Source organism: Simiduia sp. (genome assembly GCF_058345725.1).
Map to the genome: position 1 here is coordinate 1 of NZ_JBTUOC010000035.1, position 57,671 is coordinate 57,671.

Genomic DNA, 57,671 nt, shown 5'->3' on the forward strand with positions numbered 1-57,671 from the left:
GCTTCTGATTCTGCTTCTGCTTCTGCTTCTGCTTCTGCTTCTGCTTCTGCTTCTGCTTCTGCTTCTGCTTCTGCTTCTGCTTCTGCTTCTGCTTCTGCAGGATTAGCGTTCGCGTCGCTCGCCATCTCGTCAAGTGATTGCGAGGATGTTTGCGTATCTAATTCAAAGGCGCTGGTGTCCTCCTCCTGCTCCAGCTCCACCTCGGTGACATCGGGCAGTGCCAGCTCTATATCTTGCGCCAGATCTTCAACGTCTTCCACCACATCGGCCTGCGCAACAGGCGCCGCTTCGGGTGCGAGCTCATCATCGTCCTCGGCCTCGGGCAGGGTGAAAACGATATCCTCATCGGTTTCAGGAGGCTGAAGGTCGGCGGGTTCGATTCCTTCAGTTTCAAACGGCGCCAGTGCCGCCAGCGCAGCCATGACTTCATCGGAAACAGGCAGGATGTTTTGTCCGGCGGCCACGGCGTCCACCATGTCCAACAGGGCTTCGTGGCCCGCGTGTAGCGCCTGATACCCCTCGTCGGTCAGCGTCAAGCGGCCGTCGCTAATGGCGTCGTAAACGTACTTGAGTTGGCCACTTAAGCCACTCATTTGCACCAAATTGGCGTGTTCGGCACCTTTTTCTAAATTGGCAAGCTCGGAGCGCAATGCAGCTAATTGCTCGCGATTGATCGACTGTGCCTGCCAGGCATTCAGCATATCGTCCGCATCGAGCAGCAGGTTCATTTCCTCTGCCATGAAGATCGACAACAACTCTGGGTCAACCTTCTTTTTACCCTGAGCTTCCGCTTCCTGCTGGCGAATCAAGGGGCCAACCGACAGCTCTTTTAGCTCGGCTACGCGGGCAATGAATTGTTGCAGGCGGGGAATTTCGACAGTTTCGCCGGCCTCGATATCTGTGAGCGCTTCGCGCGTATAAGTCACGGCATCGCGCAGCAGCTGAAGAATATCTTCGTCGATATTAACTTGATAAGAACGCAGCTCTTTGACGAAGCGCTCCAGCGGTGTGGCCATTTCCGCAATGGGTACCACATCCGCCATATGCGCACTGCCCTTTAGGGTGTGCAAGGCGCGCTGCATATTTTCGCTGGGCGGCGTGTACAGCGGCGCCAGCTCCTGCATTTCCTCGATGAAGGCTTCCAGCTCTTCTAGGTGGGTGCTAGCTTCAGAGCCAAAGATTTCCCACAGCATGCTGTCGGGCTCGCCGTCGTCTTCTTCGACAGGAACTTCAGATGCTAAGGCAGCCGGCTCAACGTCGGCTGACTCACCCTCTTCCGACGATCTATTGCCCTCTTCAATGCCCGCCAGCAGTTCCGCAGGCATATTGCCTTTGCTCAAGCTTTCGGCCCAGGCTTGGTATTGATCGATGGTGGCTTTATCGGGTACTGGGGTTTTATCCCGGAAGGCGGCAATCATCGCGGGCAGGCGCGCCACCACGCGCTCGATCAAATCCACGTGAATACTGTTGGGCTCGATAGTACCGTCGATGACGCGATTCAACATGTTTTCGATGGACCAAGCCAACTCGCCAATGGCCATGGCCTTCACCATACGACCAGACCCCTTTAGGGTGTGGAAGGCGCGCCGGAATTCAGTCAGTGCCTCTTGGTCGTTAAAATCTTCTTTCCAGCGCGGAAAATACTCGTTAATGGTTTCGGTAACTTCTTCCGCTTCTTCGATGAAAATTTCGAGAATCTCTTCGTCGATTTCATCTTCGGGTTCATCCAGCTCGGCCTCTGCAGCCGCTGGCTCCGATTCTGGCCCAGCCGCTTGCGCCGCCACTGGCGGCTCCGGCTCGACAGCGACCGGTTCGTCAACAGTGTTCGCATTGCCCGCAGGCTCTAACTCCTCCGGCTCGGGTGCATCCTCCGCTTGCGCACTGGCCGCGTCTGCGACTTCGGCCGGCGCGACTTTCTCGTCGTCGGTCTCGGCAACGGGCACATCCATATCGACGTCTTCCACGTCGACCATTTTCTTCAGTACTGATTCTGCGCTGCTCGGTTCAGCATGGGCGCCCGACCTTGGTTTGCTGGATGCCACGGCATAACCCAGCGCCTCGACGCTTTCTTCGGCGACGCTCAACAGCAGGTCATCTTCCTCTTCGATATCGCCACCCAGGCGCTCGAGATAGTACTCAACGCTGGTAATGGCATCGGCCAGGATATCCAGTGTCGACCACTCGGGGGGCTGTTCGACGCCCACCAGTTTTTCTTCCACAAAACGGGCACAGGCGCCAATAATACGCGCCGGACGCGGTAGGGGTACCATGTCCAAACCGCCGCGGATTTCGCGCAGCAGGTTGGGCACATTGCCCAGGTGAGACTGATCCCACTGGGAGGCAATGTATTCGATGACGGCGTCTTTGGCCTGCTCCAGGCCATTGCGGCATTCGCGCAATACCTGTTCTTGCGCTTCGTTTAAATTGATATCGCGTACCGGGCCTTTGCCTTCGCCGGCACCCAAGTTGCGCACCAAATTTTGCAGGCTGTTTTCGATGTCAATTATTTCACCGGCCACGCCCATCAAGACATCTTGGTTAAGGTAGTCCGGGCTGGCTTCCGCGCGTTCTAAGACGGCGGCCTGCGCCAGTACTTGCTGCCGCAAGCTGCCAATACCCAAGACCGCCATGGTGTCGGCCACCCGCTTCAACACCGGCAGTGCTTCGCGCACGTGGCTGCTGGCATCCTCTCCCGACAAACACATATCGAGTGCGTGCTTCACAATATCCAGCTCGTCGCCAATAGCGGCCACTACCGAGCGCATGGCCTCGCCGTCGGGACCCGACAGCAAGTCGTCTTCGGAGAGCTCTTCGACTTTATCCTTCGGCAGCGCTTCGGCCAGCTTGTATTTAGTTTTCAGTCGCGCAATTACCGGCGACTCTACTTCGGCACGCGCGATGTAATACAGCAGGTTTTTCAGCAGCTCGTGCGGTGTACCGGCCTTCAATGCCTTAGTGCCGTAAACGGCCAAGACTTTTATCTCGCGATCGAGCTGGCGCAGCAAATTTTTAACGGAGACACTGGCTTCAATAGAATCGTTTTGAAGCCCTTCCACCAAACCGAGCGCAATTTCCCACAACGGTTGACGCGGCGTACCCTGGGTGAGTTTGTACAAACGCGTAAAGACTTTTTGCAGATACGCCAGGCTTTCGTCGGGCTTAACGCTGCGGATTAAACTGGCCGCTGCCATTTGATACATCTGGCGCAGCTTGGTAACCATTTCAGTCAGCTGCTTGTTGTCTTGCGCGGCGGCCAACGGCTGGCCGGTGACACGCTTGGCGGCCGACATATCGGGGGTAAACAATTGTGTTTCGGTGAGCAGGCTTTGACCGCGCACAGCGCGCAGGTCGTTCAGCAGCGGCAGCACCATCGCGGGCTGATCTTTGCGACTGCTCTTGACGTGCTCCAAGTAGAGCGGCAGCTGCAAAATGGCGCGCATTAAAACTTCCTGGCCTTCTGCTTCGTTTTTAACGCCGCCATTCATCAACGCCTGCGCCAGCTGCTCCATTTCCTCAGCCATCAGCGCCGCGCCGTAAAACTCCACCATTTTCAGGGAGCCGTGTACCTGGTGTATGTGGGTCAGGCAAAAGCGAATGCGCGTGGCATCTTTTGCATTTTCCACATAGGCTTCCAGTGCTTGGCGCGCCTCTTTCAGCGTTTCGCCAATTTCACCGATGACCCAATCCAGGGCTGCAAAGTTACGGTTGTCTCCCAAGGGACCGTCCTCTCGTTATTCGCTCTTAGCCGAGCCAGGAGCGAGGCGCTGGTAGGCTTGTATCTGATCGCCACCGACGCGCTTCATGTTAGGGTGTTGCCATTCCGTGATCTCGCCTAAGCCAACGATCAATACACCGTTGGGCTTCAGGCGGGCTGCCAACTCGTTGAGGATGTCCCGACGTCGCCAACGCCGAAAATAGATCAACAGGTTTTGGCAAAAAATCACATCCATTGGCACGGCTGGCATCTTGGCCAGATCCAGCACATTGCCGTGGGTGAAACACACCCGATCTCTTATTTTTTCAACCACCTGCAGATTTTGGCCCACTGGTGTGAAATACCGGGCTTTTTCCTGTGGGGTGGTTTGGTCCAATTTCCGGGCCGCATAAATCCCCGCGCGCGCCTTGTGCAACGAGGGCAAGCTGATATCGGTGGCGGTTACTCCAAAATAGGGATCTACCGCAGCCAGCTCAAAGCAATCGTTTATCACCATGGCGAGCGCATAGGGCTCTTCGCCCGTGGCACAACCCACACTCCAGACGTCAAAGCTATCATTGAGTGACTGATTATCAATGCGCGTTTGCACTAGGCGGCGAACATACTCGATAGACGGGCGATGCCGGAAGAAACTGGTCTCTTTAACCACCAGCCGATCGACCAGCACCGACCATTCCACCATGCCGTGCAGACCTTCCTGCACCTGGTGCATGTAGGCCTGGTAATCACCGCACTCCAGCTCCCGCATTCGGCTGGCTATTTGGGTCTGCAAAAATGCACGTTGATGGGGCGCCACTTGAATACCGGTACGGTCTTCCAGCAGTTTGCTCCACTGCTGGAATTCGTTGTCCGTAAATTCGGGCAGCGCCCGTAACGACCACACCACGCTACGGCTACTCGCTTATCAAGCTCTGTGGGGCTCTTCTTCGTCTTCCAGACTGGACAATTCGGCATTGAACTCTCCATCCAGATCGAAGCTCACCTCTTCATCTGCGTCGCTCACCTCTTCAACCGCATCGTCCAGGGTCAGTGTCTCTTCGCCGTAGTTGTCATCCAACTCTTCTGGCAGCTTGAAGCCAGCTACCGATTCCCGCAGATCCAGTGCCATCTCGGCCAGGGTACCGATCGACTGGGCCGTGGCCGAAGTACCGGCCGAGGTTTGCGAGGTAATTTCCTGAATCACGTTCATCGTGTTGGAGATGTGGCCGGCAGATGAGGCCTGCTGGCGTGCAGCGTTCGAAATGTTTTGAATCAATTCCGCAAGCGATGACGATACGTTTTCAATTTCTTCCAGTGCCACACCCGCATCCTGTGCGAGACGAGCACCGCGCACCACTTCCGCGGTGGTTTGTTCCATCGAGATTACAGCCTCGTTGGTATCGTTCTGAATCGTTTTAACCAGCGCCTCAATCTGCTTTGTTGCCGCAGCAGAACGTTCCGCAAGACGCTGTACCTCATCCGCAACCACCGCGAAGCCTCGACCTGCGTCACCGGCCATCGAGGCCTGGATCGCAGCGTTAAGTGCAAGGATGTTGGTTTGGTCGGCAATGTCGTTAATCAGCGATACGATGTCACCAATTTCCTGTGACGATTCACCCAGACGCTTAATACGCTTCGAGGTGTCTTGAATCTGTTCGCGAATGGTATCCATCCCGTGGATGGTGTTCTGTACCACTTTTGCACCGTTGCTCGCGATCGATACCGACCGCTCCGCAACCGCGGCTGATTCGGCGGCGTTCGCAGATACCTGGTCAATGGTCACAGCCATTTCGTTCACAGCAGCCGATGCACCGGCAATTTCCTGCGCCTGATGCTCAGAGGCCTCGGCCAGATGCAGTGCCGTTTGCTGGGTTTCCTGAGCGGCAGACGATACGTTCACGGCCGTTTCGTTGATTCGAGAAACCAGTACACGCAGCTGGTCAATGGTGAAGTTGATGGAGTCAGCGATGGCACCGGTGAAATCTTCCGTTACCGTTGCAGTGGTTGTCAGGTCACCATCTGCGAGGTCGGCCAGTTCATCAAGTAGACGCAAAATTGCGTTCTGGTTACGTTCGTTAGTTTCCTCTTCCACCTGCAGGCGCTGGCGTGTGCCCTGGGCCCACTGCGCACCGATCAATACGATAGCCAACAATCCAATCACACCCAAGATGGCGATGGTGAGGTTGTTGGGCTGGCGATTGCCGGCGTTTTCAACAATCTTATCCGAAAGCGTGGTCAGCGCTTCCAGTAAACGGGGCGAGTCATCAAGAATCTGGTTGGTGGCCTGACGGGCCTTAAACAGTGCGGGCGAGGCTTCAAAGATCTCGCGGATGGAACTGTTTACGAACTCAAACAGTTCGGAAATTTCGTTCAATGAGCTCACAGCCTCTGGCTCGGTCACGCGCGAAATACTCATGGCGGCATCGCCGCCCTTCATGCCGGACAGAACCTTACCGAACAAGTTGGCATCCAGATTAAACTGGTCGGCGGCCTGGTCTGCATCGCCGCCACCGCGCAGCATTTTATCCACGTTACGACCAATACGCTCGGCACGCCAGGACTGCATCTGCGCCACCGACACCTGGTCGGCAGGGGCCCCGCTTTCCAGCAGAATTTCAACAATGTTGTTGTGCTCCGCCTGCAGTTCCGGCAGCGATTCGTTCAGTGTGATTGCCACATCGTTCAGGAAGATGATGGTGTCTTTGTTGGTCACAATATTGTTGGCGCTGTTCTTCACACTTTGAAAAATAGCATCAAAGCCCGCAAACTCTTCCGCCAACGCGGTTCGGGTATCGATGTCAGATGCGCGCAAGCGACCCCAGAGGCTGTCCATTTCGGCAATCACTTTCGCCAGTTCCGGGAAAGCAGCTTCGTTGCCAGACGTGGCTTCACGCGCCAGCGATGTTACCCGGAATGACAGGGCGCGCAGTTCTGCGGTGAGCTGCAAATAACCCTGATCCTTGGCAGTATTTTGCTGCACCAGGTAAAAACTCACACCCATCAATACCAGCACAACCAACAGCGCGGCCGCCAAGGCTGCCATCACCGGGTTGCCTCGCATGGATGCGACGAGGCCTCTTGTTTCGTTCTTCATGCTACGCTCCTGACCAACGTTGCGTGTTACTTAAAATAAAGCGGTAAACCGCCCTGAAAAATTCCGGCTTAATCTTCGGCCGCATTGGTAAATCTGGGTTCGCCGGCAAGACTCGCCGGGCTAAATACATTCCACTGGTTTTCACCCTGTCGATAAGCGCCACTGACAAAGGGCGCCACTGCCTTGGGCAGGTCGCTGTTGTCGTCGCTAAAGGTGTCCACGGGAAAGTGTTGCATTCCAAAAACTTGATCGACGATCAGTCCGGAGTAGAGTTCATCGCGGTCTAAAATCAGTACCCTGCGCTGTTTGCGGTGGCTGGAAATTTTAGAACCGAAAAATGCCGCCAGATCAAACAGCGGCAGCAAGCGGCCACGCACGTTGGCCACACCGCGCACCCAGGGCTGAACGCCGGGCAAACGGGTGTAAGGTGGCACTTCCAGCATTTCACTCACTTCGTCCATGGGCGCGACAAACCGGCGCCCCATCAACGAAAAGCCAATGCCACTCCAGTGCGGCTTAATGGCCAGCTGCGCCGGCAGACCCCGCGCAAAATGCTTACTGCGCCCCGCCAGTTCCACCAGAGCCTGAAATGCTCTTGATTGATTCGCCTGTGGCTCTGTCATGAAAATCCCGTTGTTCTACCCGGCTACGCCATAGCGTCTGCGATGGCCTGCACCAGGGTTTTCTCGCTGATGGGCTTGGTCAAATAGGCCTTGGCGCCTTGACGCATGCCCCACACGCGATCGGTTTCCTGATCTTTTGTCGTGACGATGATCACCGGGATATGTGCCGTCTCCTGCGCCTTACTCAGCTGGCGAGTCGCCTGAAAACCATTCAAGCCCGGCATCACGATATCCATCAAAACCAGATCTGGGCGCTCTTTTTTCGCCACGGCTACGCCTTGCTCACCGTTTTCCGCGGTGATAACAGCGTGACCGTTCTTTTCCAGAATGCTGGTCAGCTTGTAAGTTTCTGTGGGTGAATCGTCGACGATTAACACTCTTGCCATAGGTCCCCCGGGAACATCTGTTTTTGTTATGACTTTGGGTTAGCCAGCCTTACCGGCTGCGTTGTTAAGATGCTTTGGCCTGACCAACATGCGTTTGGATGGCGCCTAGCAATTCCGTCTTGGAAAAGGGCTTGGTCAAATATTGATCCGAGCCAACTATCCGGCCTTTAGCCTTATCAAAAAGGCCATCCTTGCTGGACAGCATAATTACCGGTGTCGATTTAAATTCGCTGTTGTTTTTAATCAGCGCACAGGTTTGATAGCCGTCGAGGCGCGGCATCATGATATCAACAAAGATGATATCCGGCCGGGTATCGGCAATTTTAGCCAGTGCATCAAAACCATCGGTGGCGGTAATGACTGTGCACCCGGCTTTGTTCAGGAGTGTTTCTGCAGTGCGACGAATAGTTTTGCTATCGTCGATCACCATGACTTTCAGGCTTTCCAGATTGACGTCCATAATGAGCTTTTGCCTTTCGCTTTATTTTTACCTCGACCAGGCTGGGTCAATGGCGGTTGATCGCCCAAACAGCATAGCAGCCGCGGATGGGCAGCGGCAGCCGAACCTGGATTTGCGGCGAAGACTACGCCGACTGGATGTTTTAACACAGATATTAAGGTTTCGCTATAAGCGACTGAATAAAATGGGAATTTACCCCTAACGTGACCTGGACTATAGCCGCCGCCAGCCGATGGCGCTATCCTCAGCGCCTAATCCAATGTCACCGTTTGCAGCGGCGCTCGAGCCCCCTTGAAGCCCTGCCAAAACACCGAGGTAAGCCATGACCTTTCGCATGGGCATAGTGATGGACCCCATCCACACCTTTAACGCCAAAAAGGACACCACCCTGGTCCTCATGCAGGCCGCCCAAGCGCGCGGCTGGCAGTTACTGGGCTTTGAACAGGGCGATATCTGGCTTGATCAGGGTCGCGCCCAGGGCAGTGGTCGCCCAATCACTGTGGCAGACGACGCCCACCTGGGTCGCCAGGACTGGTACCAGCTGGGCGCTGCCGAACAGCTGCCTCTGGCCGAGCTGGACGTCCTGCTGATGCGCAAAGACCCGCCCTTCGACAGCGAATACGTCTATAGCACCTATGTCCTGGAGGCCGCCCAGCGCGAGGGCGTACTGGTAGTAAACGATCCACAGAGCTTGCGCGATTGCAACGAAAAGGTGTTTGCCACCCAGTTCCCAGACTGCTGCCCGCCGGTGTTGGTGACGCGCAATAACGCGCGTTTGCGGGCCTTCCACCAGCAGCATCAAGACGTTATTTTTAAACCCCTGGACGGCATGGGTGGCAGCGGTATTTTCCGGGTTAAGGCAGATGACCCCAATGTAGGCGTCATTCTCGAAACCCTCACCCGGCAGGGCCGGGAGACCATCATGGCACAACGCTACCTGCCCGAGATCAGCGCCGGCGACAAACGCATACTCGTCATCGACGGCACGCCCGTTCCCTACAGCCTAGCGCGCATTCCCAGCCAGGGCGAAACCCGCGGCAACCTAGCGGCAGGCGGCACTGGCCGACCGCAACCCCTGTCTGAGCGGGATCGCTGGATTGTGGATCAAGTTGCCCCAGCTCTTAAGGCAAAGGGGCTGCTATTTGTGGGCCTGGACGTGATTGGCGACTACCTGACCGAGATCAATGTCACCAGTCCCACCTGCGCGCGCGAAATCGACAATGCCTACCAAACCGATATTGGCGGCCTGCTAATGGACGCGATCGCCCGGCGCCTGGAGGCGCGCTAAGGCATGAGCAGTGCAACCGCGTCTTTGTTGAACGCCCCGCGCGAAAGCCAGGGCGACCGGCTCACCTTTACCCTGTTTGTGGCCCTGGCAGTGCACGCACTGCTGCTCTTTGGCCTGACCTTTAAAGTCGACAAGGGCGCCGGCAAACTGCCGACCCTGGAAATTACCCTGGCCAACCACAAAAGCGCCAGCGAGCCCGAGAAGGCCGACTTCCTGGCCCAGCAGAACCAGGAGGGCAGCGGCACCATCGAAGAGGCCAAGGCGCAAACCACCGATCAGTCGGCCGAGTTTTTTGCGCCAGTGATCAACGACGTCAACCCAACACCACAGCAGCGGCAAATTAAGCCCAGCGAGCGGCGCGACGACCAACTGGTGACCACCACCAGCAAGAGCAGCCACAGCGCCAGCTTGCAACTCGACAAACCCACACCAGAGCAAGAAGAGCGCCAAGGCGAAAACCAGGAGCGCCCCAACACCAACGACGAAATTGCCTCGCTAATGGCCGAGATCGATCGCCAGCGCCAGCAGTACGCCAAACGCCCGCGCGTGCGTCACCTGACCTCGGTGGCCACCAAAAGCTCGGCCGAAGCCGCCTACCTGCTGAAATGGACCGATAAGGTGGAATACGTGGGCAATCGGAATTTCCCGCAAGAGGCCCTGCGACGTGAAATTTTCGGTGCCGTGACCCTGGCCGTACGAGTCAAACCCGACGGCCGCCTGGACCAGGTGCAAATTACCAACCCCTCGGGCTATCGATTGCTGGACGACGCCGCCGTGAGCATTATCCGCGACAGCTCGCCCTTCGCGCCCATCCCCCACGAAGTGCTCCAAAATCACACTCACCTGGAGATAGTGCGCACCCTGCGCTTTGAAATCACCGGCCTGAGCTCCGGCGAGGCGCCGGCCCAGGCGGCGCGCTAATGCCGTCGAGGGCCTGCGGCGCACCTTGTTTTTCAGCCGCCAAACCCCATACTGAAGGTATGAAGAAACACACAGATACACCCAGCGCTGAACTGACGGCCGGCTCTTTGAAGGGCCAGTTTCTGGTTTCCATGCCCAGCCTGCGCGACCCGCACTTTAACCACTCCATCACGCTGATCTGCGATCACAGCGAAGAGGGCGCCATGGGACTAGTGTTAAACCACCCGCTCGGCGACATCACCCTCGGCGACATTTTCGAGCAGATGGGTCTTGATGCCGTGCCGGAGACGGCCCAGCAGGCTATTTACGCCGGCGGCCCAGTACAGCGCGAGCGCGGCTTTGTGGTGCACCCGGCGGCGCAGCGCTGGGAATCCACCATCGAAGTATCGCCCGAGGTAGCCCTGACGGCATCGCGCGATATTCTCGAGTCCATGGCAGCCGGGCGCGGGCCACACAATGCCATCGTGGCCCTTGGCTATGCCGGCTGGGAGGCCGGACAGCTAGAAGACGAAATAGCCAACAATGCCTGGATTACCCTGGCCGGCGACAGCGAGCTGCTCTTCGACACACCGGCCCACCTGCGCTGGTCGGCCGCGGCCAAGCTATTGGGCTTTGACTTAAACCTGATTTCCAGCCACGCCGGCCACGCCTAAGGCCAAACCGCGCGCCGGCACACAAGCGAGCCAAGCTGTGACACAACGTATTCTCGCCTTTGACTTCGGCACCAAAAACATCGGCGCCGCCTACGGCCAGACGCTGACTCGCACCGCCCAAGAACTGCCCACTATCAAGGCCCGCGACGGCGTGCCCGACTGGCAGCAGATTGCCGCGCTGCTGACCGAGTGGCAACCGACGCACCTGCTGGTAGGTCTGCCGCTCAATATGGACGACACGGAAACCGAACTGGCTGCGCGCGCGCGCAAATTCGGCAACCGCCTGCACGGCCGCTTTGGATTACCGGTAGAGATGTGGGATGAGCGTTTGAGTACGCGCGAGGCAAAAGCCGAAGCCCGCGGCCGGGGCCACAGGGGCCACTACAAAAGTGACCCGGTGGACGCCATTGCCGCGCGCCTTATACTGGAAAGCTGGCTGAACAGCCAGCCGTAAAACCGGCGTCGCCCCTGGCAACCAGAGCTTGCGCTTAGTTAGTAAAGCTTGTGGCCGCCCGACTCTTCTTTTTGAATCGTCAATTCATCGGCCGCATTGCTGAGGTAGTCGGCGTCCGTTTCAGAACCCAGTTTAATCAGCAGGCGCAAGTCGTTGGGCGAATCGGCGTAGGAGAGCGCATCTTCGTAAGTAATTTCGCCGCGATCGTACAAATCATAGAGCGCCTGATCGAAGGTTTGCATGCCGAGCTCCGTGGATTTTTTCATCAACGGCTTGAGCTCGTGCACCGCGCCTTTACGGATTAAATCCTGCGCCAACGGGGTATTCAGCAAGACCTCCAAACAGGCCCGCCGGCCGGTGCCGTCCGGTGTGGGAATGAGCTGCTGAGCGATAATGCCGCGCAAGTTCAGCGCCAAGTCCATCCATAACTGCGAGTGACGATCGGCCGGAAAAAAGTGAATAATCCGATCCAGTGCCTGGTTGGCATTGTTGGCGTGCAGCGTACACAAACACAAGTGGCCGGTTTCCGCGAAGGCAATGGCGTGCTCCATGGTTTCGCGCGAGCGCACCTCGCCAATCAAAATCACATCGGGCGCCTGCCGCAAGGTATTCTTCAGCGCTATCTCAAAGGAATCGGTATCGATGCCCACCTCGCGCTGGGTGACAATGCACCCCTGGTGCTGATGAATAAATTCTATGGGGTCTTCAATGGTGATGATGTGCCCTTTGGAATTGCGGTTGCGGTGGCCAATCATCGAGGCCAGCGAGGTGGATTTACCGGTACCCGTCGCGCCCACAAAAATGATCAAGCCGCGCTTGGTCATGGCCAGCTCTTTAATAATTTCCGGCAGGCCTAAATCATCCACTTTGGGAATATTGGTTTCAATGCGACGCAACACCATCCCGGCCAGGTTGCGCTGATAAAACGCGCTGCAGCGAAAGCGGCCAATGCCGCGCGCAGATATGGCAAAGTTTAATTCTTTACTGTCTAAAAACTCGGTGCGCTGCTTTTCGTTCATGACCGACAGTACCACCTCGCGCGACTTCTCGGGCGACAGCGGTGTAGTGGTCACAGGCACCACCTTGCCGTGCAATTTCATCGAAGGCGGTACGCCGGCGGTGATAAACAAATCCGAGGCGCCCTTTTCAACCATCAGGCTTAACAAGCGGTCAAAATCCATAGTAACTCCGTGACCCTGTTAGAAATTTTCGGGAATTTTGGCTTTTTCGCGGGCCACATCTCGCGCAATCACACGGCGCGCCACCAGGTCGGCCAGGCACTGATCCATGGTTTGCATGCCCACCGATGCGCCAGTTTGAATGGCGGAGTACATTTGCGCCACCTTGTCTTCGCGAATCAGGTTACGGATGGCGGGCGTGCCGCGCATAATTTCGTGCGCCGCCACCCGGCCACCGCCGTTTTTCTTCATCAGGGTTTGCGAAATAACCGCTTGCAGTGATTCCGATAGCATCGAGCGCACCATGGCTTTTTCTGCCGCGGGGAAGACGTCGATAATCCGGTCGATGGTTTTTGCCGCCGACTGTGTATGCAAGGTGCCAAACACCAGGTGACCGGTTTCGGCGGCCTCTAGCGCAAGCTTAATGGTTTCTAAATCACGCATCTCACCCACCAGGATGATATCCGGATCTTCCCGCAAGGCGGAGCGCAGTGCGGCAGAGAAACCGTGGGTGTCGCGGTGCACTTCCCGCTGGTTAATCAAACACTTTTTGCTTTCGTGCACGAATTCGATGGGGTCTTCGATGGTCAGAATGTGTTGGTATTTGTTGTCGTTAATGTAATCCACCATCGCCGCCAGGGTGGTGGACTTACCCGAACCGGTGGGCCCGGTCACCAGGCAAATGCCGCGCGGGGTGTTGCAAATGTCGCGGAACACGCTGCCCATACCCAACTCTTCCATGGTCAGCACTTTGGAGGGAATGGTACGGAAAACTGCACCGGCACCGCGGTTCTGGTTAAAAGCGTTTACACGAAAGCGCGCCACACCCGGCACTTCAAACGAGAAGTCCGTCTCTAAAAATTCTTCGTAATCTTTGCGCTGCTTATCGTTCATGATTTCATAGATCAACCCATGCACTTGCTTGTGCTGCATGGGCGGCAAATTAATGCGGCGCACGTCGCCATCAACGCGTATCATGGGCGGCAAACCCGAAGATAGATGCAAATCAGAGGCGCCCTGCTTTGCGCTAAAGGCGAGAAGTTCCGTAATATCCATACCACAACCTTATTTTCAATATTTTGCAGAACACGCAAACTTGCCAGACATTGCTCAACAATTCATCAAATTGCCGAAGCATGCAGCGCGTGTTTACCGATCAACGCTTTGCCATACCAGTATATGCACATGATTGCCGACAAACTAATGCAGGTGGAGGCCCGTTTGCAACAGGCAAGCCATTTAGCCCACCGCCCCCGTGACAGCGTCGCCCTTTTGGCGGTCAGTAAAACCCAGCCAGCAGACCGGCTGCGCGCGGCCTATGCCGCAGGCCAGCGTTGCTTTGGCGAAAACTACCTGCAAGAGGCGCTGGAAAAGCAAGCGGCCCTGTCCGACCTCGACATCGAATGGCATTTTATCGGCCCCATCCAATCCAACAAGACCCGGCCGCTGGCCGAGTCCTTTGCCTGGGTACACAGTGTAGACCGGTTAAAGATTGCGCGACGCCTGAGTGAACAGCGCGGCGATGGCCGGCCGCCACTGAACGTATGCCTGCAGGTCAACATAGATGCCGAGCCCAGCAAAGCGGGCGCGGCGCCGGCGGAAATCGCCGAACTGGCCCAGGCCGTGGCGGACCTGCCACACCTGCGCCTGCGCGGCCTGATGGCCATTCCCGCGCCCCGTAGCCAGCCCGCGCAGCAACGCCAGGCCTTTGCCCAGGTCCGCGCGTTGCTAGCCTCGCTCAATGCCCAGGGCCTGGCACTGGACACTCTATCGATGGGTATGTCGGGCGATCTCGAAGCCGCCGTTGCCGAGGGCGCCACCATTGTGCGGGTGGGTACCGACATCTTTGGGCCCCGCACCTAGCTTGCAGCTAGGCCGGCGCCCCGCGAGCCGGGCTGGAAATTTTGGCATTAGCCCCCACCATTAATACACATTCACAACAGGAAGCCCCATGAGTTATCGCATCGGATTTATTGGCGCCGGCAATATGAGTGCCGCCATTCTCGGCGGAATGGTCAAACAGGGTGTCGCACCCGAACGAATTATCGCCAGCAACCGCAGCACCCCAAAGCTGGATGCCCTGGCTGCTGAATTTGGCATTCAAACCACCACCGACAACCGCGAAGCCGCCAAGGCCGATGTGGTGGTACTGTCGGTCAAGCCCCAGATGATGAAAGCTGTGTGCCTGGATCTGGCACCGGCGTTGGATCACCAGCCGCTCATCGTCACCGTGGCCGCAGGCCTACCCATGGCCAGCTATGAAAGCTGGCTGGGCGCGACACACGCCATCGTGCGCTGCATGCCCAATACACCCTCGCTGGTGGGCAAGGGCGCCAGCGGCCTGTTTGCCAATAGCCACGTCTCCGAGCTGCAGCGCGCGCGCGTAGCGGAAATGATGGGCGCCGTGGGGATTACGGCCTGGGTCGATCGGGAGGCGCTTATCGACGCCGTCATCGCCGTGGCCGGCTCGGCACCGGCGTACTTTTTTCTGATGATGGAAGCCATGATCGACCAGGGCGAGGCCATGGGGCTCGACCGCGCCACTGCCCGCGCCCTGGCACTGCAAACCGCCGCCGGTGCCGCCGAACTGGCAGCCCAGTCGGACGTGCCCGTCGACACCCTGCGGCGCCGCGTAATGTCGCCGGGCGGCACCACCGAGCAGGCGGTATTTTCCTTTGAAGAAGACGGCATTCACGCTATGGTGAGCCGCGCGATGACCCGCTGCGCCAAGCGCGCGGCCGAAATGGCTAAAGAGATGGGGAACTAAGCCTTGGACACCCTGGTAAATATCGTCATATTTCTTCTGAAGACCCTGGGCAGCCTCTACCTGATGGTGGTGTTGCTGCGCCTGATGCTACAAATCGCCAGGGCCGATTTCTACAACCCGCTGTCGCAGGCCGTGGTGAAAGCCACCAATCCGCTGCTGCTGCCTTTACGCAAGGTAATTCCAGGCATTATGGGCGTCGATTTCGCCTCTATTGTGCTGGCGCTGTTGGTGGCCATGGCGCTGGCGCAATCCATTATTTTGCTCAAGGGCTTTGGATTTCTGAACCCGTTTTACCTGCTTGCCTGGTCCGCGGTCATGGTGCTGGCAAGCCTGGCCAGCCTGCTATTTTGGGCGCTGATTATTCTGGTAATCGCAAGCTTCGTGGCGCCGCAAAGCTACCACCCGGCGCTGCTGCTGATCCGGCAGTTAATGCAACCGGTACTGGGTCCCATCCAGAGGGTGATTCCACCCATGGGTGGCCTGGACTTTAGCCCGCTGGTGCTAATCATCGGCCTGCAGATTATCAGCAACTTTCTGATCCCCACCTTTGCCCAGCAATTGGCCATGCCCGCTTGGCTGTTTTTGGGCTACTAAGCCACACAGCGCACTGCAATGGGTACACCAACACAGCTAGCTGGACAGATACGGACACAAAAAAGGGCCGCTAGGCGGCCCTGGTGACACGGGGCGCGACCGGACGCTAACCGATCACCTGCATTGCCAGTGCGCCGTTGTAACCCACATAGGCGGTCACCAGCAGCACCCCCTGCCAACGGCGAATGGCGGCGCGCTTAATCGCGCGATAACACAGAATCGCCAGCGCACCCGACAGCAATACCATCACCAGCGCATCGCGGCCCAACACGTCGGGTGCCACCGCATCCGGGTGAATCAAGCCGGCGATACCCACCACCCCCAAAATATTGAACACATTGGAGCCAATGACATTGCCGATGGCCATGTCGTGCTGATTCTTGCGCACGCTGGCGATGCTGGCGGCCAGTTCCGGCAGGCTGGTGCCCAGCGCCACTACGGTTAAGCCGATAATTAACTCGCTAATGCCCAGCGCCAGAGCAATTTCTGTGGACGACCACACCAGCAAGCGCGAACTGGCCAGTAGCACCAACAGGCCAATCACCAGCGCGGTGGCCGCTTTCACGCCGCTTTGTTCGTGGGAAATACTGGCGTCTGCCTCGGCACCCAAGGCGTCGTCGGGCGACTGCACGCTCTGCCACACGCCAAAGCCGATATACAGCCCCAAAGCACCCAGCAACAAGGCCGCGTCGCCCCGGCCCAACCAGCCGTTAGTAAGCACCAACACACCCAGGCCGGTGGCCACCAGCATCAGCGGCATTTCCTGGCTGACCACGCGCGAATGCACGCTGATAGGCGCCAGAATGGCGGTGATACCGACGATCAAACCGATATTGGCAATGTTAGAGCCGATGGCATTGCCCAAGGCCAGATCCGGCTCGCCCTGCCAAGCGGCTATGGCAGATACCAACATTTCTGGCGCGGAAGTACCAAAACCAACAATCAAAATGCCTACCAGTAGTGGCGACATGCCCAAAAGCTGCGCCACCGCCGCTGCGCCGTCGATAAATTTATCTGCGCTCCAGGTCAACAACACTAAGCCAACAATCAAGCCACCTACAGCAATCAGCACATCACACCCCTTGGTTTCAGGTCTGTATATTGGGTCGCCATTGTATGCAAGGGCGCTCCAAATGACACGACCAAAGGCCGCTTTAGCAATGTCAAAAGCAATAAAAATGGCCTAATAGCGCCAAATCGTTATAACGAGAACTTTGAAGTTGCACACCATTCGGTTTTAATGGGCGGCTATCAAAAGAACAATAAGGTGGGTCGCGTCAACGGTTGGCGAGCACCCACTATTGCAACAGGTTGTCTTATGGATCACGCATCACTCTACCGCCAATTGTCCGGCTTCCAGCACTGGAAGCAGCAGCTCAACACCCAGCTACAGGCGTTCATGCACTGGCTGCACACCCACAAGGTCACCTCCAAGGCGGCCGAGCAGAGCTTGCAGCACGCCCGCACACTGCTCGACAGCGACCAGTTCACCCTGGCGCTGGTGGGTGAGTTTTCACGCGGTAAGACCGAGCTGATCAACGCGTTGCTGTTTGCCGAATACGGCCATCGGCTGCTGCCTTCGCAACCCGGCCGCACCACCATGTGCCCCACAGAGATCTACCGCGACCCGAATATCCCCAAGGGTTGCGTGCGCCTACTGCCCATCGAAACCCGCCGCTCCAACGTGGCCCTGGCGGCCTTTAAACGCATTCCACAAAAATGGGTCAGCACCCACTTCGACCCCCACAACCCCGAGCAGGTGCGCGAAGCCATGGCGCGTATTGCCGAGGTCAAAATAGTTTCCGTGCAAGAGGCCGAGCGCCTGGGCTTTGATACCGACGGTCTGGTGCGCTCGCGCGACAGCGCCGATAAGGTGGAAGTGCCCGTTTGGCGCCACGCCCTGGTGAGCCTGGATCACCCCCTACTGGCGCGCGGTCTGCGTATTCTCGACACGCCGGGCCTGAATGCCCTGGGCAACGAACCGGAGCTGGCGCTCAGCACGCTGGCGAGCGCGCAGGCTATGTTGTTTTTGTTGTCTGCCGACACCGGCGTCACCGCCACCGATATGGAAATTTGGAACGAGCACATCAACATTCTGCGCCACACCCAAGGCACCGAAGTGCTCACCCTGCTTAATAAAATCGACACCCTTTGGGACGACTTACAGCCCCAGGAAGACATACTTCTGGCCATTCACAAAGTGCGCGAAACCACGTCGCGACAACTGCAGCAGCCGCTGGAGCAGGTATTGACCCTGTCGGCCAAACAGGCGCTTCTGGCCCACGCCAAGGGCGATGCGCCACTGCTAATGCGCAGCCAGCTGCCCAAACTTGAAAAAGTGCTGTCCAGTAAGCTGATCGACAACCGCACCCGCCTGGCCAGCCACCGCTTGATAAACGACCTGCTCACCATCATGGACGACACCAGCAACTTGTTGCGCGAACGCCTGTACGCCGCCGATCGCGATTTGGCGGAGGTGGAAGCGGCTCGCAGCGACGCCGAACACCGGGCCACCTTGGCCAGCCTGCGCGCCAACATCAAGCGCATTCACCACCAATACCACAAGCAAAGCCTGTCGCTGAAATCCAGCGAACGCCTGCTGTACCGCCAGCGCGACAGCCTGCTGGGCCCCATCGGCGAGACGGTTATCGAACAGCATATCGCCCTGGCCCAGTCCCAGCTGGCCGCCAGCTGGCACACCTTTGGGGTGGGCCGGGTGGTGCAGGAATTTTTCGACAACATCGACCACTGCCTGTCCAACCTGAATCATCAGTTGGTGCAGGCCAATACGGTGATGCAATCCATCTACCGCCGCGAAGACAGCAACGTCAATCCCGATCTGCTGCGCAACCACGAGTTTAATTTGCGCCACTATCGCGCGCGCGCCAACCAATTGCGCGCCCACAGCAAACAGTACTCGCTCGGATTGGGCAATCTACTCACCAGTAAGCAAAGTTTGATGACGCGCTTTCTGGGTACCATCGCCCAGGAAACGCGCAATCTGATTGCCGAGCTGCGCAACGACATCGACAGCTGGCTAAAGGACGCCCTGGCGCCGCTCAACCACCGCAACCTCTACCAGAAAAAATTACTGGACGAGCAACTGCTGCAACTGGCCAATCTGAATTTGCAAAGCAGCGGTCAGCAGGAGCAAGTGGCGGCGCTGAAGACGCAGATTGCCACCTTGGAAACTGCGCTGATGGATCTGGATACCATTATCAGCAGCACCCGCGCTCTGCAGCCGAGTGCGGAAAGCGCCGACAATGTGGTCAACCTGCACACCAAAAGCGCGTCCAACGTTTAGTGGGACGCCAATTTAGTTCGCACCCGCTTGCCCTGGCACGGGTGCATCCTTAGACTTGCGGCCAACGTTAACCGCGACCGGATAGTCCAACGTGCCCAAGCCCGACGCCAACTCAGTTGGCATAGTGAAACCTGAATACCTCACCGTCACCGAGCCGCTCACGCTGGCCTGCGGCCGGGTACTGAACGGTTATCAGCTGATCTATGAAACCTATGGCCAGCTCAACGCCGACGCTAGCAACGCCGTGCTCATTTGCCACGCGCTGTCGGGCACCCACCACGCCGCTGGCTACCACAGCGAGGACGACCGCAAACCCGGTTGGTGGGACCACTACATCGGCCCAGGTAAATCCATCGATACTCGGCGCTTTTTTGTGGTGGCGGTCAACAACCTCGGCGGTTGCGCGGGTTCCACCGGCCCCACCAGCATCAACCCCGACACCGGCAAGCCCTGGGGGCCAGACTTTCCCACACTGCGGGTGCGCGACTGGGTTCACTCCCAGGCCAAGCTCGCCGATCACCTGGGTATTCGCACCTGGGCCGCGGTGGTGGGTGGCTCGCTCGGCGGCATGCAGGCCATGCGCTGGACGCTGGAATACCCGGACCGGGTGCGCAACTGCGTGGTCATTGCCTCGGCCATGAAGCTCACCGCGCAAAACATCGCCTTTAACGAGACTGCGCGCAACGCCATTACCTCGGATCCCAATTTTTGCAACGGCGATTACCTGGCCCACCAGACCAGCCCTAAACAGGGCCTTGCGGTGGCGCGCATGATCGGCCACATCACCTACATGTCGGGCGACGGGTTGGGGGAAAAATTTGGCCGCGAACTGCGCTCGGGCAGCTTCGAGCAGGGCCGCGACGAGCTGGTGGAGTTTCAGGTGCAAAGCTATCTGCGCTACCAGGGCGATGTTTTTTCCGACAATTTTGACGCCAACACCTACCTGTTGATGACCCGCGCACTCGACTACTTCGACCTGGCGCGCGAATATAACGACGACCCGGCCCAGGCCTTTGCGCACGCCAAAGCGCGCTTTTTGGTGGTGTCCTTCACCACCGACTGGCGCTTTTCCCCCGAGCGATCGCGCGAAATTGCACACGCGTTGATGGCTGCCAACAAGCCGGTTTGCTACGCTGAAATTGAGTCCAATTTTGGTCACGATGCCTTTTTGCTGCCCAATCCGCGCTACGAACAGGTGTTCACACAATTTATGAATACCTTAGACACGGAGGTGGATGCATGAGCCTGCGCATAGACCACTCCATTATCGAAGCCTGGGTAAAGCCCGGCTCGCGCCTGCTGGATTTGGGTTGCGGCGACGGCAGCCTGCTGCAGTTGTTGCGCGACAGCCGCCAGGTGGAAGGCTACGGGCTGGAAATTGGCGCCGACGAAATCAACGCCTGTATTGCCAAGGGCGTCAATGTCATTGAGCACAACCTGGACGAGGGGCTGACGCGCTTCGGCGACAATAGTTTTGATCTGGTGATCATGACCCAGGCCCTGCAGACCATGCGCTTTCCCCACCTGGTGCTAGATGAAATGCTGCGCGTGGGCCGCGAGTGCATTATTGCCTTCCCGAATTTCGGTCACTGGAAGGCGCGCTGGCACCTGGCCACCAGCGGCCGCATGCCGGTGTCGGACCTGCTGCCCTATCAATGGTACGACACACCCAACATTCACTTTTGCACGGTGCGAGATTTCGAGGTGCTGTGTGCGGAAAAAAATATTCGCATACTGCAGCGCCAGGTTACCGGTGCTGCAGGCACCCACAAAATCATCGATCTGGCACCCAATTTACTGGCCGTGAATGCGGTCTATCACTTGAGTAAATAGCGATGCACAAACACATCTTTGTCACACTAGTCGCGCTTTGCTGGCTGGCGATTACACCCGGCGCGCTGGCGCAACCCGAACCGCCCACTGCCCAGCCAATTGAAGCGCAACCCTGGGTCGACCAGGGCGATTACCGCGTGCACTTCAGCACCTTTACCAGCGATTTTTTGCAGCCCGGCACCGCCGACGCCCTGGGATTTACCCGCGCCAAAGATCGCGTACTGGTCAATGTTGCGGTAACCCGCAAACAGCCCGACGGCAGCTACAGCCTGGGCGTGCCGGCGGACATAAGCGGCAGTGCCACTAACCTGATGCAACAGCAAAAGTCGCTGGTTTTCAAAAAAGTCGCCGAGACCGGGGCCACCTACTACCTGGCCGAACTGCGCTTTACCAATGAAGAGATGATGCACTTTCAGCTCTCGATTAACACGCCTAGCGGCGATACCTTGGCCGTGAAATTTTCCCGGAAACTCTATGTCAGCCCTTAACTCACTGGTACTGGCCAGCAACAACGCAGGCAAACTTAAAGAGCTGAACGACATGCTGGCAGGCTGCGGAATTTCGGTGCTGCCGCAATCGCATTTCAACATCCCCGATGCCGATGAGACCGGCCTGTCGTTTGTTGAGAATGCCCTATTGAAAGCCCGACACGCCGCCCGCCTGTCGGGCCTGCCCGCGCTGGCCGACGACTCCGGCCTGTCGGTGGACGCCCTGGGCGGCGCACCCGGCATCTACTCCGCCCGTTACGCCGGCGAGCACGGCAACGACCCGGCCAACAATGCCAAGCTCCTCGAGGCGCTTAAAGACCTGCCCGAAGCCGAGCGCGGTGCGCGCTTCTTGTGCGTACTGGCGTTGGTGCGCCACGCCGAAGACCCGGTGCCCATCATCTGCCAGGGCGAGTGGCGCGGCCGCATTTTGCACGAGCCGCGGGGCGACAACGGCTTTGGGTACGACCCGCTGTTCTGGGTACCCGAGCGCAGTTGTGCCTCCGCCGAACTCGGCAAGTCCGACAAAAATGCGCTCTCCCACCGGGGCAAAGCGCTCGCCCTCTTGTTGCAGCAGCTGAAACATTTGTCGGGCGGCTGAGTGAACTCGCTGCCTCCCTTATCGCTGTATATCCACATTCCCTGGTGCGTGCGCAAGTGCCCCTATTGCGACTTCAACTCGCACAAAGCCGGCCACCTGCTACCCGAAGCCGACTATGTGCAGGCGGTGTTGGCGGACATGGACGACGAGGTCGCCGCTGCCCAGGGCCGGCCCATCAGCTCGGTGTTTTTTGGCGGCGGCACCCCCAGCCTGTTTAGTGCCAACGCCATAGGCGCGCTGCTTGCCGGCGCCGAGCGCCGCTTTGGTTTTAGCGCCGATGTGGAAATTACCCTGGAGGCCAACCCGGGTACCGCCGAGCAAGGCCGCTTTGCAGGTTACCGCGCGGCGGGCGTGAACCGCTTGTCCATTGGTGTGCAAAGTTTTAACGCCGAACACTTGGCGCACCTCGGCCGCATTCACAGTGGCGGCGAAGCTATCGCTGCCGTTGCCATGGCCAGGCGCGCCGGCTTTGACAATTTCAACTTGGATTTAATGCACGGCCTGCCCGCTCAAACGCCAGACGACGCCTGCGCCGATCTGCAACAGGCCCTGGCACTCGACCCCAATCACCTGTCCTGGTACCAGCTCACCATCGAGCCCAACACCGAATTTTTTCGCAAGCCGCCGCGCCTGCCGGTGGAAGACACGCTGGCCGATATTCAAGACCAGGGCCAGGCGTTGTTGGCAACAGCGGGGCTCGCGCAATACGAAATTTCCGCTTACGCCAAACCCCACAAAGCGGCGCACCACAATCTGAATTATTGGCAGTTCGGCGATTATGTGGGCGTGGGCGCGGGCGCGCACGGCAAAATCAGCCACTGGCACGACGGCCAATTGTTGATTGACCGCCGCTGGAAGACGCGGTTGCCCGAGCACTACCTGGCGCGCCTGCACACTGAAGGCAGCCCCGGCAACAACTACCGATTTGCCGCCAACAGCGAACGGCTGACTGCCGCCGAGCTACCCTTGGAGTTTATGATGAACGCCCTGCGGCTCACCGAGGGCGTGCCCGCGCCGCTGTTTACAGCCCGCACCAACCTGCCCGCGACCGCGCTGGAACCCGCCCTGACCGAGCTGCGTGCACAGGGGCTGATATTCCCGCACCGGCTACAACCCACGCCGCTGGGCAGCCGGTTTTTGAATCGCCTGCTGCTGGCCTTTGAACCGGATTAGCCTGCTACACTTGCTCTTGCAGCTGCGCTGGCGCACGCAGCCCGCGCACGCACAAGCCCCCTTGGGATGCCCCCCTAGGGAGGCGCCAAAAGCCCGGCCAGAGGAAACTGTCTGCACCCATGTTCAGCCTGACCCGCTATCGCCGCGAAAACCCCATCGCTACTCGTCTGCTGGCGCTGATTATTATCAGTAGCTCCGCCATGGCACTGTTCGCCATTCTGGTACAACTCTACGTCAGTTTTCACGACGATATAGACGCACTTAACAAGCGCCTGGACCAGGTGCGTATCAGCACCCTGCCATCGATTACCAAAAGTCTTTGGGGCTTTGACGAAGAGCAACTGAATGTGCAGATTCAGTCGGTACTGGAAGTGGAAGATGTGGCGCAGGTAACGGTGGTCTGGCGCGACTGGAACAATGTCGATCAAGCCATGACCGCCAGTTCCGGCAATCTGGAGGTAAACACCTCCGAGACCAATAGCCGGGGCACGCTGATTAAAGAGTACCCGCTCATTTATTCCGACCCAAATACTCCCGAGCAGGAACTGGGCACTCTAATCATCACCGCCAGCCTCAACAGCGTATACAGTAAATTGTGGGAACGCGCACTTTACATCGGCGTACTGCAAGGCACCAAAACCCTGCTGATCTCGCTGTTTATTTTGTGGCTGGTGCGCTCACTACTCACGCGACACATGGAAACCATTGCCCAGTACGCCCGCCAGTTAAGCCTCGACAACCTCTCGACACCGTTAAAACTCAAACGCCACAAAGATGAAGACCAGCCCGACGAGCTGGACAATGTGGTCAACGCCTTTAACCAAATGCGCAACTCACTATTGGAAGATATCGAGCAGCGCCAGGCTATCGAAACGGCACTGCTCACGGAAAAACAGCAAAAAATGGAGTCCGAGCGCCAAAAGGCAGTGGCCGAATCGGCCAACCGGGCCAAGAGCCAATTCCTCGCCACCATGAGCCACGAAATCCGCACGCCCATGAACGGCGTGATCGGCATGGTGGAACTCCTGCGCGACACGCCACTGAACAATACCCAGCAACACTACCTGGATGTAATTCACCGCTCGGGCGAAACACTGATCGACATCATCAACGATATTCTGGACTACTCCAAAATTGAAGCGGGCAAAATGGAGCTGGAGTCTGCGCCCTTCAATTTGGAAGATCTGCTAGAAGATTGTGTGCAACTCTTTGGCGCCACCGCGAACAAGCGCCACATCGAATTGATTGGCAGTGTAGCGCCGGGTACGCCATTAAATCTGCTGGGCGATCAAACGCGCCTGCGGCAAGTGTTGATCAATCTAATTGGCAATGCCTTTAAATTTACCAGCGAGGGCTTTGTCATCGTCGAGGCGCGACGCCTGCACCTACAGCAGGACGATACCCCCCTGATTTGTTTCAGCATTCGCGACAGCGGCATCGGCATCAACGACGAGGGCATAGCGCGCCTGTTTCAATCATTCAGTCAGGCCGACAGCTCCACTACGCGCAAGTTTGGCGGCACGGGTTTGGGCCTGGCCATCTGCAAGCGGCTGGCCGAAATGATGGGCGGCGAAATTGGTGTGGACTCCGCCGAGGGTGAGGGCTCAACTTTTTGGTTTACCGCGCACTTTACCGAAGCCGAGGATCAGGCCAGCCAAACCGCGGAAATTCCCAACCAGCTTATGCACGGCAAACACCTGCTGGTCGTTGAAGACAACAGTTACCTGGCGAGCATCATTAATCAACACGCCCGCAGTTGGGGCATCGAAGTACACCAAACGACCAATGCCGAACAAACCTTGGCCCTGTTGCAGTCGGATAAGCGCCCGCCGCTGGATTTTGCCTATCTAGATAACGACATGCCCGGCATAGATGCGCTTAAATTGAGCGAGCAGATCATTGCGCACATGGGCTGGCCGCTCCCCATCGCCATGCAAACCGGTGGCGATACCATGCCCGATGCAGAAAAGCTGGCGCAGGCCGGCATCCAACAAGTGCGCCGCAAACCGGTGACGCCCAAAAAATTAAAAATTATTTTGGCCAGCCTGCTGGGTCACGAAACCGACACTACCCAGGCCAAAGTGATCAGCAACAACAATCTATACGCACACCTGAAAGTGCTGGTGGCCGAAGATAACCAGGTGAACCGCATGGTGATCAAAGGTCTGCTCGGGAAATTCGGTATCGAGCCCACTATCGTTGAAAACGGCCGCAAGGCGCTCGAAGCCATTACCGCCCCCAATGCCGATTTCGATCTGGTGCTTATGGACTGCGAAATGCCGGAGATGGACGGCTTTGAAGCCACGCGCTCCATTCGCGAATACGAGCGCCGCAACATGTTGCCCGACTCCATTATCGTGGCGCTAACAGCCCATGCCATGCAAGAGCACAGGGAAGCTGTGTACGCCTGCGGTATGAACCACTACCTGAGCAAGCCCGTCACCGTAGAGGCACTCAAACAGGCTTTCGAAAAAGTGGGGCTGTTAAAAACTCACGCGCAGGCCATGATCTGATCACAGGTTTTTAGTGCGCAATACTCACCGGCTAAATTCGCTAAAAAAATGGCTTGCACCTGCTCTGAATCAATCACCTGGCCGGCCGCCGTTTGCAGTGCAGTGGCCGAACAGGCGTCGGTTGCCAGCACCACCTCATACCCCAAACCGGCGGCGTGGCGCACGGTGGCATCCACCGAGTGATTGGTGGTCACTCCACACACCACCAAACGCTCGCAGTGCAGTTGCTTGAGTTCGGCATGTAAAGCCGTGTTGATAAAACCACTGTTCGTGCGCTTGGTGACTACCCGCTCCTTGGCGCCCGTTTGCACTGCATATTTAAAGGGGAATCCCGGTCCGCGTGCACAGTAGCTTGAATCCGGCTGGGGCGACGAGTGGCGCAGGTGCACGATGGGCCAACGGCACTGGCGCCAGTGCGCCAGCAAGCGGGCAATCTGCGCCTCGGCCTGCGGCGTGCTGCGCGGCCCCAAGGCGGTCCATGCGGGTGCGTCAATCGCTTTTTGAACATCCACAATTAGCAGTGCGGCGGGCAAGGTGGCGCGCATAGCGACTCCAAAAGTACATCGGCCTGACGCACAGTGTATGCAACAATTGCGGTGCGAAACAATCACCTACCGGCTTACTGGCGACGGCCAACGCGCCAGGCGATTAGCTTTTGCGCAGGGTAACGCCGTTGTTATTTGGCTAGCCTGCGCGGGCATTGTCCGCGCCATCGACACATCGCTAGCGGCGCCAGCCGTGAAACTTTTTCACCCACGCCAGCAGCGCCTCGGGCGCGTGCGCACGCTTCCAATTACCTGCTAAAAATTTATTGGCCTCGCTCACAGTGGGGTAGATATGGATGGTGCCCAGAATGTCATTGAGGCCGCGCTTAAATTTCATGGCGCTGACAAATTCGGTAATTAAATCGCTGGCGTGATAGCCCACGATCACCGCCCCCAGAATGCGGTCCTTGCCGGGCTCGGTGAGCACCTTCACAAAGCCTTCGGCGGCCCCGTCGGCAATAGCGCGGTCCAGATCGTCCAGCCCGTAGCGCGTCACCTCGTAGTCGATGTGCTGCGCGCGCGCTTCGTCTTCGCTCAAGCCCACGCGGGCCACTTCGGGCGCGGTAAAGGTGGCCCAAGGCACCACCCGATAGTCCACGGCAAAGGATTTCAACGGACTAAACAAAGCGTTCACCGCTGCGTACCAGGCTTGGTGCGAGGCCATGTGGGTAAATTGGTAGGGACCCACCACATCGCCGCAGGCGTAAATATTGGGAAACCGCGTACGCAGCTTGTCGTCCACGGCCAGGGTCTGTTTATCGGTGAGGGCCAGGCCCAGATCCTCGGCGCCAAAGCCCGTCACATTGGCCTGCCGCCCAACTGCCAACAGCAGCGTGTCGTAGGCCAGTGCGTGTTGCTGGCCGTCCCGGCTGTAGGTCAGGCAATAGCCGTCCGCCTCCGCCGACACCGCCTCTGCCTGGGCACCGCAAATAACACGGATACCCTCGCGGGCAAAGACCGCCGCCACGGCTTCACCCACATCGCTATCCTCGCGCGGCATCAGGCGTTCAGCGCGGCCCAATAGCGTGACAGCTACGCCCAGCCTGGCAAAGGCCTGAGCCAGCTCGCAGCCGATCGGGCCTGTGCCCAGAATTAACAATCGGCCCGGATTGGCGCGTAGATCCCAAATGGTATCGGAGGTGTAGTAGGGCACCGCGTCCAAGCCGGTCAGTTTGGGGATCGCCGGGCGCGCACCGGTGGCCAGGATGATGGCGCGAGTGCGAATCACCTGGCCGTTGACCTCCACCTCCCAGGGCGAGCGCAGTTTGGCTTCGCCGGTAATACAGTCCACCCCCAGACCCGTGTAGCGCTCGATGGAGTCGTGCGGCTCCACCTGCGCAATAGCTTGTTGCACGCGCGCCATCACCTCAGCGAAATTCACCGCGGGCTGTACCGATTGCAGCCCGTACTGCTCGGCGTCGCGCAGAGTCTGAGCCACCGCCGCCGAGCGGATCAGCGCCTTGGAGGGTACGCAGCCGGTATTCAAACAATCCCCCCCCATCTTGTGCCTTTCAATCAGGGTCACCTTGGCCTTTACCGCCGCCGCAATATAGGCCGAAACCAGCCCTGCACTGCCGGCGCCAATCACGACGAGATTGGTATCGAAGCTGCGCGGTTTGCGGTAGGGCCGGTACACGCGCCACCGATTGATCTGTGCCACCAGTAATTTGGCGAGCCAGGGAAAAACCGCCAACAGCACAAACGCCAGTAAGATTTCCGCCGATAGCACTCCGCGCACGCTCAAGCTGTCCAGCTGTCCGAGCTCCGCACCGGCATTCACATACACGGCGGTACCCGCCAACATGCCCAGTTGACTCACCCAGTAAAAGGTCCAGGTTTTCACTTTGGTTAAACCAAACACCAGGTTGATCACAAAAAACGGCACCAGCGGAATCAAGCGCAAACTAAACAGATAAAACGCGCCGTCTTTTTCCAGGCCGCGATTAATGGTGCGCAGCTGTCGTCCGAACTTGGCCTGCACCCAATCGCGCAGCAGCAATCGCGACGCCAAAAAGGCCAGAGTCGCGCCAATACTGGAGGCAAAAGAAACAATCAGCAGGCCCCACCCCAAGCCGAACAGGCCGCCGGCGATCAACGTCAGTACCGCGGCGCCGGGCAGGGACAGGGCCGTGACCAAAATATAAATCGCGCCAAATCCCAGCGCCGCCAGCAGCGGTTGCTGGGCCAACCATTGGCGATAGACGTCGGGTTCTAGCAGCGACTGCCCGCCGGCGGCGTAAAAAATACCGATAGCCAGTGCAATGACGGCGAGCAAAATTATTTTTTTCATAAGGTCACAAATTATTCATTAAGTGGGTGTAGGATGCGGCTGTTTTGACGCGGCTTCACTATACTTGTTACAGGCGTGCTTGGATCACCCAGGCAAATCCTGCGCAGGCGCGCCCCTCACACCCTAGCAAACCCTGGTACCCCATGAACGATCTGGTCTGCGAATTTCTGGACAACCCCAGCTATTACCTCAACCGCGAGTTGAGCCACCTGCACTTTAACCGCCGGGTGCTGGACCAGGCCCTGGACACCTCGCACCCGTTGCTGGAACGCCTGAAATTTCTGCTGATCTGCTCGGCCAACCTGGATGAGTTTTTTGAGATACGCGTGGCCGGGCTGCGCCAGCGCATCGCCATGGAGCGCGAGATTACCGAGCTGGACGGCTCCAGCCCCCAGGAGGTCCTGGCCGCCATCAGCCAACAATGCCACGCATTAGTAGACGAACAGTACCGCATTCTAAACGACGTGATTCTGCCCGCACTGGCGCAAGAATCCATCCATTTCATCCCCCGCAGCCAGTGGACCGACGCGCAAATCAGCTGGGCCGATGCCTTTTTCGAGTCCGACATACTGCCCATCATCAGCCCCATTGGTTTGGACCCGGCCCACCCTTTTCCACGCCTGGTGAATAAAAGCCTGAACTTCATCGTATCGCTCGAGGGCCAAGACGCCTTCGGGCGCGAAACCGGTCTGGCGGTGGTCCCCGCGCCGCGCTCGCTGCCGCGTATTCTGAAGATGCCGGACGAGCTGGTGGACGGCGGCGACAACTTTGTCTTTCTGTCGAGCATCATCCACGCCAATGCCGATAAATTGTTCCCCGGCATGACCATCAAGGGCTGTTACCAGTTTCGCATCACCCGCAATGCCGATTTGGACTTTGACACAGAGGGCGTGGCCGACTTAGCCCGCGCCCTGCGCGGCGAGCTGCACTCGCGGCGCTTTGGCAACGCCGTGCGCCTGGAGGTAGTGGACGATTGCCCCGAGCCGCTCATCCATTTTCTGCTGCGCGAAACCGGCCTCAGCCAGCAGGAACTCTATCTAGTCAACGGCCCCGTGAACTTTAAGCGGTTGATGGACGCCGAAAAAGAGCTGCACCGACCCGACCTGCAGTACGCCCCCTTTGTGCAAACCATTCCCAAGGGCCTGACCCGCAAGGACAATATCTTTCAGGCCATCGCCCACCGCGATCAGCTGTTGCACCACCCCTTTGAGTCCTTTACCCCCGTCGTGGAGCTGCTGAGCCAGGCCGCCAAAGACCCGGATGTCCTGGCTATCAAGCAAACCCTCTACCGCACAGGTTCCAGCTCGCCCATCGTGGACGCGCTGCTCGAGGCGGCCCGCAACGGCAAAGAGGTCACCGCTGTGGTGGAGTTGCGCGCGCGCTTTGACGAAGAGGAAAACCTGGAGCTGGCCAGCCGTCTGCAAGAGGCGGGCGCGGTGGTGGTGTACGGCGTCGTGGGCTATAAAACCCATGCGAAAATGATCCTGATCGTGCGCCGCGAGCAGGGCAAGCTGCGCCGCTATGTGCACCTGGGAACCGGCAACTACCACTCGGGCAATGCCCGCCTGTACACCGACTACTCGCTCATGTCGGCCGACGAAGTCCTGGGCGCCGACGTACACATCATTTTCCAGCAGCTCACTGGCATGGGCAAAACCGAGCGCCCCCAGAAACTGCTCAACGCGCCCTTTACCCTCAAGCGCCAGCTATTGCGCATGATCGACCACGAAATCAAAGCCCAGGAAACTGGCGCCGAAGGTCGCGTCATCATCAAGTGCAATGGTCTGACCGAGCCCAAGATCATCCAGGCCCTGTACAAGGCCTCACAGGCTGGTGTGCAGGTGGACCTGATCGTGCGCGGCATGTGCTGCCTGCGGCCCGGCATCGCTGGCGTCTCCGATAACATTCGCGTCACCTCGGTGGTGGGTCGGTTCCTGGAGCACAGCCGAGTGTTCTATTTTGCCAACAGCCAGCCGGGGCTTTATTGCGGCAGCGCCGATCTGATGGAGCGCAACTTGAACCGGCGAGTCGAGGTGTGTTTCCCGGTTGAGGAGCCCGCCCTGGCGCGGCGCCTGCTGGCCGATTTACAAAACTACCTAAGCGACAACCGCCAGGGCTGGCAGCTGTGTACCGACGGCGGCTACCAGCGCCTAGAGGCCACCGACGGCGAGCAATTGGCATCGGCCCAACAACAGCTGCTGAGCGAACTGACCAAGTAGGCCAGCCATCTGACACCTTTAAATGGCATATTTTGCCCCCATTTAGGCTGTTCACACCTGAAATCGGGCCAGTGACTGCTTAGCCCGCTTGTACCGGCTAAGCTCTGACTTTATGATGCACGGCTAATGACTAGGTGTACAACCTTAGAACCTACGGAGAATTCCCAATGAGTGACGCTATCGTTCACGTATCCGACGCTAGCTTTGAAGCAGACGTACTCAAGGCTGAAGGCCCAGTTCTGGTGGACTTTTGGGCGGCCTGGTGCGGCCCCTGCAAAATGATTGCCCCGGTACTGGACGAACTGGCTGGCGAGCTGGCCGGCAAGATCACCATCGCTAAGATGGACGTTGATGCCAACAAAGAGACCCCCGCCAAGTTCAACATTCGCGGCATCCCCACCCTGATGATTTTCAAAGGTGGTCAGATGGAGTCCATGAAAGTGGGCGCTCTGTCCAAGTCACAGCTGGTCGAGTTCATTAACTCCGCACTGTAAGACAGCCGAGCGTCGCAAAAAAGCGGCGCTCAGTTTTTGCACTATCGGAAATTTGTGTTTATACTCAGCTCAACTTTGATATTCCCGTCTGTACCTTCCCCCGAACGCTATATAGAACAACGGCCTGACCGGCCATAAAACCGCTCGGACATACCCTGGGACAGCTACAGACAGTGGCATTGCGTTTACCCCCGAATACGCGCCGCCAAACACGCTTTTTTACTTTCGCTGTGTACTCTACTGACTTTTGAGTGACCTCCAATTAATTCAGCTATCTGTTTTATATTGAATATTTTTTTAACCTCATTTTTAGCGCAGAAACTCATAGCCGCTGATAGCCTGCGGTGACGAGTTCCCTTACCCCCCCATAAAGCACTTTCTTATGAATCTTACCGACCTGAAAACTAAACCCATCGAAGAACTGCTGGAAATCGCCAAAGGCATGGGCCTGGAAAATCTGGCGCGTTCACGCAAGCAAGACATCATTTTCAACATCCTCAAGCGCCACGCCAAAAGCGGCGAAGATATTTACGGCGACGGCGTGTTGGAAATCCTACAAGATGGTTTTGGCTTTTTACGCTCGGCAGACAGCTCTTATCTGGCAGGACCCGATGATATCTACGTATCGCCCAGCCAGATTCGACGTTTTAACTTGCGCACCGGCGACACAATTTCGGGCAAAATCCGCCCCCCAAAAGAGGGCGAGCGCTACTTTGCACTGTTAAAAGTTAACGACATCAACTTCGACAAGCCCGAGAACTCGCGCAATAAAATTCTGTTTGAAAACCTGACGCCACTGTTCCCCGACGACCGCTTGGTGTTGGAAGCCGGCAATGGCTCCACCGAAGATTTAACCGGTCGCATCATCGACTTGATCGCACCCATCGGCAAAGGCCAGCGCGGCCTGATTGTGGCCCCGCCCAAAGCCGGTAAGACCATCATGATGCAAAACATCGCGCAGGCCATTACCCGCAATAACCCCGAGTGCCACCTGATCGTACTGCTCATCGACGAGCGCCCGGAAGAAGTGACAGAAATGCAGCGCAGCGTGCGCGGTGAAGTGGTGGCCTCTACCTTTGATGAGCCGCCGGCCCGCCACGTGCAGGTTGCCGAGATGGTGATCGAAAAAGCCAAGCGCCTGGTTGAGCACAAGAAAGACGTGATCATTCTACTCGACTCCATTACCCGCCTGGCGCGCGCCTACAACACCGTAATCCCCTCCTCCGGCAAGGTATTAACCGGTGGTGTGGACGCCCACGCGCTGGAAAAGCCCAAGCGCTTTTTTGGTGCGGCGCGCAACATCGAAGAGGGCGGCAGCCTGACCATCGTAGCCACGGCCCTGGTGGATACGGGCTCCAAGATGGACGAAGTTATTTACGAAGAATTTAAAGGCACGGGCAACCAGGAATTGCACCTGGATCGCAAGATTGCCGAAAAGCGCGTATACCCAGCCATCAATATTCGTCGCTCAGGCACACGCCGCGAAGACCTGTTGATGAAAGAAGACGAGATGCAGCGCGTGTGGATTCTACGCAAGCTGCTGCACGACATGGAAGACCTGGGCGCCACCGAATTTTTGACCGACAAACTCAAAGATTTCAAGTCCAACGATGAGTTTTTCATGTCAATGAAACGCAAGTAAACTAAAAAGCCCGCTTCTGCGGGTTTTTTTTCGACATCCCCGTCAAACGCAACACCAAATAGTCTAAGGAGAGTCAAATGGAGTGGGTAGAACAACTGGAACAGATGGCCATTACTTACGGACCCAAAGCGCTGCTGTCCCTATTGGTACTGTGGGTGGGCTGGAAATTAATCGGCGTAGTGGTGAAAGTTCTCGATAAGGGGCTGGAGCGCAGCAACGCCGAAGTGACACTGCGCAAATTCCTTGGCAGTTTGATAAGCTCCATATTGAAGGTGATGCTGGTCATTAGCGTCGCCTCCATGATCGGCATCCAAACTACATCCTTTATTGCCGTACTCGGTGCCGCCGGCTTGGCCGTAGGCCTGGCATTGCAAGGCAGCCTGTCTAATTTTGCCGGTGGCGTTCTGATTTTACTGTTTAAGCCCTTTAAGGCCGGTGACTTCATCGAAGCCCAGGGGATCTCAGGTACAGTCAAAGACATTCAGATCTTTACCACCCGCATTCTCACCGGCGACAACAAACTCATTTATGTGCCCAATGGCCCACTGGCCAATGGCAATATCACCAACTACTCGGCCCAAAGTCACCGCCGCGTAGATATGGAATTTGGCATTGGCTACGACGACGACATCGACAAGGCCCGCGCCACCATCAGTAAGGTCATCAACGGCATCGACGCCATCATAAAAACCGAAGAGGGCCGCGAGCCGCTTATCGCCATTGCCGCGCTGGCCGACAGCTCCGTCAACTTCCGCGTGCGCGTTTGGGTTTTATCGAGCGACTACTGGTCGGTGTTCTACGCCATGCACGAGAACATTAAAAAGGCCTTCGACGCCGACGGCATTTCCATCCCCTACCCGCAGCGCGACGTACACCTGCACCAGGTCTCTTAACCGGCCGGCGCTTGTGCTAAGGTATTGCCCTCTCAGAGGGCAATACCATTGAAATATTCTGATCTGCGCGACTTCATTAACCAGCTGGAAAAACGCGGCCAGTTGGTGCGGGTAACTCACCCCGTAGACCCCCACCTGGAAATGACGGAAATTTGCGACCGCACCCTGCGCGCGGGCGGACCGGCCATTTTGTTTGAAAATCCCGTGGGTTTCTCCATGCCCGTACTCGCCAATTTATTTGGCACACCCGAGCGCGTGGCGCTGGGCATGGGAGAAGACAGCGTGGCGCAGTTGCGCGAAGTGGGAAAAATGCTGGCCTACCTGAAAGAGCCAGAGCCACCCAAGGGCTTTAAAGACGCCTGGGACAAGCTGCCCATCTTCAAACAAGTGCTCAACATGTCGCCCAAAGTGCTGACCAAGGCGCCCTGCCAGGCCAACGTCCAAGAGGGCGACGCCGTCGACCTGCACCAATTGCCCATCCAAACCTGTTGGCCCGGCGACGCCGCGCCACTGGTGACCTGGCCGCTGGTTATTACCCGCGGGCCGCACAAAGAGCGCCAGAACCTGGGCATCTATCGCATGCAATTGATCGGCAAAAACAAACTAATCATGCGCTGGTTGTCGCACCGCGGCGGAGCGCTGGATTTCCGCGAGTGGTGCGCAGCCAATCCGGGCCAAAAATTTCCCGTAGCCGTGGCCTTGGGCGCCGATCCAGCCACCATTTTAGGTGCCGTCACACCGGTCCCCGACACCCTGTCGGAATACGGCTTTGCCGGTTTGCTGCGCGGTGAGAAAACCCAAGTGGTGAAATGCGCCGGCAACGATTTGCAAGTGCCCGCCAGCGCAGAAATTATTTTAGAGGGCAGCATAGACCCCAACGAACTGGCCGACGAAGGCCCCTTTGGCGACCACACAGGTTACTACAACGAAGTCGACCGTTTTCCGGTATTTACCGTCGAGCGCATGAGTTGGCGCGACAACCCCATTTACCATTCGACCTACACCGGCCGGCCGCCAGATGAACCGGCAGTATTGGGCGAGGCGCTAAACGAAGTGTTCGTGCCCATTTTACAAAAACAATTTCCCGAAATTGTGGATTTTTATTTGCCGCCCGAGGGTTGCTCCTACCGCCTCGCCATTGTCACCATCAAAAAACAGTATCCCGGCCACGCCAAGCGGGTAATGATGGCGGTCTGGTCATTTTTGCGGCAGTTTATGTACACCAAATTTGTGATAGTCACCGACGACGACGTCAATGCGCGCGACTGGAACGACGTGATCTGGGCTATCACCACCCGCATGGACCCGGCGCGCGACACCACCCTGGTGGAAAACACGCCCATCGACTACCTGGATTTTGCCTCGCCCGTGTCCGGGCTCGGCTCAAAAATGGGAATGGACGCCACCAATAAATGGCCCGGCGAAACCGATCGCGAATGGGGCGAACCTATCACCCGCAATGAAGACGTGGTAAAAAAAGTGGATGCCATCTGGTCAGAGCTCGGCATACCGCTGAAGGAATAACACATGTTGCGATTGTTTGTTAACGCGCTCACCGCACTGCTGGTGAGCGCTGCCCTGTGCCTGCCTGCACAGGCCAAAGATGCCGATGGCCAGCGCATTGGTCTGGTACTGAGCGGCGGCGCCGCCCGCGGCCTTGCGCACATCGGCGTGATCAAAGCGCTCGAAGAACAGGGTATCGCCGTCGATGTGGTCACCGGCACCAGCATGGGCGCCATCATCGGCGCCATGTACGCCAGTGGTTACAGCGTCGAACAAATGGCAGAGCTGGGCACCCACTTGAATTGGGGCTACGCCCTAACCGATACCCCACCGCGCACCAGTCTGACATTTAGGCGCAAACAGGACGATCGACGCCACCTGTTGCGCACCAAGCTCACCGTCGTGGACGGCGCAATTCGCCTGCCAGCAGGCGTCATCGACGGCCAGAATTTGGACTTGGTATTGCAGGATATTTTTCATCACACCAACGATATTCAGCATTTTGATCAGCTGCCGCTGCCTTTCCGGGCTGTGGCCACGAATCTGGAAACCGGCGAGCAAGTAGTTCTGACCGAAGGTTCGCTCGCACGCGCCGTGCGCGCATCTATGTCGATTCCCGGTATGCTCACACCCGTGCACTACCAGGGCCACTTGCTGGCAGACGGCGGCATGGCTAACAATATGCCGGTCGATGTGGCGCGCGCGCTGGGTGTGGACCGCATTATTGCCGTCGATATCGGCTCGCCCCTCAGTAAAGCCGATGAGCTGTCGAACGTGTTTGCGATTTCCAACCAGGTCACCACATTCTTAACCATCAAAAACGTCCAGGCTCAGATTGCCGCGCTGCAGCCGCAGGATCAATTGATTCAGCCCGATTTAAATGGCTTAACGTCGCTGGATTTTACCCGCGCCGAAGAAGCCATAGAGTTGGGGTATCGCGCCACTATGGCCATTGCCGAGCAACTGGCAAGTTTCAGCCGCCCACACGCCGCGCCACGCCCGCCCATTGAATTAGCGGGCACACCCACCATCACGGCCATTAGCCTGGATAACAACAGCTACCTGGACGACCAGGCCCTGCTGAGTTTTATTCGCCAACGCACCGGCGAACCTTTTGACCGAGCTCAGCTAGAGGACGACATTAATACGCTTTACGGCTTGGATTATTTCAATTCTGTCAGCTATCAACTACACCAAGAGGCACGTGGTAAGCGATTGCACTTGATGGTCGAAGGCGACAAGCGTCGCAAGGGATTTTTGCGTTTTGGTTTTAACGCCAGCGATAATTTTACCGGTGACAACTACTACAACATCGCGCTGGCCTACAACCAAACCGGTATTAGCACCTACGGTGCCGAGTGGTTCAGCCATATTCAGTTGGGCAACGATATTGCACTAGCCTCCGAGTTTTACCTGCCGCTGCGCTATAAATCACCCATTTACGTGCTGCCCAAAGTGGCCTACGCCGCGCGAGACATCCCCCTCTACAACGACGACCTGGATCAGCAGCTGTTACTCCTGCGCGATAAGCGCGTGTCGGCCGGCCTATTCGCCGGCTACCAAGTGAATCACGAAATTGACTTAAGCCTTGGCCTGGGTGCCGCGCACGGGCTGATTTCACTTGAGGAAGGGCTGTCGGATTTTCAAAACGCCAACTACCAACACGGCTACGGCCAGCTTAGTTTTCAGCTCGACAGCGAAGACAATGTGTATTTCCCTACACAGGGTTCGCGCATTGACTTTAACCTGCGCCACTTTGATGAGTCACTGGACGCCAACGCAAATTACAACGAGCTGGAAGCCTACATTTCGCACGCGCAAACTTTTGGTAAAAATACCTGGATTGCACGCGCGCAAACCGTGCGCACCGACGGCGACAACGCCATCCCCAGCAGCAACTTTTTGCTAGGTGGTTTAGGGCGGTTGTCGGGCCTGGCGGACAACAGCGTCGTCACGCAAAATCACGAGCTGGCGGCGCTGTTTTACGTGCGCCTACTCAACTCACCACTGCTGGTGTTCGACACGCGCTACTACTTTATAGCCTCACTCGAGATGGGGCGCGCCTGGAATAATGAAGCCAGCGACCTGCCCTTCGACACCGGCCAACTCACCGCTGGCAGCCTGGGACTCGCCATGGACTCCCCCATCGGCCCCATCGTACTCAGCTACGGCTTTAACTCCGCAGACCGGCAATCGATGTATTTTTCCGTTGGAAAATCGTTGTAAGGGCTAATATTTTCACAGGACTAAACGTCAGTATTTTTAATAGAGGGAACTTCCTACATGGATGGATTTTTCAGTGTACTAGGCAGGCTATTGCTTGTTCCAACATTGGCACTTGGTGGCGGCTGCGGAGGCGGGGGATCTACCGGCAGCCCTAGCAGTACCGAACAACCCGCACCAGAACAACCAAACACCTTGTCAATTACTGCAATCGCTAGCGCAGGCGGCCAGATTACGCCCGCTTCCGTCCAACTCACCGAGGGTGGCTCTGCGACATTTACTATAATTCCAGAGGCAGACTATGAACTGACATCTATCCATGGCTGCAACGGCACACTAGAAGCCGATAAGTACCTAGTTCAAACAGTGGCCGAAAATTGTAAAGTCGAGGCGCAGTTTACGGCGCTACCGCCGGTAATAACCGCATTCGACGTTTACCCCGCGCACCCCAAGCCTGGGGAAAGCGTTTCAATATTCGCATCCTTCGCGCATGGCACCGCAGAAATAGAAGGCGTGGGCGCGATTAGTTCCGAAGAGACTATTCACGTCGGTCAAGTAGCACGCTCAACAACCTTTCGGCTAACTGTGACCGGGCCTGACGGCCAAACTACCAGAGCCAATCGACGCGTCGCAGGATTCCGTCATCTGGCAGCTAATCAGTCGCAATTTATTGCATTAAAAGATGATGGTACCGTCTGGTCCTGGGGCAGCGGTACTAATCCGAAGATATTCAGCAGTCCAACACATACGGCTATTCCCGCTCAAGTCATGGAAGTGGCTGCCAGTGATTACCACGGTTTGGCACTCACCGATACCGGCGATGTGTGGGCCTGGGGCCACCACTACTTTTCTGCAACAGGACAACAAGCCCCAGAATCTTCTGATACACCAATACTAGTTACCGCGTTAAAAGATATTGTGTCAATCTCAGCGGGTGGCATCAGCACGAGCAATAGTTTCGCTATTAAGGCTGACGGCTCGGTTGTGGCTTGGGGAATCAATACCTACGGAGAACTGGGCATTGGTCACACGGACCAAGTAACCTACCCAAGGATAATCCAGAATCTATCCAATATTGTTGAAGTCACTTCCCATACCAATTCAACCTTTGCCATTAGCCAAGCCGGAGAAGTGTGGACGTGGGGTAGAAATGATAGAGGGCAACTTGGTATTGGTCATAAAGAGGCGCAGTTAACACCTATGCGCATTGAAAACTTAACCAATATTGTGGATGTCACTACGTCCTTTCTCACGACCATTGCCGTGTCAAAAGAAGGCAAACTCTGGGGCTGGGGCAGCAACCACCTTGGTGAGCTTCCAGGCCTACCCCAAGGCGAAATCCTCGAACCAACGCCCATCGATCTACCGTTTTTTGTCGCAGAGGTAGAGCGCCAATTTAATCACACGTTAGTTCTGGACGCGGATGGCAGGCTATTCACCTGGGGCAACAACTACCACGGCCAGGCAGGTACTGGCAATACTTCAACAATCGTTACTCAACCCACCGAAATAGCTGCAATTCCGCCAGTTGAAGCTATGGCCACTAGTGGTAATAGCGCGGTTGCAGTTACTCGAGATGGTGAAATCTATGCCTGGGGAGATAACTCTGTAGGACTTGTGGGGGATAAAGCTTCACTGAGCCATTCGACACCACAACTTGTACCCAACTTAGCTCCGCAAAAACTCGCGGCAGGTTATTCTACTTCGTTTGCTCTGCTCACTGACGGCCGTGTGGCTATGTGGGGCGGGGAGTTAGATGATGCCTATGGGACTGGAATTTTAACAAGCATTTCCTTGCCAAGAGTTGTACCAACCTTAACTGACGTTGTTGCTCTCGACACAGGCTGGAGTACAGCCTCTGCACTCAAGTCAGACGGTACCGTTTGGTCTTGGGGGCTTGGTGTTTCGGGCGGACTGGGTAATGATTCTCGGAATTCTTCCTATGTGACACCAGTTCAGGCCAAAGGGTTATACGGCGTAAAAAAGATTGCTCGAGAAGATCACGTTCTTGCATTGGATGAGGCCGGCAAAGTATGGGCCTTCGGCAGAAATAATTCGGGGCAGATTGGCAACAACACAACTGACGACCAACTCTCACCCACGCTCATCAGTGCGCTACCTACTATCAACTCCGTCTTTACAGGTGGCAATTTCAGCATTGCTCTCGACATGCAGGGCAATCTGTGGACATGGGGAGACAATAGCTCGGGTCAGCTGGGTGATGGCACAACAACCAGTCAACTAACCCCCATTAAAAACCCCCATTTAGAGTCGATTGTTGATGTCGCCACTGGGCATGCATTTACCCTGGCACTTAAGGCGGACGGTTCGGTATGGGCTTGGGGAGCAAATGACAGCGGTCAATTGGGAATCGGCGGCACCGAAACCAACCTTGTCCCTGTACAAGTTTCAAACCTGTCAGGTATCAAGAAAATATACGCAAATACTAACCGCTCCTTCGCCCTAGATGACCAAGGTGCCATCTGGGCATGGGGTTTAAATTGCGGGAACACCATTAAGGAAGGCGCAGGCAATCAGTTAACGCCATATAAAATACCCATGGCGGCAAAGGTGACCGAACTGGCCGTTGGCACCTGCCATGTATTAGCCAATATGGATTCACAGCTCTACAGCTGGGGGTCAGACCTCGACGGCGAGCTTGGCCTTGGCAGACCGTTAATATACGCCACACCTCAGCTCGTCGAACCCCTGCGCCTGTGGTAGCCACACCAGGGGCTGTTAGCTCAGCCCCTGGTATTCCTGATTTACGATTGCGGGCCGATATAAACTGCCGCCAATTAAACAAGCCGTCGCCACCAAAAAGCCCACAAAGTGCGGCGGCATGGCGGCCTCGGGCGCGACAAATTCCAGCGCAATCCAACTGCCCACACCAGTCACTAATCCCAGCCCCACCCCAAAACTGCTAGCTTTCTTCCAGTAGATGCCGGCCATCAAGGGCGCCAGGGCCATGACCATAGTGACCTTGTAGGCGTTTTCCACCATGTGGTGAATGGAGGTGGACTGGCCCAGGGAATACAGTGCATAAAATGCCACCAGCACCGCAAAGACCACCACTACCACGCGGGTTAACCACAGAAATTGGCGATCGGAAAAATAGCCCTCGGGCATCAGCTCTTTAATGATATTTTCGGAGATAGTTACCGAGGGCGCTAGCATGGTGCCCGAGGCGGTACTCATAATAACCGACAGCAACGCGCCGTAAAAAATCACCTGCGCGTACAGCGGCAGGTGATTCAAAATCAAATTGGGTAAAATTTCCTGTGGATCTTTATCCAGCAGTTGCGCGGTCATTTGCGGGTCTACAATGAATGCCGAGTAGGCTAAAAAAATCGGCACCGCCGCAAAAAAGAAATAGACCACGCCGCCAACAACCGTGCCCCACACCGCTACGTTTTCATTTTTCGCCGTGTTGGCGCGCTGAAAAATATCCTGCTGGGGCATTGAGCCCAGGGCCATGGTGAGCAGGCCCGCGAGAAAGGTAATCACCGGCACCCACTCAAAGGCGGGCCAGAAATTAAACTTGCCGGCGGCCTGGGCGTGGTCGATCACGGGCCCAATGCCGCCGGTTAAATCCGACACCAGCCAGCCAATCCACAGCAGGCCCAGCACAATCACCACCATCTGAAAGGAGGTGGTAAATGCCACCGACCACATGCCGCCAAACAAGGTGTACAGGGTCACGATAAAGGTGCCCAACAGGATGCCCGTCTGCATGCTCACGGCGCCATCAGTCAACACGCTAAATACCAACCCCAGCGCCACCACCTGAGCCGAGACCCAGCCCAAGTAGGAAGCCGCAATAGCCAGGCTCACCGCAATTTCAATAGACCGGTTATAACGCTGACGGTAATAGTCGCCAATAGTCAACAGATGCATACGGTACAGCGGTCGGGCCAACAAAAGGCCAAACAGCACCAGGCACAAGGTCGTGCCGATGGGATCTGAAATCAGGCCGCCCAGGTCTTCGGCCATGAAGGTTGCCGGTATACCCAACACCGTTTCTGCGCCAAACCAAGTGGCGAACACCATGGCTATAACTACCAGCATGGGCAGACTGCGGCCGGCACTCACATAGTCTTCGGTACTGGAGACCTTGCGAGCGGCGTAGAGCCCCAGGCCCACGGAAATCAACAGATACAGGGCGACAAATTCCAGCAACATGGGCAATTCTCTCGTTATCAGGTGGGTGCAGCCGCCATTCGCCTGGCAGACGGTTAGTCTACCCAAGCGCCCGCGCCAGAACACTCCCCCTTTTGGTTAGAGACCGGGCGCTGGAAACATTGGACAGGGCACACCCACATTCTGGCCTAAAGGCGCCCCCTAGCAGGGCTCAGCTTGCACAAAAATTACTCAAAAGCGAAAATAAGCACACTCGTCTAACCTTTAGGCATGAAATCGCCAAAAGCTGCGTTGGCCGACGTCAACCGTTGCCCGACCACCCAGACCTCCGTCACAAAAGGCTATTGAATGAAGTTTTTGCAACTCTCACCCCAATTTCGCCAATTTGCGCTACTACTGGGCACCTTGTTAGCCCTCTGCTGCCTTGCGGCCCCGAGCCAGGCCCAAGTGAACCACTACAGCGCCTTAATCCAGGCCAACCAGCCCCAATTTGCCGCGCGCTTAGAAACGCCTGGTCAACCGGATGCCGCCGCGCTGCTCGGGCGCACACCTGCCGCCACCATGGAATACCGGATCATTTCCGAACGCATCAGCAATCGCCGCTTTTTTAAACTGCTGGCCGATGCCATCGCCGTCAACAGCGACGCCACGCTGCTCGCCAAAAATGCCGGTTATATCTCGCGCAGCCGCAGTGCCCTGCCTACGGAACTGCAACCCAACGACAGCCTGGTTTTTCAGTTTGACGGCACTAGCCAAGTAACCCTAAGCCTGAACGGCAGCCAACTGGCCAGCTACCCTGCACCGGATTTTTTCCGCATGCTGGTGGCCACCTGGGTGGGCGAAGTGCCCATTTCCAGCCGCTTTAAGCGCCAAATTTTGGGCCAGGAAAGCGCTTCAGAGGAGATTCAGGCGCTCTACGACAGCACCCAGGTTAGCGCCCAACGGCGCCAAGAAGTGGCGGCCCTAGTCAGTGCGGCCACTGCTGTTGTCGCCGCCCCCAAGGCGGCCGAGGTTGCTGCACCGGCAGCCAAAGCCGCGCCCAAGCCCGAGCCAAAGCCCCAGGTAGCCAAAGCGCCAGAGCCGAAGCCGGTACCTAAGGTTGCAGCGCCAGTTGCGAAAACAGAGCCCGCGCCGAAAACAGCACCGAAACCCGCGCCAACGCCCAAAGCCGAACCACAAGCGGCCAAGGCGGCACCTGCAGTCGCTGCACCCGCCGCCGCTGTGGTCGCCGCAGTGCCAGCGGCGGCCAAAACGCCAGTCAAGACTGCCAAGGTCGCCCCACAGCCCGAGCTAACCGAAGAAGAAGAGGCCACCCGCCTACTGGTGCGCCAGGAATACCTGAAAGGCTTAAACCGGGAAATTAATACCCACAAACACATTCCCCAGCGGGCCTTTACCCGCCGCGCAGAGGGCTCGGTGCGCTTGGCACTGGCGCTGGATAAAAACGGCCGCCTGCTGAAGGTGGAAATCGTGGAGCCATCCAAGCACAACATGTTTAACGAACAGGCTCTCGAAGCTGTGGGCAACGCTCAGCCCTTTAGCCCGCCGCCCAGTATTTTGGAGGCCGACCCTTTCGAGTTTGAAACCACGCTCTACTACGATTTGCCGCTCTAATCCCGCAACAGTGGCCAATTCGAATAACCAAGGCGAGCGCACGGCTCGCCTTTTTTGTGCTTAGCGCATGTGCTTCAGGCGTGTCTAGCGCGGACGCCCCACCGGCATGGGTGTTACAAGTACTCCACCCACTGCGCACAACAGGGCCCTACAGGAAAACCCCAATAATAGGGTTTTGCGACGCGAATTTGCGCTCCCGGCCGCACCGGAGTGCCCTCGGGTACGGCCAGATATTCTACGCCGTTACTGGCCCTTAGTGATTGCAGCACCAAGTAGTGGCTCGCCGCTTGCTGGTGCCCCGCCACAACCGTGCGCACCTCAACAACGGTGGTCTGAGGGTGATTGACACCCAGCAACCCCACACAGAACGCTAGGGTAAATGCCAGCCCAGTGCGCTTGGCTGGCCAGCCAATAGTGCCATAAAGAATGCACCAGCCCAGCGTACACACCAGCAACACCAACCCGTAAATAACCACGGCAAACATGGGATTTTGCTGCTGCACAAACACGATGCCATACACCGCCACTCCGCACACCAAGGCCACCAGCATCCAGCGCCAAAAAAGACCGCGCGCAAGCCAATGCATTAACTGCAACAGCGGGTAGCTAAACAAGGAGACAATAATTAGGCCAAATAGCAATGCGGGCATGGCCGCCATACCGGCATAGGTAGACTGCAAAGCTAATAGCGATCCCAAGCTCAGTGTCGGCAACAATAGTACCGCCAGCCAGAGCCGTGGCCCCGCTAAAGGCGCCTTGGCACTGAGCGGTTGAAACATTTGATCAGTCATGGCGAGCTCTGTTTTTATAACCGTGAGCCTGAGGCTTCTCATTACATCAGGCTAGTACAGCGCACCTTTGGTTCAATAGGGCGCGCCGAGTATCTCTAAAATTTCCCGCGTCTTTTCCAGCAATCGAATCAGGCGGCCGTCTATTTCAATGGTGATGCTGCCATCCTTTCCGAGCGGCACCACAACTCGGCCACGGGCATACAAGTCATCGTCCAGCCGATCACCTGGCTCGAGCTTTTTCGCCCATCCCGGTGGCAGCAATTCGCCCCGGTCAACTTTCTTTTGAAGCCCCGGAGGCAGCTCTTGATCATGACCTTTTTTTGCCGTACTGGGTGCACTTAGCACACTCAGGCAAATACCGATTGCAATGGCTTTATAGAACATGTTTTCTGTCTCGTTTATTGGTGTGCATTCATGATTACCGCGCACCGTGAATTCACGGCATATGCTAACGCAGCGACGTTAATAAATCAGAGACTTGTCGCGTACAAATAACACGTCCATGACTATCTCCGGGTTCCAGGCTTTCATAAGACGGCTGCTTTCGCGGCGAATGGCGTCCATGGCCTCGATCGATTCAGGTTTAAAATCGGGCTTAACCAATACATGCACCAGCACGTAGGTGTTGCGCCCGCGCTTGTTTACGCGATACTCCACCAGCTCGTGCGGCACTTCGGCAAAGGTGGGTATCAACCGCTCGCCAATTTCATCCACTACCGCCTCGGGCGGCGCCATGACAATAATTTCCCGCAAGCTGTCGAGAAATACCTTGCCCGGAATGGGCAGCGCCAAGCAAATAATGGCAATCAATAGCAGCGGGTCCACATAAGTGGCATAGGCCGCATAGGCGGTGTGGGTCAGGCCCCAGGCAAAAAGAAAACCCAATAACACCGAGGCACTTAACAAACTGTCTACAAACCACGCCTTAGACTCTACGTTGACCAAGTCTGAGCGGCAATCGCGACCGTACTTGCGCAGCAACAGCGCCACCACAAAACACCCGCTGGTGGCTAGCACGCCGTATACCACCGCCCAACCGTAGGCGGCTTCGGTACCGCCGGCCAGTAAACGCTGGATAGCTTCCACCGCCGCATACACGCATACCACAATGGTGATTAGGGATTTAAACAAATTCAGGGTGGGCTCAAGGGTGGTGTAGCCAAAGTGAAACTGTTCGTCGTCGGGCCGCTCGGCCAGCTTGGCCACGCGCATGGTGAGCAACGCCGTGGCGAAGGAGATCAGCGAGTAAATGCCGTCAAATAGAATCGCATCAGATTTGGTATAGATGGCAAAGCCGAGCGCCAGCACCACAAAAAACACCACGCCCGCCAGCGAAATACGCAGCGCTTTTTGCTCTTTGCGCATCCGTTTTTCTTTTTGCATGATCGCTCCCCTTAAGCAACGTTCCAACTTTAATTTAGAGCAGGCATGTTCCAACCTAGCACTGGTGGCAGCCACCACCAGTCTAGCCGACCCATCCGTCGCAGGCACTGCCCCAATCGTATTAGCCGCTTGCGCGCCACTGCCAGCCGTTGCATGCTAGCCGCGTCGCACCACTGGCCCTTTCCCCGGAGCGCTTTATGGCACACACATTGGCCTTTCCCCCCGAGCCCTTTGGCACACTACTGGGTTACGCACCGGGCCAGGTCCCCATTTACTCGTCGCACTACCCTAGCGCCAACAAGGCCGACTACCCAGACCGCAGCGCCTACAAGAGCGAGCTTGACGGCATCTACATGGGTTACAAGTGGCAATGCGTCGAGTTTGCCCGCCGCTGGCTGTACTGCAATTACGGCTATGTGTTCGACGAGGTTCCCATGGCCTACGACATTTTCGAGTTGCACCACGTCACCCGCCTTGCCGATCAAACGCTGCTGCCGTTGTACGCTTTTGCCAACGGCTGTGCACGCCCACCCGAACCCGGTTGCATGCTCATTTGGTCGCCCGGCGGTGAATTCGATGTCACCGGCCACGTGGCCATTGTCACCGACGTATTTAGCGATCGCATCCGCATTGCCGAGCAAAATGTAGAGCACGCCAAACTGCCGCCCGGCCAACACTGGAACCGGGAACTGCCCCTGCAACGCACGGCCGAGGGCGGCTCTCGGGTAGACGCCACCTACCCCAACACCCAGGTGCTGGGTTGGCTGCTGCAAACGGAAGACCGCCGCCACGCGCAGCCGCGACGCATTCGCGAACCGGCGCTGCTGGCGCTTAACAGCCGGCTTGCCCAGCAGAGCGACAAGCACCAAACCGCCTGGCTGGATACCCAAGACAAAACGCAGGCTGCATTTATCGCAGCCATGGGCGGTCACCGATTGTGCGAAGGCGAATCGCCTGCCGAACAGTACCGTTACTTTCGCCTGTCAGATACCGCCGAACAATTGTTAACGCGCGCCACCGACGAGCTGCATTTGATGTTTCTGCACGCCACTCAGGCGGTGCTCAACGACGATGCGCTGCTGGCACATTTCAATATTCCCCAGTGCCTGTGGCCGCGCCTGAAAAACTCCTGGGCCCAGCGGCGCGGGCAAATGATCACCGGACGCTTCGATTTTTGCCTGTCGGCCAAAGGCTTAAAAGTCTACGAATACAATGCCGATTCCGCCTCTTGTCACACCGAAGCCGGCCTGATTCAAGGCTTGTGGGCCCATCACTTTGGCGTGCACGAAGGGCGCGATGCCGGCGCCCAGTTACAGGCGCGCCTAACCCAGGCATGGGCCCACAGCGGCGTACCGGGCCAACTGCACATACTGCAAGACACCGACGCCGAAGAAACTTACCACGCGCGTTTTATTCAGCGCACGGCCGAAGCCGCCGGGCTTCAATGCAAAGTCATTAAAGGCTTTAGCAGTCTGCGCTGGGCGCCCGATGGCGGCATCCTGGATGCCAATGACCAACGCATCACCCACGTGTGGAAAACCTGGGCCTGGGAAACGGCGCTCGATCAAATTCGCGCCGAGTGCGAAGCGGACGACAGAGCACCGCCACTGCGCACCGGCGACGGCGATCAGCCGCCGCGCCTGGTGGACGTCTTGCTGCGCCCAGAGGTGCAAGTATTCGAACCCTTCTGGACCTTAATACCCAGCAATAAAGCAATCCTGCCCATTCTGTGGCAAATATTTCCCGAGCACCCTTTTCTGCTCAACTCTCAGTTCTCGCTTACCGATGAACTTACACATCAGGGTTACGTGACTAAGCCCATCGCCGGTCGCTGTGGCGATAACATCAGCCTATTCGACAAAGACGACACACTGCTAAAAGAAACCGAAGGCCGCTTTAACCACCAGGAGCAAATCTACCAAGAACTTTGGAAACTGCCCAACATCGACGGCTACCGCACCCAGGTTTGTACCTTTTCCGTGGCCGGTAGATACGGCGGCGCCTGCGTGCGGGTGGATAAATCGCTGATTATTACGACAGCCAGCGATCTACTGCCGCTACGGGTAGTGCCGGATGAGGAATTAGACGACTAAGCGGCCAATGCTGACGGGCTAAAGGTGTCTGGTTTGCCAGTACGAGATATACGTCCGAGGCGCAGCCTATTGCACCTAACTATCACAAAACGATTAGCTTCTTGGATTCACAGCGTATTTATCTGTTAGTGCGCGACTTTTGTGCTTGGACAAATGCCGAATAGACTTAAAATAGCACACAACCAAACTATGGAATCATACTTAGTCAATGAATTAATACTGCCCGACTATCAATCTAAGACGATGAAAAAATTACTACTAACAGTTTCAACATTTATTATTCTAGCTATAGGCGCACTACTTTATATAGCCACCCCATATGTGGCAACACCAAAGTTTATTGTAAAAAATATGGCCAGCACGCCCGTTATAGTTACGGCGCACTGGAGGACGCATACCAAGGACCTTGGCGAACTCGCACCTGACACTAGCATTGAATTCGAAGTTAACGATGAAGCCGCTATGCTATTTAATGCCATACACCCAAACGGTCGGATTTCTGACAGTTCTCCTGGGGTTTACTTTACGTCGGGAACTCTGGTCTATGCGGTTATCACCGACACCGAAATTGAAGTGGCTACACAGCCATAAACAAAATTCAATGTATAAGGAAGCAGTGAGTAGCAGAAGAATAGCCAGTTTTTTCGTTCAAACAACAGGCCAATTCAGCAGAGCCGGTCAACAAAATGACGGACAAAAATTATTGCACCTCTCATCAGCAAGGTGTAATAATCGCCAGGTTTTCCTCGAAGCAAATCAATTAAATTCAATCACTTATAATGGAGCTTTATTGATATGGAATTCTTAAGAGACGGCACAGTTCATGCAGGCTTATTTATCCACGGCTTACTTTGTTTGGGTATTGCAATTGTTTGCTCTCTACTTGCCAAAGACAAAAATAGAAACCTATGGATTGCCGCTGTCACAGGGCTCATTCCTGGCATCAATTATCTTGTTTTAGCCTATTACATAGGCATTTCCAAAATAGAGACCAAGTAACGAACTTTAGGCGTGCCAATATTTTGCGCACGCCTTACCTATCAATCCGAGCTTATCAGTGCACCAAATCCCATCCTGTTTTACTCAGTAAATAGTAATCGCCACCAGGAACTCTAGCGGATTCTCCATGAGATAATTCAGCCGGGCAGTATATATTGATATACTGCCCGGCGAAAATTAGCATGCACCGCTATTCCAAAACCACATTCGAATCAGAGACTCTTTACCCCGTTAAAACAAGGATATCCGCCCGTGCAAAATGTATTGATACTTCTACTATTTGTGACTTGCGCGCCAACCTTAGTCGCACAGCCGTTGTCCGGTGTTTGGGAACTGGCTGCGGGCGAGTATGTCAATGAGCGAGGGATCCTGGTGAATTACCAAACGCTGAATTTGAAATCCACAAAGATTCTGACAGACACCCATTTTAGCTTCACGTCTATGAAAGGCGATGCATTTTGGGCGGCCGGGACGGGCACCTACGCACTCGTTGACGGCCGTTACACCGAGACGTTACAACTCAACTCTTTTGGTCAAAAAGCCGGTAGTACTTTCGAATTTGATACCACCATGGAAACTTCTGACGAAACAATCTTGTGGTACAACGCGCGCTGGCAGAACGGCAAGCGCGTTGAATTTGAGGTGTGGCGAAAGGTACAGTAAATTCGCTTACCACAGGTTTGCCATAAAAAAAGCCGCGCATTAGCGCGGCTTGTGCGTTAAGGCGAAACTCACTAGCCGGTATTGCGCATACCCGCCGCGATGCCGGTCATGGCTACCATCAACGCGCGGTTGCAATCGCTCACTTGGTTGTCGTCGCGATTGGCGCGCACCCGTGCCAGCAATTCAATTTGCAGCAGGTGTAAGGGCACCAAGTAACTTTGACGCACATCCAGCGACTGCTGGCCCCAGGCATCGCGCTCTAGCAAGCGCTCCTGACCCAAAAAGCCGAGCAGCGTTTGGATGTCGCTTTTCAACTGATCGCGCAGTGCGCTGCCCATGGGTCGCAGCGAAGACTCCACCAAACGTTCGTCATAGAGCGCAGAAATGTCGGTGTTGGATTTGCTGTACACCATTTCCATCATCGCCAGGCGCGAGCGGAAAAACGGCCATTCGCTTTGCATGGCTTTTAACAGCGACGCCTTGTCGTCGTCAATCGCCTCGGCCAAGGCCGTGCCGAAACCTAACCAGCTGGGCAGCACTAAGCGATTTTGCGTCCAGGCAAAAATCCACGGAATTGCGCGCAGCGATTCGATACCCCCGCTGGATTTGCGCTTGGCCGGCCGACTGCCCAACGGCAGCTGCGCCAGCTCTTGCTCGGGCGTGGCCTGGCGGAAATAGCGCACAAAGTCCGGCTGCTCGCGCACATAGTGGCGATAGGTTGTACAGGCTTTGGCCGCCATGGAGTCCAGCAGCGCTCGCCACTCGGGCTTGGGCTCTGGCGGAGGCACCAGCAGCGCTTCCAAAATGGCTGACGCATAGAGCGACAGGCTACGCACGGCCAGCTTGGGCATACCGAATTTGTAGCGAATGGTTTCGCCCTGCTCGGTAACACGCAAACCGCCGGCCACGGAACCTGGCGGCTGCGACAAAATAGCACCGTGTGCAGGACCACCGCCCCGGCCAATAGTGCCGCCACGACCGTGGAATAAGGTCAACCGCAGCCCCTCTTGCTGGTGCAGTTTAATCAGCGCGTCCTGGGCCCGGTACTGCGCCCACGAGGCCGCCAACACACCGGCATCTTTTGCGGAATCTGAGTAGCCGATCATCACGTACTGCTGACCGTTGCGACGGTCTTTATAACCCGGCATGGCCAGCAAATCGCGCATAACCTGTTCGGCGTTATCCAGATCGTCCAGGGTTTCAAACAGCGGCGCCACCGGCAGGGGGTTTTGCACGCCACAGGCTTTTTGCAACAGCTCCACCAACAACACGTCGGAGGGCTGACTGGCCATGGAGATAATGTAAATTCCCAACATTTCAGCAGGGGTTTCGGCAATCACGGCCACCGTGTCCAGCACTTCGGCCACGTCGGCCGAGGGCGTCCAGTTGGTGGGAATCAGCGGCCGGCGATTATCCAACTCGGTGCGTAAAAATTGTTGGCGCTCGGTTTCGCTCCACTGCAGGTAGTCGCCTAAACCCAGCTCGCGGGTAAGTTCGCCCAGCACTTCGTCGTGGCGCTCTGAGTGCTGGCGAATATCCAGGCGGATCAAGCCGATACCAAAACACTGAATACGACGAATCACATCCAGCAGGTAGCCGCGTGCAATGCTGGTGAGACCGCAGGCCATTAAACTTCGGTAACACAGGTGCAGCGGCGCCAGTAATTCCTCGGCGCGGGTGAGCAGCGGCGCACGGTTGTCGGGCATGCTGCCGGTTTTATTGAGCGCATCCATTTGCTCAAAGGTGCTGGCCAACAATTTGCGTAGCGGCCGAATAATTTCGCGGTAGGGCTGCTCCGATTGTTTCAAGTGATCGGGCAGTGCATCGATCAACTCGGGGCTGGCCTCCATCATGGAAAGCTCCATGGACAGCTGCTCCAGGTCGCGACCGTACAGCTCTGCACCCTTGGCGCGCGACATGGCGATCACCTGGCGCGTCAGCTTGGCGGTAACAAAAGGGTTGCCGTCGCGGTCGCCGCCCATCCAGGAGCTGATGTGCACGGGCGCCGCCTCCAGGGGCAGGGGCGCGCCGGTAAATTGCTCGGACTGCGCGTCCAGGTCGCGCAAAAATTTGGGCAGTGCGCTCCACAAGGAGTCTTCAATAACCGCTAATCCCCAAGACGCCTCGTCCACCGGCGTGGGTCGAACACGGCGAATAGAGTTGGTGTGCCAATCCTGCGCCATCAGCTCTTGAATGCGGCGCGTATCGGCCTCTTCGCCGCGGCGCAACTGCGCTTCGATTTTGCGGTATTTGTGAATCAGGGTGCGGCGGGTCACTTCCGTGGGGTGTGCGGTGAGCACCAGGTCAATTTTTAAGGCCGCCACGGCAGCGGCGAAATCGGCTTTTGCCCAGCGCTTGCCCTCAAACTGCTCGCGCAAACTGGCGAAGGGGTCGGGCCTGTCGATAATCGCGCGCGCCTCGTCAGACACGGTATAAATTTGCTCGGCAATGTTGGCCATGTTCAAGAACTGGCTGAAGGCGCGGGCAATGGTCAACAGGGTTTCGTCATCGGCATCACCCACCTTTGCCATCAAGGCTTTCAGCGCCGCTTGATCGCCGGCGTCTATCGCCTTGCCCTGCAGGCGAATGGCCTCGATCAATGCCAGACAATCCTGGCCTTTGTCTTCGGCGATGGTTTGCCCTAAAAGGCTACCCAGCGCCTTCACTTGATTGCGCAATGCGCTCATCGTTTACTCCTGCGAATCTTGCGATTCTATCCTGTGAACTGTAGCGCTCTCTGACGGAGCTTTGGGGATGGGAATGGATGCACCTTCCATTCTGCGCACGGGGCGCGGCGGCCATTGTACCAGCGCGCGCGCCAGATCGCATGGCCAGCCGCACAAGCCCGGCTGGTACCGGGCGTCTGGGTTGAGTAAACTTGCGCCCTCACACAAGAGCCTGCCTATGACCCGCGCCAACTGCCAAGACTACCGCCGCCTGTTTCTAGAGGATGTGCCACTGATGGACGTGCGCGCGCCGGTGGAATTCAGCAAGGGCGCTTTTCCGCAGTCGGTGAATATTCCGTTGCTGGACGACGAGCAGCGCGCCAGCGTGGGCACCCGCTACAAAGAGCAGGGCCAAGACGCCGCCATCGACCTGGGCTGGCAGCTGGCCACTCCCGAGATCAAGGCCGCGCGCACCCAGGCCTGGCTGGCGCACGTGCAGCAGCATCCCAACGGTTACCTTTATTGTTTTCGGGGCGGGTTGCGCTCGCGACTGTCGCAGCAGTTGTTGCGCGAGGCCGGCGTGGATTACCCGCTGGTGGAGGGCGGCTACAAGGCGCTGCGCCGGTTTTTAATCGACGCACTGGAGGCCAACAGCCTGCGGGCGCCCTTAGTGTTAGTGAGCGGTCGCACCGGCAGCGGCAAAACCCTGCTGCTCAAGCAAATTCATCGGCACATCGATCTAGAAGGCCTGGCCCGCCATCGCGGCAGCGCCTTTGGCCGTCAAGTCGAGCCACAGCCCACTCAAATAGACTTTGAAAACGCGCTTAGCATCGCGCTGCTAAAAGCTCTGGATTGCTCGCCCGAGCAGCCGCTGTTTGTGGAGGACGAGGGCAAGCTGATTGGCCGGGTGTCGATGCCGCTGACCTTTAAGGCGCGCATGGAGCAGGCGCCCTTGGCCGTGCTGGAAACCCCGCTGGAAACCCGAATTGAGATCGCCCTGGCCGATTATGTCACCGATGCCTGGCCGCTGTATCTGGCGCACCATAAAGGCAATCACGCCGCCGCAGAAACAGCCTTCAGAGCGCAGATACTGGATAACCTGGCCCGTATTCGCAAGCGCCTGGGGCCGGAAAAATACGAGCGGCTGGCAGGCCAGTTTGGCGCGGCACTGAATCAGTTTTTTAGCAATGGCGACGCCAGCCAGTTTCGGCCCGGCATCGAAATGCTGCTCACCGAATATTACGACCCCATGTACGACTACCAGAAAGGGCTGCGCAAGGGTCGCGAAATTTTTCGGGGCGATGCGCGCGCCTATACCGAGTGGGCCAACGAATTTATCACTGCGGGAGATTTCGCCCGCTAACCAAATCCACCTTACCCTCAACCCCAAGCAAGGAGAAAGTCCCGTGCGGTTATTGACTGCTGTAGCAGCGCTGCTCGTTTCTCTTGGCGTTTTTGCTGCCGAGAAGCCACAGCCACAATTTACGTTTACTGCCATTCCCGACCAAAACGAGGCGCAACTGCGCGAGCGCTTTGGCAAAATGGCCGATTATTTAAGCACCCAACTCGGTCTGCCGGTGGCCTACATTCCGGTGAAAAGCTACCCCGCGGCCATCACCGCTTTTCGCAATAACCAGGTGCAATTGGCCTGGTTCGGCGGCCTGTCAGGCGTGCAGGCGCGCGCGCTGGTGCCCGGCTCTGTCGCATTGGCGCAAGGCCATGAAGATCAGTTTTTTAAAAGCTATTTTATTGCCCACAAAAGTGCGGGCCTGAAACCCGGCGCGCAGCTGTCCGATGCCCTGCGCGGTAAAACTTTTACCTTCGGCGCCAAGGGTTCGACCTCTGGCCGGCTGATGCCCGAATTCTATCTGCGCGAAGCGTTTAACACCGCGCCCGAAGCGCTGTTTAAGCGCGTGGGATTCAGCGGCGATCACTCGCGCACCTTGGCGCTGGTGCAATCCGGCGCCTATCAAGTGGGCGCGCTTAACTACGCCGTTTGGGATCAAGCCGTGGCCAAAGGCGAAGTCGACCTCGATCAAGTACAGGTTATCTGGACCACCCCCAGCTACCCCGACTACCAGTGGAGCGCGCGCGGCGATTTAGACGCGCAATTTGGCGCAGGCTTTACCCACAAGCTGCGCCAGGCGCTGCTCACCCTAGACGACGCCGAGTTACTGGCCAGCTTTCCGCGCCAGCGCTTTGTGCCCGCCGACAACGCCGTCTATGCACCCATCGAGGCCACCGCCAAAGCCATTGGCCTGATGCAGGACTGGTAACGCCAAGTGCTCACCCTTAAAGCGGACGCCCTGGGCTATGGGCGTCTGCCGCAACAGGCCCCGGTGCTGGTGGATCTGCACCTGCACATTCGCGCCGGCGAGCGGGTGGCCGTGCTGGGCAAAAGCGGGAGCGGCAAGTCCACACTGCTGGCGCAGCTGCGCAGCCTGGCGCCCGATCAGGCGGCCTGGTGCCCCCAACAGCCCGCGTTAGTGCCGCAACTCAGCGCCTTTCACAACATTTACAGTGGCGGCCTGCAGCGACAGTGGGCACTCACCAACCTGCGCAATCTGATCTACCCAAGCCAGCGCTGCCGACAGGAAATTGCGGCCATTGCCAGCCACTTGGGGCTAACCGAGTGCCAGTGGCGCAAGGCCGGCGAACTCTCCGGCGGTCAGCAGCAGCGGGTGGGCATTGGCCGCGCCGTCTACCAACAGCGACCACTATTGTTGGCCGATGAGCCGGTGTCGGCCCTGGACGCCAACCAGGGCAATGCGCTGCTCAGTTGGCTATTGGCGCGCCACCCTACCGCCGTACTGGCCCTGCACCAGGTCGATTTGGCGCTGGCTCACTGCCAGCGCATTATCGGCCTGGCCGACGGCAGGGTGGCGATTGATGCGCCGGCGCACAGTCTGTCGGCCGATCAATTGGCGTGTCTGTACCAGTAGCCCGCAGCCCTCGCCTGGGTCTGCGGCGTGTCAGCGGGTATTTTGCGGCCCTGGGCCTGATCTGTCTGTGCTTTGCCGATCTAGAGCTGGCCCAAGTAGACCCGGGCCGGGAGCTGCGCGCGCTGCTGTGGGGCTTTGCCCAGCCGCGCATTCCCAACCTGGCGGCCTACGGCGAGGCGCTACTTTATACGCTCGCCTTTGCACTGCAGGCCATTGCTCTGGCTGCCCTGGCCGGCTTTGTGCTCGCCCTGGGCTACCGGCGGCGCTGGGTGCGGCTGCTGGCCGCCGGCCTGCGCTCGGTACACGAAGTGTTTTGGGCGCTGTTGTTTATACAAGTGTTGGGACTCACCAGCCTGGCTGGTTTGCTGGCACTGCTGCTGCCCTACACCGGCACTCTGGCAAAAATTTACGGCGAACAGCTGGAGGAGATAGACCCGCGACCTGCCCAGGCCCTGGCTCAGCCGCACAGCTTTAGCAGCTTTTTCTACGGGCGCCTGCCTCTGGTGTGGGCCGGTCTGTGCCACTACACCCGCTACCGGCTCGAGTGCGCCCTGCGCTCGTCCATTGTGCTGGGTTTTATCGGCCTGCCCACCCTGGGTTTTCTACTGGAAACGGCGCTGCGCCAAGGCCAGTACGACGAGGCGGCAGCGCTGATTTACGGCTTGATCGCTCTGGTGATCAGCCTGCGATTTTGGACCAAGCCCTGGCTGCTGGTCTGCTTGGTACCGCTGCTGTTCTACTGGGTCCCGGTCACCGGCCACTGGCAGCCGGGCCTGTTGTCGCAATTTTTACAGGACCTGGTGCCCGCGCCCTGGCGTTTACCGCTGACCGAGGCCCAGGCCAGCCACTGGTGGTCGCAGTTGTGGTCGGCGCAGCTGCTGCCGGGCGCTGCCAACACGCTGGTGTTGGCGCAAATTGCCGTGGTGGCCACCGGGCTGTTCAGCCTGGCCTGCCTGCCGCTTAACAGCCGGCACTTCGCCCGAGGCGCGCGCCGGCAGTTGGGCGATGGCCTGCTGGTGGTGTTGCGCACGCTGCCCGAGTACCTGCTCAATTTCCTGGGCCTGATTGTGCTGGGGCCCTCCATGCTACCCGCTATTATTGCCATGACCCTGCACAACGGCGCCATTATTGCGCACCTGTTGGGCGCCCACAGCGACGCCCTGCCGGCACCGGCGTTCCAAGCGCGCGGCCTTAACCGCTACGCATTTTTCCTGCTGCCCAATCTGTACCGCCAGTTTGTGGCTTACGTCTTGTACCGCTGGGAAATTATCATGCGCGAAACGGCCATGCTCGGCCTACTGGGAGTACCCTCGCTGGGTTTTTACATCGATTCGGCCTTCGAGGCCCTTAATTTTGATCAGGCGCTACTGCTAATTTTGGCCTCGAGCCTCATGACCATGGGCGCCGACGCCCTGGCACACCATTTACGCCACCGCCTGCAACTGCATACCACACCGGAAACTCAGTGACCGTTTTCAGTCATAAGTACCAACCGTTTGTGATGAAGTTCACACTCTTCACTTAGGCGAGTGTGATCTAATCGACCCACGCGGTGATCCCGCATACCTCCATTTACCCGTCCTCCCTTAACCCATCGGGATGACAAGCCAGTCAATGAAGACGCAATAAAAAGAAGGTGACTCTGCTATGTCTGTTCAGCTGTTGGAAACCGACGCAGGGGAAAAGGAAGTCCGCTTTGCCAGCCGACAGGAGTCGGCCTACCCCCATTTGATGCGCCTGTGTATGGACTTTAATTTTCGCGTGCGCCAATGCGACGCACACCTATACCAGCTCATGCCGGACCAGCACCACAGCCCCATTACACCTGCCTTTAGCAAGCTGGAATCGCTTGAGGCCCACGTGCGCCAACACATGGTGGACATACTGCACAACTACCTGTGTGGCGAGCAGGACACTACCCACTAGCGGGCGATACTTACAGCACTGGCTGAGGCTATAATCGCCGCCATGAATCAACCCCAACTTCAAGATCTGGTGCTGCTGGGCGGTGGCCACAGCCATGCGCTCGCGATTGCCCGCTGGCGCATGCAGCCTTTGCCCGGCGTGCGTCTAACACTGATTTCGCCCGAGCCACACACCCCCTATTCCGGCATGTTGCCAGGGCTGATCGCCGGTCACTACCGGTTTGACGACGCCCATATCGATCTGGATCGCCTGTGCGCGGCAGCGGGCGTGCGCTTTATTCGCGCCCGCGCCACGGGTTTGGATCTGCAAGCTGGCACCGTTTTGCTAGATGGCCGGCCGGGCCTGGGCTTTGACCGGCTGTCCATCAATATCGGTGCCACGCCGTCGCTGGCGGTGCCGGGCGCAGCCGAGCAGGCCACTGCGGTCAAACCCATCAGCCAATTTTACCCACACTGGCAAAAACTAGAGGCCCAGTTGGCCGACCAACCAAATGCCCGCATCGCCCTGGTGGGCGGCGGTGCGGCGGCAGTAGAGTTGGCCGCCGCCTTTCGGGCTCGGGCACCGCGCGCGGCCATCGCACTCTACTTTGCCGAGGAAGCGCCCCTGTCGGGCTACCCCGCGGGC

48 protein-coding genes (1 of these 48 running past the window's edge) are annotated in these 57,671 nt (G+C 57.3%); 32 read left to right on the plus strand and 16 right to left on the minus strand.

Going from position 1 to position 57,671, the window contains the following annotated elements:
* The 6 genes from ACW8F6_RS08740 to pilG form a co-directional block, all read right to left on the minus strand.
* Positions 1-3,716 (minus strand): FimL-related protein (locus ACW8F6_RS08740; RefSeq protein ID WP_491575477.1); only part of this gene is annotated, 3,716 nt, incomplete at its 3' end.
* Positions 3,717-3,731: 15 nt separating this feature from the next.
* The gene (locus ACW8F6_RS08745; protein ID WP_491575478.1) at positions 3,732-4,601 is read right to left on the minus strand and encodes a CheR family methyltransferase; all 870 of its coding nucleotides are present in this window, start codon (positions 4,599-4,601) and stop codon (positions 3,732-3,734) included.
* A gap of 18 nt (positions 4,602-4,619) precedes the next feature.
* Positions 4,620-6,788 carry a methyl-accepting chemotaxis protein gene (locus tag ACW8F6_RS08750; protein WP_491575479.1) on the minus strand — a complete coding sequence of 723 codons (2,169 nt, stop codon included), beginning with the start codon at positions 6,786-6,788 and terminating at the stop codon, positions 4,620-4,622.
* 68 nt (positions 6,789-6,856) lie between these two features.
* The gene (locus ACW8F6_RS08755) at positions 6,857-7,411 is read right to left on the minus strand and encodes a chemotaxis protein CheW (protein ID WP_491575480.1); all 555 of its coding nucleotides are present in this window, start codon (positions 7,409-7,411) and stop codon (positions 6,857-6,859) included.
* A gap of 23 nt (positions 7,412-7,434) precedes the next feature.
* Positions 7,435-7,797 (minus strand): twitching motility response regulator PilH, encoded by a 363-nt coding sequence (gene pilH, locus ACW8F6_RS08760; protein WP_491575481.1) that lies wholly within the window; start codon positions 7,795-7,797, stop codon positions 7,435-7,437.
* A gap of 64 nt (positions 7,798-7,861) precedes the next feature.
* Positions 7,862-8,257, minus strand: coding sequence for a twitching motility response regulator PilG (gene pilG / locus ACW8F6_RS08765; RefSeq protein ID WP_183907265.1), 396 nt, complete (start codon positions 8,255-8,257; stop codon positions 7,862-7,864).
* A gap of 322 nt (positions 8,258-8,579) precedes the next feature.
* Between pilG and gshB the strand changes: the two genes are divergently transcribed.
* Genes gshB through ruvX form a run of 4 tightly spaced genes read left to right on the plus strand, consistent with a single transcriptional unit; the run spans position 8,580 to position 11,573 of the window.
* Positions 8,580-9,545 carry a glutathione synthase gene (gene gshB, locus ACW8F6_RS08770; protein WP_491575482.1) on the plus strand — a complete coding sequence of 322 codons (966 nt, stop codon included), beginning with the start codon at positions 8,580-8,582 and terminating at the stop codon, positions 9,543-9,545.
* 3 nt (positions 9,546-9,548) lie between these two features.
* Positions 9,549-10,466, plus strand: coding sequence for an energy transducer TonB (locus tag ACW8F6_RS08775; protein WP_491575483.1), 918 nt, complete (start codon positions 9,549-9,551; stop codon positions 10,464-10,466).
* A gap of 59 nt (positions 10,467-10,525) precedes the next feature.
* Positions 10,526-11,119: a YqgE/AlgH family protein gene (locus ACW8F6_RS08780; RefSeq protein ID WP_491575484.1), complete on the plus strand. Its 594-nt coding sequence runs from the start codon at positions 10,526-10,528 to the stop codon at positions 11,117-11,119.
* A gap of 37 nt (positions 11,120-11,156) precedes the next feature.
* Positions 11,157-11,573, plus strand: a complete 417-nt coding sequence (gene ruvX, locus ACW8F6_RS08785) for a Holliday junction resolvase RuvX (protein ID WP_491575485.1) — start codon at positions 11,157-11,159, stop codon at positions 11,571-11,573.
* 38 nt (positions 11,574-11,611) lie between these two features.
* Here ruvX and ACW8F6_RS08790 read toward each other — a convergent pair whose 3' ends face one another.
* On the minus strand, positions 11,612-12,754 hold the full coding sequence (locus ACW8F6_RS08790; protein ID WP_491575486.1) for a PilT/PilU family type 4a pilus ATPase: 1,143 nt from the start codon (positions 12,752-12,754) through the stop codon (positions 11,612-11,614).
* 18 nt (positions 12,755-12,772) lie between these two features.
* Positions 12,773-13,807, minus strand: coding sequence for a type IV pilus twitching motility protein PilT (locus tag ACW8F6_RS08795; protein WP_491575487.1), 1,035 nt, complete (start codon positions 13,805-13,807; stop codon positions 12,773-12,775).
* A gap of 123 nt (positions 13,808-13,930) precedes the next feature.
* On the opposite strand from ACW8F6_RS08795, the gene ACW8F6_RS08800 reads away from it, so the two are divergent.
* From ACW8F6_RS08800 to ACW8F6_RS08810, 3 genes are all read left to right on the plus strand, one after another.
* A complete protein-coding gene (locus ACW8F6_RS08800) occupies positions 13,931-14,614 on the plus strand; it encodes a YggS family pyridoxal phosphate-dependent enzyme (RefSeq protein WP_491575526.1) in 684 nt (227 codons plus the stop codon).
* Positions 14,615-14,702: 88 nt separating this feature from the next.
* A complete protein-coding gene (gene proC / locus ACW8F6_RS08805) occupies positions 14,703-15,518 on the plus strand; it encodes a pyrroline-5-carboxylate reductase (RefSeq protein WP_491575488.1) in 816 nt (271 codons plus the stop codon).
* A 3-nt stretch (positions 15,519-15,521) separates the two neighbouring features.
* Positions 15,522-16,112, plus strand: a complete 591-nt coding sequence (locus ACW8F6_RS08810) for a YggT family protein (protein ID WP_491575489.1) — start codon at positions 15,522-15,524, stop codon at positions 16,110-16,112.
* A gap of 106 nt (positions 16,113-16,218) precedes the next feature.
* Here ACW8F6_RS08810 and ACW8F6_RS08815 read toward each other — a convergent pair whose 3' ends face one another.
* Positions 16,219-17,184 carry a calcium/sodium antiporter gene (locus ACW8F6_RS08815; RefSeq protein ID WP_491575490.1) on the minus strand — a complete coding sequence of 322 codons (966 nt, stop codon included), beginning with the start codon at positions 17,182-17,184 and terminating at the stop codon, positions 16,219-16,221.
* Between the two features lie 246 nt (positions 17,185-17,430).
* Between ACW8F6_RS08815 and ACW8F6_RS08820 the strand changes: the two genes are divergently transcribed.
* The 7 genes from ACW8F6_RS08820 to ACW8F6_RS08850 all read left to right on the plus strand — a co-directional run bounded on the left by ACW8F6_RS08820 (position 17,431) and on the right by ACW8F6_RS08850 (position 26,021).
* Positions 17,431-19,416 (plus strand): dynamin family protein, encoded by a 1,986-nt coding sequence (locus ACW8F6_RS08820; RefSeq protein ID WP_491575491.1) that lies wholly within the window; start codon positions 17,431-17,433, stop codon positions 19,414-19,416.
* A gap of 91 nt (positions 19,417-19,507) precedes the next feature.
* Positions 19,508-20,659 carry a homoserine O-succinyltransferase MetX gene (gene metX, locus ACW8F6_RS08825; RefSeq protein ID WP_491575492.1) on the plus strand — a complete coding sequence of 384 codons (1,152 nt, stop codon included), beginning with the start codon at positions 19,508-19,510 and terminating at the stop codon, positions 20,657-20,659.
* A 2-nt stretch (positions 20,660-20,661) separates the two neighbouring features.
* A complete protein-coding gene (gene metW / locus ACW8F6_RS08830) occupies positions 20,662-21,249 on the plus strand; it encodes a methionine biosynthesis protein MetW (RefSeq protein ID WP_491575527.1) in 588 nt (195 codons plus the stop codon).
* A 2-nt stretch (positions 21,250-21,251) separates the two neighbouring features.
* Complete coding sequence (locus tag ACW8F6_RS08835) at positions 21,252-21,737, plus strand: DUF4426 domain-containing protein (RefSeq protein ID WP_491575493.1); 486 nt, start codon at positions 21,252-21,254, stop codon at positions 21,735-21,737.
* The gene (gene rdgB, locus ACW8F6_RS08840) at positions 21,724-22,335 is read left to right on the plus strand and encodes an RdgB/HAM1 family non-canonical purine NTP pyrophosphatase (RefSeq protein ID WP_491575494.1); all 612 of its coding nucleotides are present in this window, start codon (positions 21,724-21,726) and stop codon (positions 22,333-22,335) included. Before ACW8F6_RS08835 ends, rdgB begins: the two co-directional genes overlap by 14 nt.
* Positions 22,336-23,508, plus strand: coding sequence for a radical SAM family heme chaperone HemW (hemW, locus tag ACW8F6_RS08845; RefSeq protein WP_491575495.1), 1,173 nt, complete (start codon positions 22,336-22,338; stop codon positions 23,506-23,508). It begins immediately after the preceding gene.
* A gap of 119 nt (positions 23,509-23,627) precedes the next feature.
* A complete protein-coding gene (locus ACW8F6_RS08850) occupies positions 23,628-26,021 on the plus strand; it encodes a response regulator (protein WP_491575496.1) in 2,394 nt (797 codons plus the stop codon).
* Here ACW8F6_RS08850 and ACW8F6_RS08855 read toward each other — a convergent pair.
* Positions 26,000-26,566 carry an isochorismatase family protein gene (locus tag ACW8F6_RS08855; protein WP_491575497.1) on the minus strand — a complete coding sequence of 189 codons (567 nt, stop codon included), beginning with the start codon at positions 26,564-26,566 and terminating at the stop codon, positions 26,000-26,002. The genes ACW8F6_RS08850 and ACW8F6_RS08855 overlap by 22 nt on opposite strands.
* Positions 26,567-26,744: 178 nt before the next feature.
* Positions 26,745-28,856, minus strand: a complete 2,112-nt coding sequence (locus ACW8F6_RS08860; RefSeq protein WP_491575498.1) for a dihydrolipoyl dehydrogenase family protein — start codon at positions 28,854-28,856, stop codon at positions 26,745-26,747.
* Between the two features lie 143 nt (positions 28,857-28,999).
* Here ACW8F6_RS08860 and ppk1 point away from each other — a divergent pair, with 143 nt between their 5' ends.
* The 7 genes from ppk1 (at position 29,000) to ACW8F6_RS08895 (ending at position 40,554) form a co-directional block, all read left to right on the plus strand.
* Positions 29,000-31,075 (plus strand): polyphosphate kinase 1, encoded by a 2,076-nt coding sequence (gene ppk1, locus ACW8F6_RS08865; protein WP_491575499.1) that lies wholly within the window; start codon positions 29,000-29,002, stop codon positions 31,073-31,075.
* A 167-nt stretch (positions 31,076-31,242) separates the two neighbouring features.
* Positions 31,243-31,569, plus strand: coding sequence for a thioredoxin TrxA (gene trxA, locus ACW8F6_RS08870; RefSeq protein WP_253358479.1), 327 nt, complete (start codon positions 31,243-31,245; stop codon positions 31,567-31,569).
* A 382-nt stretch (positions 31,570-31,951) separates the two neighbouring features.
* On the plus strand, positions 31,952-33,211 hold the full coding sequence (gene rho / locus ACW8F6_RS08875; protein WP_491575500.1) for a transcription termination factor Rho: 1,260 nt from the start codon (positions 31,952-31,954) through the stop codon (positions 33,209-33,211).
* 77 nt (positions 33,212-33,288) lie between these two features.
* Positions 33,289-34,104: a mechanosensitive ion channel family protein gene (locus ACW8F6_RS08880; RefSeq protein WP_491575501.1), complete on the plus strand. Its 816-nt coding sequence runs from the start codon at positions 33,289-33,291 to the stop codon at positions 34,102-34,104.
* A 48-nt stretch (positions 34,105-34,152) separates the two neighbouring features.
* A complete protein-coding gene (ubiD, locus tag ACW8F6_RS08885; RefSeq protein WP_491575502.1) occupies positions 34,153-35,628 on the plus strand; it encodes a 4-hydroxy-3-polyprenylbenzoate decarboxylase in 1,476 nt (491 codons plus the stop codon).
* Positions 35,629-35,631: 3 nt separating this feature from the next.
* On the plus strand, positions 35,632-37,833 hold the full coding sequence (locus ACW8F6_RS08890) for a patatin-like phospholipase family protein (RefSeq protein ID WP_491575503.1): 2,202 nt from the start codon (positions 35,632-35,634) through the stop codon (positions 37,831-37,833).
* 57 nt (positions 37,834-37,890) lie between these two features.
* Complete coding sequence (locus tag ACW8F6_RS08895; protein WP_491575504.1) at positions 37,891-40,554, plus strand: RCC1 domain-containing protein; 2,664 nt, start codon at positions 37,891-37,893, stop codon at positions 40,552-40,554.
* Positions 40,555-40,569: 15 nt separating this feature from the next.
* Here the strand turns inward: ACW8F6_RS08895 and ACW8F6_RS08900 are convergent, their stop codons facing one another.
* On the minus strand, positions 40,570-42,012 hold the full coding sequence (locus ACW8F6_RS08900; protein ID WP_491575505.1) for a high affinity choline transporter 1: 1,443 nt from the start codon (positions 42,010-42,012) through the stop codon (positions 40,570-40,572).
* 306 nt (positions 42,013-42,318) lie between these two features.
* Between ACW8F6_RS08900 and ACW8F6_RS08905 the strand changes: the two genes are divergently transcribed.
* A complete protein-coding gene (locus tag ACW8F6_RS08905; protein WP_491575506.1) occupies positions 42,319-43,584 on the plus strand; it encodes a TonB family protein in 1,266 nt (421 codons plus the stop codon).
* A gap of 113 nt (positions 43,585-43,697) precedes the next feature.
* On the opposite strand, the gene ACW8F6_RS08910 is transcribed toward ACW8F6_RS08905, so the two are convergent.
* The 3 genes from ACW8F6_RS08910 to ACW8F6_RS08920 all read right to left on the minus strand — a co-directional run bounded on the left by ACW8F6_RS08910 (position 43,698) and on the right by ACW8F6_RS08920 (position 45,758).
* Positions 43,698-44,375, minus strand: a complete 678-nt coding sequence (locus ACW8F6_RS08910; RefSeq protein ID WP_491575507.1) for a hypothetical protein — start codon at positions 44,373-44,375, stop codon at positions 43,698-43,700.
* A 72-nt stretch (positions 44,376-44,447) separates the two neighbouring features.
* Positions 44,448-44,759, minus strand: a complete 312-nt coding sequence (locus ACW8F6_RS08915) for a hypothetical protein (RefSeq protein WP_491575508.1) — start codon at positions 44,757-44,759, stop codon at positions 44,448-44,450.
* Between the two features lie 78 nt (positions 44,760-44,837).
* Positions 44,838-45,758, minus strand: a complete 921-nt coding sequence (locus ACW8F6_RS08920; protein ID WP_491575509.1) for a cation diffusion facilitator family transporter — start codon at positions 45,756-45,758, stop codon at positions 44,838-44,840.
* 197 nt (positions 45,759-45,955) lie between these two features.
* On the opposite strand from ACW8F6_RS08920, the gene gss reads away from it, so the two are divergent.
* The 4 genes from gss to ACW8F6_RS08940 all read left to right on the plus strand — a co-directional run bounded on the left by gss (position 45,956) and on the right by ACW8F6_RS08940 (position 49,513).
* Positions 45,956-47,851, plus strand: a complete 1,896-nt coding sequence (gene gss, locus ACW8F6_RS08925; protein WP_491575510.1) for a bifunctional glutathionylspermidine amidase/synthase — start codon at positions 45,956-45,958, stop codon at positions 47,849-47,851.
* Between the two features lie 189 nt (positions 47,852-48,040).
* Positions 48,041-48,442: a hypothetical protein gene (locus ACW8F6_RS08930; RefSeq protein ID WP_491575511.1), complete on the plus strand. Its 402-nt coding sequence runs from the start codon at positions 48,041-48,043 to the stop codon at positions 48,440-48,442.
* A gap of 204 nt (positions 48,443-48,646) precedes the next feature.
* Positions 48,647-48,850 (plus strand): hypothetical protein, encoded by a 204-nt coding sequence (locus tag ACW8F6_RS08935; RefSeq protein ID WP_491575512.1) that lies wholly within the window; start codon positions 48,647-48,649, stop codon positions 48,848-48,850.
* Between the two features lie 252 nt (positions 48,851-49,102).
* Positions 49,103-49,513, plus strand: coding sequence for a hypothetical protein (locus tag ACW8F6_RS08940; protein ID WP_491575513.1), 411 nt, complete (start codon positions 49,103-49,105; stop codon positions 49,511-49,513).
* A 71-nt stretch (positions 49,514-49,584) separates the two neighbouring features.
* Here the strand turns inward: ACW8F6_RS08940 and ppc are convergent, their stop codons facing one another.
* Positions 49,585-52,200 (minus strand): phosphoenolpyruvate carboxylase, encoded by a 2,616-nt coding sequence (ppc, locus tag ACW8F6_RS08945; protein WP_491575514.1) that lies wholly within the window; start codon positions 52,198-52,200, stop codon positions 49,585-49,587.
* Positions 52,201-52,273: 73 nt separating this feature from the next.
* Between ppc and mnmH the strand changes: the two genes are divergently transcribed.
* From mnmH to selD, 6 genes are all read left to right on the plus strand, one after another.
* Positions 52,274-53,542 (plus strand): tRNA 2-selenouridine(34) synthase MnmH, encoded by a 1,269-nt coding sequence (mnmH, locus tag ACW8F6_RS08950; protein ID WP_491575515.1) that lies wholly within the window; start codon positions 52,274-52,276, stop codon positions 53,540-53,542.
* A gap of 43 nt (positions 53,543-53,585) precedes the next feature.
* Entirely contained in the window at positions 53,586-54,455 is an 870-nt protein-coding gene (locus ACW8F6_RS08955; RefSeq protein WP_491575516.1) for a putative selenate ABC transporter substrate-binding protein, read from the plus strand.
* A gap of 6 nt (positions 54,456-54,461) precedes the next feature.
* A complete protein-coding gene (locus ACW8F6_RS08960) occupies positions 54,462-55,121 on the plus strand; it encodes an ATP-binding cassette domain-containing protein (RefSeq protein ID WP_491575517.1) in 660 nt (219 codons plus the stop codon).
* A complete protein-coding gene (locus ACW8F6_RS08965) occupies positions 55,106-56,590 on the plus strand; it encodes a PhnE/PtxC family ABC transporter permease (protein ID WP_491575518.1) in 1,485 nt (494 codons plus the stop codon). Before ACW8F6_RS08960 ends, ACW8F6_RS08965 begins: the two co-directional genes overlap by 16 nt.
* Before the next feature lie 178 nt (positions 56,591-56,768).
* Entirely contained in the window at positions 56,769-57,047 is a 279-nt protein-coding gene (locus ACW8F6_RS08970; RefSeq protein ID WP_491575519.1) for a hypothetical protein, read from the plus strand.
* Between the two features lie 42 nt (positions 57,048-57,089).
* Positions 57,090-57,671 carry the 5' portion of a selenide, water dikinase SelD gene (selD, locus tag ACW8F6_RS08975; protein WP_491575520.1) on the plus strand. It continues 1,644 nt past the right edge of the window, so only the first 582 of its 2,226 coding nucleotides appear in the window; the start codon lies at positions 57,090-57,092; the stop codon falls past the right edge of the window.

What these genes read in the sequence shown, in the direction of transcription:
- ACW8F6_RS08750 (WP_491575479.1), bottom strand. Translation starts at nt 6,788, where the DNA reads ATGAAGAACGAAACAAGAGGCCTCGTCGCATCCATGCGAGGCAACCCG.
- gss (WP_491575510.1), top strand. Translation starts at nt 45,956, where the DNA reads ATGGCACACACATTGGCCTTTCCCCCCGAGCCCTTTGGCACACTACTG.
- ACW8F6_RS08930 (WP_491575511.1), top strand. Translation starts at nt 48,041, where the DNA reads ATGGAATCATACTTAGTCAATGAATTAATACTGCCCGACTATCAATCT.
- ACW8F6_RS08790 (WP_491575486.1), bottom strand. Translation starts at nt 12,754, where the DNA reads ATGGATTTTGACCGCTTGTTAAGCCTGATGGTTGAAAAGGGCGCCTCG.
- gshB (WP_491575482.1), top strand. Translation starts at nt 8,580, where the DNA reads ATGACCTTTCGCATGGGCATAGTGATGGACCCCATCCACACCTTTAAC.
- ACW8F6_RS08800 (WP_491575526.1), top strand. Translation starts at nt 13,931, where the DNA reads ATGCACATGATTGCCGACAAACTAATGCAGGTGGAGGCCCGTTTGCAA.
- ACW8F6_RS08915 (WP_491575508.1), bottom strand. Translation starts at nt 44,759, where the DNA reads ATGTTCTATAAAGCCATTGCAATCGGTATTTGCCTGAGTGTGCTAAGT.
- ACW8F6_RS08780 (WP_491575484.1), top strand. Translation starts at nt 10,526, where the DNA reads ATGAAGAAACACACAGATACACCCAGCGCTGAACTGACGGCCGGCTCT.
- ACW8F6_RS08920 (WP_491575509.1), bottom strand. Translation starts at nt 45,758, where the DNA reads ATGCAAAAAGAAAAACGGATGCGCAAAGAGCAAAAAGCGCTGCGTATT.
- ACW8F6_RS08855 (WP_491575497.1), bottom strand. Translation starts at nt 26,566, where the DNA reads ATGCGCGCCACCTTGCCCGCCGCACTGCTAATTGTGGATGTTCAAAAA.
- ACW8F6_RS08905 (WP_491575506.1), top strand. Translation starts at nt 42,319, where the DNA reads ATGAAGTTTTTGCAACTCTCACCCCAATTTCGCCAATTTGCGCTACTA.
- trxA (WP_253358479.1), top strand. Translation starts at nt 31,243, where the DNA reads ATGAGTGACGCTATCGTTCACGTATCCGACGCTAGCTTTGAAGCAGAC.
- ACW8F6_RS08900 (WP_491575505.1), bottom strand. Translation starts at nt 42,012, where the DNA reads ATGTTGCTGGAATTTGTCGCCCTGTATCTGTTGATTTCCGTGGGCCTG.
- ACW8F6_RS08895 (WP_491575504.1), top strand. Translation starts at nt 37,891, where the DNA reads ATGGATGGATTTTTCAGTGTACTAGGCAGGCTATTGCTTGTTCCAACA.
- ACW8F6_RS08935 (WP_491575512.1), top strand. Translation starts at nt 48,647, where the DNA reads ATGGAATTCTTAAGAGACGGCACAGTTCATGCAGGCTTATTTATCCAC.
- proC (WP_491575488.1), top strand. Translation starts at nt 14,703, where the DNA reads ATGAGTTATCGCATCGGATTTATTGGCGCCGGCAATATGAGTGCCGCC.
- rho (WP_491575500.1), top strand. Translation starts at nt 31,952, where the DNA reads ATGAATCTTACCGACCTGAAAACTAAACCCATCGAAGAACTGCTGGAA.
- mnmH (WP_491575515.1), top strand. Translation starts at nt 52,274, where the DNA reads ATGGATGCACCTTCCATTCTGCGCACGGGGCGCGGCGGCCATTGTACC.
- ppk1 (WP_491575499.1), top strand. Translation starts at nt 29,000, where the DNA reads ATGAACGATCTGGTCTGCGAATTTCTGGACAACCCCAGCTATTACCTC.
- ACW8F6_RS08850 (WP_491575496.1), top strand. Translation starts at nt 23,628, where the DNA reads ATGTTCAGCCTGACCCGCTATCGCCGCGAAAACCCCATCGCTACTCGT.
- ACW8F6_RS08970 (WP_491575519.1), top strand. Translation starts at nt 56,769, where the DNA reads ATGTCTGTTCAGCTGTTGGAAACCGACGCAGGGGAAAAGGAAGTCCGC.
- ACW8F6_RS08820 (WP_491575491.1), top strand. Translation starts at nt 17,431, where the DNA reads ATGGATCACGCATCACTCTACCGCCAATTGTCCGGCTTCCAGCACTGG.
- ACW8F6_RS08880 (WP_491575501.1), top strand. Translation starts at nt 33,289, where the DNA reads ATGGAGTGGGTAGAACAACTGGAACAGATGGCCATTACTTACGGACCC.
- ACW8F6_RS08890 (WP_491575503.1), top strand. Translation starts at nt 35,632, where the DNA reads ATGTTGCGATTGTTTGTTAACGCGCTCACCGCACTGCTGGTGAGCGCT.
- ACW8F6_RS08910 (WP_491575507.1), bottom strand. Translation starts at nt 44,375, where the DNA reads ATGACTGATCAAATGTTTCAACCGCTCAGTGCCAAGGCGCCTTTAGCG.
- ACW8F6_RS08775 (WP_491575483.1), top strand. Translation starts at nt 9,549, where the DNA reads ATGAGCAGTGCAACCGCGTCTTTGTTGAACGCCCCGCGCGAAAGCCAG.
- ACW8F6_RS08860 (WP_491575498.1), bottom strand. Translation starts at nt 28,856, where the DNA reads ATGAAAAAAATAATTTTGCTCGCCGTCATTGCACTGGCTATCGGTATT.
- ppc (WP_491575514.1), bottom strand. Translation starts at nt 52,200, where the DNA reads ATGAGCGCATTGCGCAATCAAGTGAAGGCGCTGGGTAGCCTTTTAGGG.
- pilG (WP_183907265.1), bottom strand. Translation starts at nt 8,257, where the DNA reads ATGGACGTCAATCTGGAAAGCCTGAAAGTCATGGTGATCGACGATAGC.
- ACW8F6_RS08835 (WP_491575493.1), top strand. Translation starts at nt 21,252, where the DNA reads ATGCACAAACACATCTTTGTCACACTAGTCGCGCTTTGCTGGCTGGCG.
- ACW8F6_RS08795 (WP_491575487.1), bottom strand. Translation starts at nt 13,807, where the DNA reads ATGGATATTACGGAACTTCTCGCCTTTAGCGCAAAGCAGGGCGCCTCT.
- rdgB (WP_491575494.1), top strand. Translation starts at nt 21,724, where the DNA reads ATGTCAGCCCTTAACTCACTGGTACTGGCCAGCAACAACGCAGGCAAA.
- pilH (WP_491575481.1), bottom strand. Translation starts at nt 7,797, where the DNA reads ATGGCAAGAGTGTTAATCGTCGACGATTCACCCACAGAAACTTACAAG.
- ACW8F6_RS08755 (WP_491575480.1), bottom strand. Translation starts at nt 7,411, where the DNA reads ATGACAGAGCCACAGGCGAATCAATCAAGAGCATTTCAGGCTCTGGTG.